44 protein-coding genes and 1 pseudogene (1 of these 45 running past the window's edge) are annotated in these 57,671 nt (G+C 59.1%); 16 read left to right on the forward strand and 29 right to left on the reverse strand.

Features of this window, described 5'->3' with window-relative positions; all coding sequences use genetic code 11:
- Positions 1–110 precede the first annotated feature (110 nt).
- The 7 genes from Q0J85_RS06670 to Q0J85_RS06700 all read left to right on the forward strand — a co-directional run bounded on the left by Q0J85_RS06670 (position 111) and on the right by Q0J85_RS06700 (position 9,459).
- The gene (locus Q0J85_RS06670; RefSeq protein ID WP_294479456.1) at positions 111–728 is read left to right on the forward strand and encodes a hypothetical protein; all 618 of its coding nucleotides are present in this window, start codon (positions 111–113) and stop codon (positions 726–728) included.
- A gap of 64 nt (positions 729–792) precedes the next feature.
- Positions 793–1,359, forward strand: a complete 567-nt coding sequence (locus Q0J85_RS06675; protein ID WP_294479458.1) for a hypothetical protein — start codon at positions 793–795, stop codon at positions 1,357–1,359.
- A gap of 85 nt (positions 1,360–1,444) precedes the next feature.
- Positions 1,445–2,026 (forward strand): transposase, encoded by a 582-nt coding sequence (locus Q0J85_RS06680; RefSeq protein WP_294479460.1) that lies wholly within the window; start codon positions 1,445–1,447, stop codon positions 2,024–2,026.
- 273 nt (positions 2,027–2,299) lie between these two features.
- On the forward strand, positions 2,300–3,373 hold the full coding sequence (locus Q0J85_RS06685) for a LacI family DNA-binding transcriptional regulator (RefSeq protein WP_294479462.1): 1,074 nt from the start codon (positions 2,300–2,302) through the stop codon (positions 3,371–3,373).
- Between the two features lie 30 nt (positions 3,374–3,403).
- The gene (locus Q0J85_RS06690; RefSeq protein ID WP_294479464.1) at positions 3,404–5,560 is read left to right on the forward strand and encodes a hypothetical protein; all 2,157 of its coding nucleotides are present in this window, start codon (positions 3,404–3,406) and stop codon (positions 5,558–5,560) included.
- A gap of 20 nt (positions 5,561–5,580) precedes the next feature.
- Positions 5,581–6,336, forward strand: a complete 756-nt coding sequence (locus Q0J85_RS06695) for a type II secretion system protein (protein WP_294479465.1) — start codon at positions 5,581–5,583, stop codon at positions 6,334–6,336.
- A gap of 45 nt (positions 6,337–6,381) precedes the next feature.
- Positions 6,382–9,459 (forward strand): beta-galactosidase, encoded by a 3,078-nt coding sequence (locus tag Q0J85_RS06700; RefSeq protein WP_294479469.1) that lies wholly within the window; start codon positions 6,382–6,384, stop codon positions 9,457–9,459.
- Between the two features lie 106 nt (positions 9,460–9,565).
- On the opposite strand, the gene Q0J85_RS06705 is transcribed toward Q0J85_RS06700, so the two are convergent.
- From Q0J85_RS06705 to Q0J85_RS06740, 8 genes are all read right to left on the reverse strand, one after another.
- The gene (locus Q0J85_RS06705; protein WP_294479472.1) at positions 9,566–10,675 is read right to left on the reverse strand and encodes a DUF362 domain-containing protein; all 1,110 of its coding nucleotides are present in this window, start codon (positions 10,673–10,675) and stop codon (positions 9,566–9,568) included.
- 337 nt (positions 10,676–11,012) lie between these two features.
- Positions 11,013–11,348 carry a helix-turn-helix transcriptional regulator gene (locus tag Q0J85_RS06710; protein WP_294479475.1) on the reverse strand — a complete coding sequence of 112 codons (336 nt, stop codon included), beginning with the start codon at positions 11,346–11,348 and terminating at the stop codon, positions 11,013–11,015.
- 19 nt (positions 11,349–11,367) lie between these two features.
- Positions 11,368–13,776, reverse strand: coding sequence for an FAD-dependent oxidoreductase (locus tag Q0J85_RS06715; protein WP_294479477.1), 2,409 nt, complete (start codon positions 13,774–13,776; stop codon positions 11,368–11,370).
- A gap of 125 nt (positions 13,777–13,901) precedes the next feature.
- Positions 13,902–15,437: a Mur ligase domain-containing protein gene (locus tag Q0J85_RS06720; protein ID WP_294479479.1), complete on the reverse strand. Its 1,536-nt coding sequence runs from the start codon at positions 15,435–15,437 to the stop codon at positions 13,902–13,904.
- Complete coding sequence (locus Q0J85_RS06725) at positions 15,434–17,260, reverse strand: penicillin-binding protein 2 (RefSeq protein ID WP_294479482.1); 1,827 nt, start codon at positions 17,258–17,260, stop codon at positions 15,434–15,436. The genes Q0J85_RS06720 and Q0J85_RS06725 overlap by 4 nt, the downstream gene beginning before the upstream one ends.
- 29 nt (positions 17,261–17,289) lie before the next feature.
- Complete coding sequence (locus Q0J85_RS06730; RefSeq protein WP_294479485.1) at positions 17,290–17,715, reverse strand: hypothetical protein; 426 nt, start codon at positions 17,713–17,715, stop codon at positions 17,290–17,292.
- A 54-nt stretch (positions 17,716–17,769) separates the two neighbouring features.
- Positions 17,770–18,717, reverse strand: coding sequence for a 16S rRNA (cytosine(1402)-N(4))-methyltransferase RsmH (gene rsmH, locus Q0J85_RS06735; RefSeq protein WP_294479489.1), 948 nt, complete (start codon positions 18,715–18,717; stop codon positions 17,770–17,772).
- 6 nt (positions 18,718–18,723) lie between these two features.
- Positions 18,724–19,236: a hypothetical protein gene (locus Q0J85_RS06740; RefSeq protein WP_294479491.1), complete on the reverse strand. Its 513-nt coding sequence runs from the start codon at positions 19,234–19,236 to the stop codon at positions 18,724–18,726.
- A gap of 181 nt (positions 19,237–19,417) precedes the next feature.
- On the opposite strand from Q0J85_RS06740, the gene Q0J85_RS06745 reads away from it, so the two are divergent.
- Positions 19,418–21,460 carry a glycosyltransferase family 39 protein gene (locus Q0J85_RS06745; protein ID WP_294479494.1) on the forward strand — a complete coding sequence of 681 codons (2,043 nt, stop codon included), beginning with the start codon at positions 19,418–19,420 and terminating at the stop codon, positions 21,458–21,460.
- A 34-nt stretch (positions 21,461–21,494) separates the two neighbouring features.
- Here the strand turns inward: Q0J85_RS06745 and Q0J85_RS06750 are convergent, their stop codons facing one another.
- Complete coding sequence (locus Q0J85_RS06750; protein ID WP_294479501.1) at positions 21,495–22,853, reverse strand: FAD-dependent oxidoreductase; 1,359 nt, start codon at positions 22,851–22,853, stop codon at positions 21,495–21,497.
- A 149-nt stretch (positions 22,854–23,002) separates the two neighbouring features.
- Between Q0J85_RS06750 and Q0J85_RS06755 the strand changes: the two genes are divergently transcribed.
- Positions 23,003–23,989, forward strand: a complete 987-nt coding sequence (locus tag Q0J85_RS06755) for a LacI family DNA-binding transcriptional regulator (RefSeq protein WP_294479504.1) — start codon at positions 23,003–23,005, stop codon at positions 23,987–23,989.
- Here the strand turns inward: Q0J85_RS06755 and Q0J85_RS06760 are convergent.
- The 5 genes from Q0J85_RS06760 to Q0J85_RS06780 all read right to left on the reverse strand — a co-directional run bounded on the left by Q0J85_RS06760 (position 23,968) and on the right by Q0J85_RS06780 (position 31,313).
- A complete protein-coding gene (locus tag Q0J85_RS06760; protein WP_294479507.1) occupies positions 23,968–26,961 on the reverse strand; it encodes a hypothetical protein in 2,994 nt (997 codons plus the stop codon). The two genes, Q0J85_RS06755 and Q0J85_RS06760, sit on opposite strands and share 22 nt — an antisense overlap.
- 10 nt (positions 26,962–26,971) lie before the next feature.
- Positions 26,972–27,709 carry a prepilin-type N-terminal cleavage/methylation domain-containing protein gene (locus Q0J85_RS06765; RefSeq protein ID WP_294479509.1) on the reverse strand — a complete coding sequence of 246 codons (738 nt, stop codon included), beginning with the start codon at positions 27,707–27,709 and terminating at the stop codon, positions 26,972–26,974.
- 97 nt (positions 27,710–27,806) lie between these two features.
- On the reverse strand, positions 27,807–28,856 hold the full coding sequence (locus Q0J85_RS06770; protein WP_294479514.1) for a substrate-binding domain-containing protein: 1,050 nt from the start codon (positions 28,854–28,856) through the stop codon (positions 27,807–27,809).
- 170 nt (positions 28,857–29,026) lie between these two features.
- Complete coding sequence (locus Q0J85_RS06775; protein ID WP_294479517.1) at positions 29,027–30,166, reverse strand: DUF2264 domain-containing protein; 1,140 nt, start codon at positions 30,164–30,166, stop codon at positions 29,027–29,029.
- A gap of 19 nt (positions 30,167–30,185) precedes the next feature.
- Entirely contained in the window at positions 30,186–31,313 is a 1,128-nt protein-coding gene (locus Q0J85_RS06780) for a radical SAM protein (protein ID WP_294479518.1), read from the reverse strand.
- Positions 31,314–31,457: 144 nt separating this feature from the next.
- Here Q0J85_RS06780 and Q0J85_RS06785 point away from each other — a divergent pair, with 144 nt between their 5' ends.
- Positions 31,458–32,303 (forward strand): MBL fold metallo-hydrolase, encoded by an 846-nt coding sequence (locus Q0J85_RS06785; protein ID WP_294479520.1) that lies wholly within the window; start codon positions 31,458–31,460, stop codon positions 32,301–32,303.
- A gap of 138 nt (positions 32,304–32,441) precedes the next feature.
- Here the strand turns inward: Q0J85_RS06785 and Q0J85_RS06790 are convergent, their stop codons facing one another.
- The 4 genes from Q0J85_RS06790 to Q0J85_RS06805 all read right to left on the reverse strand — a co-directional run bounded on the left by Q0J85_RS06790 (position 32,442) and on the right by Q0J85_RS06805 (position 36,434).
- The gene (locus tag Q0J85_RS06790) at positions 32,442–33,647 is read right to left on the reverse strand and encodes an MFS transporter (protein WP_294479523.1); all 1,206 of its coding nucleotides are present in this window, start codon (positions 33,645–33,647) and stop codon (positions 32,442–32,444) included.
- Positions 33,644–34,627, reverse strand: coding sequence for a helix-turn-helix domain-containing protein (locus Q0J85_RS06795; RefSeq protein ID WP_294479526.1), 984 nt, complete (start codon positions 34,625–34,627; stop codon positions 33,644–33,646). The genes Q0J85_RS06790 and Q0J85_RS06795 overlap by 4 nt, the downstream gene beginning before the upstream one ends.
- 5 nt (positions 34,628–34,632) lie before the next feature.
- The gene (locus tag Q0J85_RS06800; RefSeq protein ID WP_294479529.1) at positions 34,633–35,736 is read right to left on the reverse strand and encodes a cellulase family glycosylhydrolase; all 1,104 of its coding nucleotides are present in this window, start codon (positions 35,734–35,736) and stop codon (positions 34,633–34,635) included.
- A gap of 188 nt (positions 35,737–35,924) precedes the next feature.
- Complete coding sequence (locus Q0J85_RS06805; RefSeq protein ID WP_294479533.1) at positions 35,925–36,434, reverse strand: O-acetyl-ADP-ribose deacetylase; 510 nt, start codon at positions 36,432–36,434, stop codon at positions 35,925–35,927.
- Between the two features lie 137 nt (positions 36,435–36,571).
- Between Q0J85_RS06805 and Q0J85_RS06810 the strand changes: the two genes are divergently transcribed.
- A complete protein-coding gene (locus tag Q0J85_RS06810) occupies positions 36,572–37,810 on the forward strand; it encodes a sugar MFS transporter (RefSeq protein ID WP_294479537.1) in 1,239 nt (412 codons plus the stop codon).
- A 147-nt stretch (positions 37,811–37,957) separates the two neighbouring features.
- Here Q0J85_RS06810 and Q0J85_RS06815 read toward each other — a convergent pair whose 3' ends face one another.
- The 4 genes from Q0J85_RS06815 to Q0J85_RS06830 all read right to left on the reverse strand — a co-directional run bounded on the left by Q0J85_RS06815 (position 37,958) and on the right by Q0J85_RS06830 (position 44,536).
- Positions 37,958–41,005, reverse strand: coding sequence for a right-handed parallel beta-helix repeat-containing protein (locus tag Q0J85_RS06815; RefSeq protein WP_294479539.1), 3,048 nt, complete (start codon positions 41,003–41,005; stop codon positions 37,958–37,960).
- A gap of 15 nt (positions 41,006–41,020) precedes the next feature.
- Complete coding sequence (locus Q0J85_RS06820) at positions 41,021–41,785, reverse strand: DUF1559 domain-containing protein (RefSeq protein WP_294479542.1); 765 nt, start codon at positions 41,783–41,785, stop codon at positions 41,021–41,023.
- The gene (locus Q0J85_RS06825) at positions 41,782–42,942 is read right to left on the reverse strand and encodes a substrate-binding domain-containing protein (RefSeq protein WP_294479544.1); all 1,161 of its coding nucleotides are present in this window, start codon (positions 42,940–42,942) and stop codon (positions 41,782–41,784) included. Before Q0J85_RS06825 ends, Q0J85_RS06820 begins: the two co-directional genes overlap by 4 nt.
- A gap of 160 nt (positions 42,943–43,102) precedes the next feature.
- Positions 43,103–44,536 carry a glycosyltransferase gene (locus tag Q0J85_RS06830; RefSeq protein WP_294479547.1) on the reverse strand — a complete coding sequence of 478 codons (1,434 nt, stop codon included), beginning with the start codon at positions 44,534–44,536 and terminating at the stop codon, positions 43,103–43,105.
- A 175-nt stretch (positions 44,537–44,711) separates the two neighbouring features.
- Here Q0J85_RS06830 and Q0J85_RS06835 point away from each other — a divergent pair, with 175 nt between their 5' ends.
- The gene (locus Q0J85_RS06835; protein WP_367274618.1) at positions 44,712–46,733 is read left to right on the forward strand and encodes a phosphoethanolamine transferase; all 2,022 of its coding nucleotides are present in this window, start codon (positions 44,712–44,714) and stop codon (positions 46,731–46,733) included.
- Positions 46,734–47,260: 527 nt separating this feature from the next.
- On the opposite strand, the pseudogene Q0J85_RS15455 reads toward Q0J85_RS06835, so the two are convergent.
- The 3 genes and pseudogenes from Q0J85_RS15455 to Q0J85_RS06850 all read right to left on the reverse strand — a co-directional run.
- Positions 47,261–48,307: pseudogene (locus tag Q0J85_RS15455) on the reverse strand (glycoside hydrolase family 36 protein); the annotation flags it as partial.
- 8 nt (positions 48,308–48,315) lie between these two features.
- On the reverse strand, positions 48,316–48,822 hold the full coding sequence (locus Q0J85_RS06845) for a hypothetical protein (RefSeq protein WP_294479552.1): 507 nt from the start codon (positions 48,820–48,822) through the stop codon (positions 48,316–48,318).
- 3 nt (positions 48,823–48,825) lie between these two features.
- Positions 48,826–49,419, reverse strand: a complete 594-nt coding sequence (locus tag Q0J85_RS06850; RefSeq protein WP_294479555.1) for a GNAT family N-acetyltransferase — start codon at positions 49,417–49,419, stop codon at positions 48,826–48,828.
- Between the two features lie 128 nt (positions 49,420–49,547).
- Here Q0J85_RS06850 and Q0J85_RS06855 point away from each other — a divergent pair, with 128 nt between their 5' ends.
- A complete protein-coding gene (locus Q0J85_RS06855; protein WP_294479558.1) occupies positions 49,548–51,374 on the forward strand; it encodes an RNB domain-containing ribonuclease in 1,827 nt (608 codons plus the stop codon).
- 102 nt (positions 51,375–51,476) lie between these two features.
- Positions 51,477–52,430 (forward strand): hypothetical protein, encoded by a 954-nt coding sequence (locus Q0J85_RS06860; protein WP_294479560.1) that lies wholly within the window; start codon positions 51,477–51,479, stop codon positions 52,428–52,430.
- A 79-nt stretch (positions 52,431–52,509) separates the two neighbouring features.
- On the opposite strand, the gene Q0J85_RS06865 is transcribed toward Q0J85_RS06860, so the two are convergent.
- On the reverse strand, positions 52,510–53,022 hold the full coding sequence (locus Q0J85_RS06865; RefSeq protein ID WP_294479564.1) for a hypothetical protein: 513 nt from the start codon (positions 53,020–53,022) through the stop codon (positions 52,510–52,512).
- A 185-nt stretch (positions 53,023–53,207) separates the two neighbouring features.
- Here Q0J85_RS06865 and dapA point away from each other — a divergent pair, with 185 nt between their 5' ends.
- A complete protein-coding gene (dapA, locus tag Q0J85_RS06870) occupies positions 53,208–54,080 on the forward strand; it encodes a 4-hydroxy-tetrahydrodipicolinate synthase (RefSeq protein ID WP_294479566.1) in 873 nt (290 codons plus the stop codon).
- A 63-nt stretch (positions 54,081–54,143) separates the two neighbouring features.
- Here the strand turns inward: dapA and Q0J85_RS06875 are convergent, their stop codons facing one another.
- The 3 genes from Q0J85_RS06875 to thiL are packed head-to-tail and all read right to left on the reverse strand — an operon-like array spanning position 54,144 to position 56,216.
- Entirely contained in the window at positions 54,144–54,902 is a 759-nt protein-coding gene (locus Q0J85_RS06875) for a CPBP family intramembrane glutamic endopeptidase (RefSeq protein WP_294479568.1), read from the reverse strand.
- Complete coding sequence (gene tsaE, locus Q0J85_RS06880) at positions 54,899–55,339, reverse strand: tRNA (adenosine(37)-N6)-threonylcarbamoyltransferase complex ATPase subunit type 1 TsaE (RefSeq protein ID WP_294479569.1); 441 nt, start codon at positions 55,337–55,339, stop codon at positions 54,899–54,901. The genes Q0J85_RS06875 and tsaE overlap by 4 nt, the downstream gene beginning before the upstream one ends.
- Positions 55,329–56,216, reverse strand: coding sequence for a thiamine-phosphate kinase (thiL, locus tag Q0J85_RS06885; RefSeq protein ID WP_294479575.1), 888 nt, complete (start codon positions 56,214–56,216; stop codon positions 55,329–55,331). Before thiL ends, tsaE begins: the two co-directional genes overlap by 11 nt.
- A gap of 121 nt (positions 56,217–56,337) precedes the next feature.
- On the opposite strand from thiL, the gene asnB reads away from it, so the two are divergent.
- Positions 56,338–57,671, forward strand: the 5' portion of a protein-coding gene (asnB, locus tag Q0J85_RS06890) for an asparagine synthase (glutamine-hydrolyzing) (protein ID WP_294479577.1). Its footprint extends 562 nt past the window's final position; only the first 1,334 of its 1,896 coding nucleotides appear in the window; the start codon lies at positions 56,338–56,340; its stop codon lies off the right edge, out of view.

Raw genomic sequence — 57,671 nt, forward strand, 5'->3', positions numbered from 1 at the left:
GCGCCGAAACGGTTTTGACGCACGAAAAAACAAGTGATTAACACGAGAGAGCCAATACTTTTGAAATTGGCTCTTTTCTTTTAAAATTAGCAGGGTCTTCAGATGATGCAATGGCCTCGAAAGCGCTTGTTGTTGGAACGGTGAGAAATGCCTCCAATATTGGGAAAATTCTCGATGCGGCGGCAAAAATTCCAAAAGGAAAACGCGCAGAAGTCGCGCGGCAAATTCGCGAAGCAATGGAACAGAGGGAGATTGCCCAGGAATTGACCCGACGGTTGCTTTCGCGCCCTTATGTCCGCTATTCGGCCCCTCAAGCGGATGATTTCCTGCGTAATATTATCGTTTGCCTCATTATCCGGAAAGCTCGCGAAAACAACAAGCTGCCGGAACAATTACCAGCATTGCCCTATGATTTTCTTGAGCAATCCATGCTGAGGTACGGATACTTTCCAGAAGAAAAAGCTTTTTCGTCCATCTTCGCCATTATGTATGAAAACCTGGATAATATTGCGTGTCAAAACGCTTGCATGGTTGCCTTGTCTGCCTACAGTCGGATTTTTTTCCGGGAGGCAATTGATAAAGTGACTGTAAAAGATACACCAAAAACAATCAGGGGAACGCTGCTTTTTTATTTGAGAATAAATCGTAACCGGATGGATTCCGACCAACAAGAAGAATTGGATAGAATTATTAAGTGTGCAAAGCTGCGGGAAAATGGTTTGAAGTAATAATTACAGGAGACACTTCTATCTCTGATGGTAGTTTTCCTTTGTCACAATAGGTGGCTTATTTGTGCAAAATAAATTAATAGCTTATGCGAAAAAAGATATAGGCATTCTCAGGGGGCTTATCCTTTTGGGAGCAATCATTGCCATTTTTTTTACTATACTACTCTTCCTATCAAATAAGCATAAGGAAGGATATGTAAATAATTTTGACCAATTATTTGCAATATTGAACATAAAACCAGTGTTTACTAATTTTGAAAACCGTGGAAAATTATACTATAAATTAACAGGATCAAGTAATGCATGGGAGGTAAATATACTAGGAGAATTTTCTCCAGATATTGTTTACGCCATCGATCAATTCCCTGAAAGGCTGGGGCTTCCTCAACCACAAATTTCTTACGCTAATCATATTCCTATATCAGGTCTTGAATTTAATATTCCCATGCCTCCTGAAACACTTTCGCAAAAATTGATGTTAACAAAATCTGTACATTCCAAAGGTAAGATAATATCTCTAATCTCTGATAATATAGTATATTTTCATGGAAAGAAAGATGGATATATGTATGAACTATATATATTAGGGAAAAGCCATTATTTTATATTACGCATAATTCGACTGCGATAAAAAATGTGCTAAGCTGCGGGAAAATGGTTTGAAGAGTTTGTAAAAACGGGTAACACTTTTCTCTGAACAAGGAGGAAGGTGTGAAATGAAAGCTGCACCGGAAACAGGGCCGAATCGGAGTGGAACCCGTTATTCGGCGGCCGACAAGCTCAAGGCTGTGGAACTCTATTTTGAGGACGGTTATCAGGCCAAAGACATCGCACGGGAACTCGGAATCGGGAAAAGTTCCCTCGGCAAATGGATCCGTGAATACCGGGAAAAAGGTTCTGACGCTTTCACGTCTCCGCCGGAGAAAAGTGCTGCGGCAGCGGAAAAATCCGATCCCGCCCGGGAGTTTGTCCGAGCGCAAATTCTCGAACACAAAGCCGCACATCCGGATCATGGCATCAAACAGATCACTCAGATCTTCCGCCGCTTTCTCGGTCTGCCGGTCAAAACTCATGAAGTTCGATCCGTTCTGCAGGCGCACCCGTCATCGTCAACGGCGACAACGTCCCGTACCAGGCGTCCTCCCGCTCCGATGCGGTTCTTCGAACGGCGTTCTCCCAATGAACTCTGGCACACCGACGTGATGTATTTCATCATGCCGAACCACGAAAAAGTCTTTGTCATCAGCTATCTGGATGAGATAAACATGAGTTGGCGCAGCCTCCTGCCTCCTGCTTGATATCACTTTCATAAAGTTGCATTGGTGGAACACGCTAGCCTTGATTCAACCACGATCATCGGTCGCGAATTTGACCTCTGAAAAAACGCTTCATCAAATTCCAGATGGAATTGCCATCTATCGATAAAAAATCATTTTCTCCTGCCACTTGAATATTTTTTTTGAATTTTTCAGTTCCGACCTTGACTTTTTCATCGTTGTCGACCATAATTAATAGTGAAAAATTACGTAATCTTACATGTAATATTGTGTAATCTTACAGATAAACAGATCATGAGCGCAAAACAATCAGTCACATTGAACGATGTCGCCCGAGAGGCGGGTGTTTCAGTTGCAACCGTATCACGGGTCCTTAACCAGAAAGCGCGGGCGGATGCGCAGACACGTGAAAAAATCTTCAAGGCAGTGGAAACCCTCGGTTATGATGACTCCGCCATCATCCGCAAAGTTTCAGAGAAGATTTCAACACCACGGGTGGAACTTAAGGCCGAACTGCTCCTCTGCCCGATGCCGGAACAGAAAAATCTGCTGCAACTCGATTTCATGGCTGAAATCCTGCGCGGAATTCAAAGTTATTTCAATCGCCACCGCAACGTGACTTTGAACATATCTACCTGGGAACCGGAAGCTGACCGGGAGGAAAAACGATTGCTGCTCCGACGGTTGAATTCTGTCAGCGGCGTGATCATCATGGGATCCCCGGATGAAACTCTCATGAACTTTCTGCAACGTAACGCAGTTCGCTATGTGCTGCTGCCAAACGATCTGCCGGACAAATCCGTCAATTCGATCAGCTCAGATGACTTTTCCGGCGGATTCCGGGCGGCTGAATATCTGATTCAAAAAGGATTCCGGAAAATCGGCTTCCTGTGCGGTTCTTCACTGGCACCATCCCACACAATGCGCAAATACGGAGTGATGGCAGCAACGGTGGAACGGCTCGGCATCGAGGCGTTTGAATCCAGGAACGCCCGCACTTCAGACGATACGGACATTGAACAGTGCTTTATCGACTGGTTTGATTCCGGAAAGTGCCCGCCGGCACTGGTCACTTCGCACGCAAAAGCCGCAGAGGTGATTTGCCGAATACTCGAAGCTCGCGGGAAATCGTGTCCTCAGGATCTGAGTCTCATCACATTCGACTCGGAGGTACGACTCAATTCCGGCGTGAGAATCTCCTATTTCCGCACATTTCCTCGCGAACTCGGCCGCCGGGGAGCACAGCAACTTTATCAGCTCATGACAGTCTCACATCCGGGCGACAAGGTTTGCAAAACCCTCGTCCCATTGGACTTCCAGGAGGGGAACAGTGTACGGGATTCGGAAGAAACCATGAATTGCAGATGATACCCCCCCTGGACGGGAGAAAGAACGGCAATGAAACAAATTGGAATGATCGTCGCAATCCTCGCTCTGACCGCAGCGGCATGGGCGGAATCGCCCCTCTTCAGCTTCTGCGTCGGAGAGAACTCTTTGTGGATTACCGACGCCGCCACCGGGAAGAAAGTCTTCCGATTCGGGAATCTGAGTTTCCAATGGGAACCGCAAAATGCTTCGGCGGGGCGGGTTACGAATCTGGACGGAAATGGACGCAGAGTGGAACTGGTCTTCTCGAACGATGCGACCGGAGCATGCAGCGGGAGCTTTGATGTGCATCCGGACGGCAACCGGATCGTGATCGATTATACGCTGAATATTCCGGAAAAAGTGACGACCAATGGCGTGGTTTATGAACGTTTTGTTCCCGGCGGACAGCTGAATCCACTCTTCAAGTCCGGAATCTGGACGCGCCACGCCAGAGGCGGAGTCCCGTATGAGACGAAAGGAGCGGTATTACGTCCATTCCCGACGGATCGGTTCACGATCTGGGAGAAAGTGGGCGGCAATCCGGTCTGGGGCTTCTACTTTCAGCAGCACATCGTGTTCCGCAAGGACGAGAAAGATCCGACGATCCGGCGTGCCCGGGTGGAACTCATGATTTTCCCGAACAACTTGGATGCCTCGACGGTGGCTGCCGTATTCAACCGACAGGATCTGGCGTTGAACGTGACAACAGAAAGATCATTCAATCTGTTCAACGTCGGCGAGATACCGAACTTCAAGTTGACCGTCTCCAATCCCGCCGCCAGGCCGGTCAAGGCGGAACTGCAAGTGACCGCGACCGCGTTTGACGGGTCTGTGGCGATTCAGAAAAAGCGCCGCTGCGCACTTGATTCACAAGGCAAGGCCGAATTGAATTTCACGCTTCCGAAAGCCAAACAACCGAATATCTGGTTTATCGAAGTTGTCGGAACGGTCGATGGAAGAGAGACATTTCTGCGCTCAACGGTGGCGGCAATGGATCGCTATGAGTTTCAGGACGATCCCGAAAGCGTGTTCGGTATCTCCGTTTTTTTTCCGATTCCCGACCGAAAGAGCGCGCTTGACCTCTTGCATCGCATCGGCGTCCGCCATCTGCGCAGTGAAAACGGTAACGAAGTGCGTGCCTGCGGTATGGATGCCGGTTATCACTGTGCCTACAACCCGAAAGAGTGGGCCGGAAAATCTCCGGAAGAACGGAAGAAGCGAATCCGGGAACACATTGCGAAAATCAAGGCGAACGGGGTGACTCACTGGGAGTTCGGCAATGAAAACGTCTTCAAAAAACCGGAAGAAGCCGCCGCCTACGTTGAGGTGCTGAAACAGATCCGTCCCCTGCTCAATGCGGAAGCGCCCGGCGTAAAGCTCCTGAGCATCGGATTCGCAAATGGATTCGGAGGAGTAAAATCGCTCGAAATGGTCGCCCGGGCGGGAGGATGGCCGCTGCTCGACGGCATCGCCTATCACCTCGGTCGCGGCAACACCGTGCCGGATCTTGGAAATGTCGGTGACGGCTGGTTCTACTTGAGCAGCCTGCAGGAACTAGAGAAACTGATCGCGAAATACGGAGCGAAACCGATCTATCTGACGGAGATCTATACCCCGACCTTTCCAAACACTTTCTGGGATGACAGTTTGCGCAATGCGACCGAAAATGTGCCGCTTTCCTACGCGATCGCTCTGGCGCACGGCGTGAAAATCGCCTACTATTATCAGCTGAATGATTCGGTCTGGTTCGACATTGGCGGCGTGAATTCCAGAGACCGGGAATACTCGTTCGGTCTGCTCTACCGCAACGGCAACGTCAAGCCGACGCTGCTCGCATACCAGACCGCGGCGAAGATGCTCGACAAGGCGAAATTCGAGAAGCAGTGGAAATCCGGGAACACTTCCCGCGGATATGTCTTCTCGAAACCGGACGGCAGCCGCGTCGCCCTGCTCTGGGACCGGACGGATGGATACACCCTGAATCGGAATACGCCGGATTTCGTCGCACAGGAACCCTGGATTCCGTTCTGGAAATCCCGGGTCCCGGTGCGGGTGAAGTGCGCCGGAACGGAAATCGAACTCGTCAATCCAATCGGCCAGGTCCGGCGGATTCCCGTGAAAAACGGGGTTGCGGAACTCACTCTTTCGGGAGAACCGGTCTGGATTGTCGGCAATTTGAAACTTTAACAAATGGAGATGATGTGACAATGAAAAAACAGCCATTTACATTGATCGAGCTTCTCGTGGTTATTGCAATCATTGCGATTCTGGCTTCCATGTTGCTGCCGGCATTGCAGAAAGCACGGGTTTCGGCGCAGAAAACGACTTGCCTGAACAACACCAAGCAACTGACAGCAGGAGTCATTCTGTATACTGGAGATTATGACGACCAGTGTCCTACGAAAGTTCCAGCTTCAAAAACTCCTTCATGGAACGATAACTGCTGGATGTGGCATCTCTACCATAGCTATGGCGTCGGACAAAAAACTTTTGTCTGCTCCAATCCGCGTAGAACGGATAGAGATGGCATTGATAATTATGTAATTGGCATCGGCCAAGAAAACGGTAATTTAGTCGGTTGGAGTGAGGACAATGGGAGAGTCAATTATGGATTTAATTATTTTCTCTTGCTTACCAAACATGGATGGGCATCGAAGACCCCAATGCCGGCGGGAAAAATCAGTGCGGTCAAGCAGCCAAGCAGGATGATTATGATTGCCGAATACCCCGTACCGATGATTGTTGACGGAACCCGAATTTTCTGCCGTAAAATATTAAGCCGTTTTGCCGTAAATGATTTTGATGTACGTGATCATGGAGGCAACGGCGTGAGTTTCGGGCTTGTGGATGGACGTGCGGTCAACTACAATTTTCCCAACAATCCCGGCAACATCGCATTCATGCCCGATGCAGCGGATTCTTATCCTAATGACGGATTCTGGACTAAGCTGTGGACATACTGAATTGATTTCGGCCAAGTGAATCACAAATAACAGAAAGTTGATCCGATGAAAAAAAGATTTCTGCTCCCGGCATTGCTGTTCCTGCTTCCCACCGGAGCTGCCGATGTGCACAATCCCTCCACTTATTCGCTGGAACTCACCGAAGAGCTCAAACCGACGGAAAAGATCTTTCCGCTCGGGATGCTCGGCGGCAATCGGTTTACGCTGCTGCCGCAGCTCGGTTTCAATTTCACCGAGACCGGTCACTGCTGTTACAGCTTCAAGGATAAAGGAAAATGCAGCTGCAAATTCCCGCCGGGCATGCCGAACGGACTCTATTTTGTCTCGATCTGGGCGGCACATTCGATGTGGTTCGACGGAAATACCGCGACCCACGGACCGGTGATTCGCCCGGTTGATGAGAACGGCAATGCACAGAAAGGGCCCTGGATCGACTTTTTCGCCCCCACCATGCGCGACTATATCCGCGCTTGCGTGAAAGCCTCCGTCGCAAGATCGGTCAATGAGAAACCGGAACGGAACATTCTCCTCTGGAATATCGACAACGAATGGGAACCGGTTCTGAACTATTCGCCGCTGGCGGTGGCCGGCTTCCAGCGTGAACTCGAGCGCGTCTACGGTGGCAACATCGGCAAACTCAACGAGGTGTGGAAGACGAAATACCGCAGTTTCAGCGAAATCCAGCCGCCCAGAGGAGAGGAGTATCTGGAAAAGCCCGCGGCGTGGCTCGCATGGCACGATTTTTCTGAAAACGCATTCGTCGACTTCATCGACTCCTATCTCGGATGGGTGCGCGAATTTGATCCGGAACACCGTCCGGCCGTGCTGAAATCGACCCAGTGTTCCGCGATTGAGATGAATTACATCGTGCGCAGCCATATGGCCAACCTCGCGAAATTGGCCGATCGCGTCCGCCGAACGTCCGATGGCTGGATCGGCATCGACATGTATGGCAACACCGACCGCAACGCCTATGAAACCAGCTATATCTACAACTGCATCCGCCCGACCGCGGCTCAGCGTGCCGCAGGAGAACCGGAGGGGCGGATCTTCTTCGCCGAAACGAACAATCATGCCGGCCCCGGATTCCAGTTCGCCGCGACGTTCTGGCGGATGCTCGCGCACGGCATGCGCGGCGTGGATTTCTTCGTGCTCGGCCGGTACAAATGCAGCGGAGACGATCTGACGTTCAGCTTCATCGACGGTTACGACGGACAGCCGCGCGACCGGATGTTTTACGCTTCGCGCTGGGCGAATATGATTCACCGTTCCGAGGCGTTCTGGCACGACGCCGTTCCGGCGGAGAAGATTCCGAAAATCGCGATTCTGATGCCGCAGCGCGATGTATTGCTCTCGATGGAGACGAACCGTTCCCGCTGGGATTACAGCGTCAACAACCGCCTGAACGTCTTTACCCGGCTGCGCGACGCGGGATACTGGGTCGATGTGCTGCCGTACACCAAGCTGACTGACGACTATCTCGCGCGTTACCAGGCGCTCTTTCTGGTTTCAGCCGAACATCTGAGCGCGGAGGAGTGTGCCGCGATCAAGAGATTTACGAAAAACGGCGGAATCGTGATGGCCGATATGATGCCCGGATATTACGATGAGAAACATCGCGTAACCCAGGGGCTCGATGAATTGCTCGGCGTCAAGCTCGAAGGCGTCTATACCGGAATTCATTTTTCACCGGACGACGTCTGGTATGGGACCGAACATGGATTCCTCATCCGCGGCGACGGCCGGATCAACGTGAAACTCGCCGGAGCCGAACTGCTGAACGCCCGCGATGTCGCCAGCAATGCCAAAGCAGCGTGGGTCACCAGCAACCGCTACGGCAAGGGACGTGTTTACTGGTTCAACACCAGGTTAGGCGTGCTCCGGGCGGAAACCGCGCCGGAGAGCGACGTGACCGCGTTTCTGACCGGATTTCTGAAGATGGCGGGAGTCGAACCCGCCTATCGCGCTCCGGAGATGGAAAATCTGCGCATCGAGCACCCGGTGACCGACGGCCGGGGCAACTGGCTGCTGGCTGCGGGAACCATGAACCGCCTGCCGTGGCCGGGAGGCAAAGTCGCGTTGAAAATGCCGCCGGACTTCAAGCTGCCCGCACAGGTCTGGTTCGGCGCGGCGGAGGAGAATGTTCTGCGCCCGGTTTCGGCGGAACTGAATGCCGACGGCGTACTGGAGCTGACGCTCCCCGAGATCCGCTCGGGCGGGATGATCTATCTCTTCAACAACCATGCGCCGATGCTGAATCTCGCCATAGACGGAACGACACGGCATGCGGAGAACGATCCGAACACCCCGATGTTTGAACCGGGAAAAAGTTTTGATGTGGTGGTCTCCGCGGTCGATTTCGCCCCCGGAGCTGAAAACCGCGAAATCACGATCGACGTAGAACCCGGCTGGAACGTTACCCCGGCAAGCCAACCGGTCGGAACCGAACCGGTCCGTTTCACGGTGACGCCTCCGGCTGAGTTGCCGGAACAGGCGCGGCCCAACATGATCTATCCGGTCGTCGCGACCATGCACGACGACAGCGGACGAGTCGCGGTCGCACACCTTGCGGCAATGCTCTATTTCGATCCGGCCCGGCACACGATTCTCTTGACCGACAATGCCGACAACAAATCGGAGGTCGCGACGATCGCATTCCGAACCGGAGCGGAGTACCGTTTCCTCACGCCGGAACCGCTTAAGAAAAATCAGAAGATTCGCGACCCGCGCGACACCGGTGCGACCGGCGGAAAACCGGCGCTCTTTCACGGAGTGATCGGCTCCTGGAATCAGCCTGCCGATGTACTGTTCGTCAATCTGCCGGAAGCTACGGTCGAAGTCGATCTCAAATCGGTCTATCGACTCGAACATATGGCACTCGGAGCGGGCTCAAAACCGAATCTCAAAAGCGTCGAGATCAGTTTCAGTCGCGACGGGAAAACTTTCAGCCGGCCGGAACAACTCGATGTCTCCAGGCTGAAATTGGAACTTACCGGATTTGATCTGCCGCAACACCCGGAAGCGCGTTTCATCCGTTTCCGGCTGCAGTTCAGCAAACCGGAGGCGACGTTCGGGGAAATCGAACTCAGGGGACGCCAGATCGACCGGGACAACAACTCGTAAAATTCCCGCCAATACCGGGAAGTCATCATAAAAAGATCAGCGGAACGACCCCGCTCCCCGGAGCTGGCCGTTCCGCTCGATCCCATCATGCCGGCAAACCTGCCATTCAGAATTCAATCAGTTCGTACGCCCGGGTTCCGAGTCCGATCTTCTGGGCATGTTCCAGCTGAATCTCCCAATTCGTGATCGGAGAGACATCCTTGAAGTGGTCGTGGTAATGGTCGCCATGATCGCCCAGGAGACTCGAGGCAATCGGGGTCTGACGGTTCACCGCATCCGCGCACGCCTGATCGAGGGCGACGGGATCGAATGACGCAAACATACCGACATCCGGGACGATCGGAGCGTCGTTTTCCGGATGACAGTCGCAGAACGGCGAGACATCCATGACGATGCTGATGTGGAAATGCGGACGATTGTGGACAACCGCCATTGCATACTCCACCATTTTCTTGTCGACGAGCCCCTCTTTCTGCCCCCAGGAGGGTTGCACGGCGTCTTTCGGACAAACTCCGATGCAACGGCCGCAGCCGACGCACTTGTCATGATTGATCGTCGCCTTGCCGTTTGTGAACTCCGGCGCGTCATGAGCGCAGATCCGGGCACAGGCATGGCAACCGATGCAGAGATCGCGGTTGACCGTCGGCTTGCCGTCACAATGCTGTTCCATTTTTCCGGCTCTCGATCCACAGCCCATTCCCAGATTTTTCAGTGCGCCGCCGAAGCCGGTCATTTCGTGCCCCTTGAAGTGATTCAGGGAAATAATGATGTCGGCATCCATGATCGCACGCCCGATCTTCGCTTCGTGAACGTATTCGCCGTTCGGAACGGGAACGGAGATGTCATCGGTTCCTTTCAGGCCGTCCCCGATGATGACATGGCATCCGACGGTATACGGTGTAAATCCATTTCGATACGCGGTTTCGATGTGCTCGAGCGCGTTTTTGCGGGAACCGACATACAAGGTGTTGCAGTCGGTCAGAAACGGCTTGCCCCCAAGTCGCAGAATCTCATCGACCACCGTCCGAGCAAAATTCGGACGCAGAAACGAGAGATTGCCGGTCTCGCCGAAATGGATCTTGATCGCGGCAAAACGCCCCTTGAAATCAATTTGATCCATCCCCGCTTTCCGCATCAGCAGTTCGAGTTTGCCCTGCAGATTTCGCCCCTCCGGCTTTACACGCATATTGGTAAAATAAACTTTCGCCTTTTCCATGATTTCAGCTCCTCCGATAAAAAAAGTGAAGTCCTCCTCGCCGTAACGGAATATCACGGATGCCTGAAAACCAGGAAGACTCCATGATGAAAAATACATCAGCAAGCCTGTTTCGTCAAGTTCGCATCTGATTCCGAAGCGGGAAATTGCAGCGTTTTTTCAGCAACAGGCGGCAGCTTTTGCCGATCCCGCAAATTTGGAATCGCCGGACCGAAAATCGAACTGTCTGAAAAGCGGTCAACAAAAACGCGGCTTCCGAGACGGCAGGACGGCGGGACGAGACCCGTTGCGGATGCAAAGCAGTGACCACAACGGAATCTTTCTCCCGCCGCCTCCATCACGCGCGTCGCTCCGGGGAACCGGATTCCCGCAACGAACGGTATTTGCCGCGCAGACAGTTCAGGATCGTGACCGCGTTGACCGCCGCGATCCGGTAGAAGATCTGCCGCCCCTCCCGGCGGCAGGCGACGATCCCGGCCAGGCGCATCTTGTTCAGATGCTGCGAAACCGCGCTCTGCGGTCCGGTGATCCCGGAGATGATCTCACTGACCGTAGACTCACCATGCAGATCGAGATATTCGAGAATCCGCAGCCGCAACGGGTGACCGATCAGCCGGATCACCTCCGCCATCGACTCCAGAAACTCCTCCGGAAGCCGTTCCGTCTCCGCCATCACTCTCCCCTCCCCCGGTTCAGATGAAGAGCGTGCGGCCGCTCTCGCGCGCCATCTGCGCAAAACTCGCGACGCCGGCGACCTCATCGACTTCGATGAGCTCCTCGCGCGACAATCCCATCACGTCCATCGCCATCTCGCAGGCGACGAACCGCACGCCGAGCGCCCTCGCCTGCCGGATGAGTTCCGGCAGCGAAGTAACGTTCCGACTTTTCATCACGTGTTTCATCATCGCCGTCCCGATTCCGGCCATATTCATCTTCGAGAGCGCGAGCTTCCCGGCGCCGCGCGGCAGCATCCAGCCGAACAGCCAGGAAATCAGTCGCTTCGACACCCGCGGACCCGGATTTTTCCGCAGCACCGAGAGCCCCCAGAACGTGAAGAAAATCCCGACTTTCATCCCGGAAGCCGCCATGCCGCACGCGATGATGAACGCCGCCATCGCCTTGTCGAAGTCGTTGCTGAAAAGCACGATCGCCGCTCCATCCCCGGATACCGGTCCGGCGGGGAGCGCCGCAGACCGCGCACCGCCCCGGCGCAGAAGCGCCTCCAGATGCTCCTCTTTCCGTTCGAGCGAGAGCAGTTCGTGCCCTCCCGCCTTGAGCCACGCTTCGAGATCCGGCGCAAATGAGGTTGCGGCGAGCACATGCAGCGTTTCCCCGGGAGCGAGCTGCTCCATCTCGTTCTTGAGCCGCACAACCGGCCCGGGACACGCGAGCGTACGCACATCGAGCTCTCTTGCGGCCGGCTTGGAAGAGGCGGAAAGCGCGGCGGGAGCAGGTTTCTCCCGACGCGGCGCCGGGAGTCCCTGATGGGTGAATTTCCAGGTCAGATATCCGCCCGAAAGATTGCGCGCGCGGAACCCGTTCTGCTTGAGAATCCGTTCCGCAAGATAGCCGCGCAAGCCGACCTGACAGCTCACCACGAACTCCTGCGAACGGTCCAGCTCTCCGAGCCGCCCGCGCAGCTGTCCGAGCGGGATGTTGACCGCGCCCGGAATCGCACCGGCCTGATGCTCCGCGACTTCGCGCACATCGATGATCTGCGCTCCCTCGGGAATCGCGTCGGCATACGCGAGTTCCGACATGCCGTCAAGAACGTTCTGCGCGATCATGCCGAGGAAGTTGACCGGGTCTTTCGCCGAGTTGAACGGCGGCGCATACGCCAGCTCGAGCTCCGCAAGCTCCGGCGCGGTGCGGCCCGACTGCATGGCCGTCCCGATCACATCGATCCGTTTGTCCGCTCCTTTCGCCCCGACCGCCTGCGCGCCGAGAATCTTCCCGTCAAAGTCGAAGAGCAGTTTCATGTGCAACTGCGCCCCGCCCGGATAGTACGAGGCGTTCGAGGCCGGATGCGTGTAAATCTTGTGATACTTGACCCCGAGCGACTTGAGCCGCGATTCGGTCAACCCCACCGCCGCCGCGGTCAAACTCCCGACCTTGATGACCGACGCGCCCCAGCTGCCGCGGTAGACGCGCTCTTTCCCGGCGATGTTGTCGGCGGCGATCCGCCCCTGTTTGTTGGCCGGGCCCGCGAGCGGGATCGCGGTTTTCCGCCCCGAAACGCGGTCGACGACCTCGACCACGTCACCCGCGGCGAAAATCTCCGGATCCGAGGTGCGCAGATGCTCGTCGACCACAATGTGTCCGCGGGCACCGAGCTCAAGTCCCGCCGCCGCGGCGAGCTCCGAATTCGGCCTCACGCCGACGCTCATCACGACGAGGTCCGCCGCGAGTTCCGTCCCGTCCTGGAACTGCGCGACGAGCGACTCCCCGTCTTTCCGGAAACCGGTCAGTTCCGCGTTGAGCCGCACGTCGACACCGTCGGCCGCGAGCTCCGCGCCGAGCAGCCACGCCATTTCCCGGTCGATCGACGGCAGCACGTGACCGGAGTGCTGAACGATCGTCACCTCGAGTCCCCGCTTCCGCAGATTCTCCGCCGTCTCCAGCCCGATGAAGCCGCCGCCGACCACGAGCGCCCGGTGCGCCCCCTCTTTCACGAGCTCCCCGAGCGCATCCATATCCGGAATCGTCCAGAGTGAATGAATGCGCGGATCGTCCGATCCCGGCAGCTCCGGCGCAGCCGGACGCGAGCCGGTCGCCAGCAGCAGCTTGTCATAGCTCTCCTCATATTCCGAGCCGTCCGCCCGGCGAACGCGCACGACCTTGCGCGCACGGTCGATCGCGACCGCCTCGTTCCGTGCACGCACATCGACGTTGAACCACGCCCGAAACTTCTTCTCCGGCATCACAAAGAGCGAATCCCGCTCCGGAATCACGCCGCCCAGATGGTACGGCAATCCGCAGTTCGCATATGAGAGATACTCCCCCCTCTCCAGCAATACGATCTCCATGAACTCGTCCAGCCGCCGCAACCGCGCCGCCGCACTCGCTCCCGCCGCCACTCCACCGATGATAACCGTCTTCATGAATCGTCCTCCGGTTGATTTTTATATTGATATATTATAATATCATAATATTTCAATATATCAAGCCGCATTTCCGAAAATTCCGGAAATAATCACGTTGGCAGGCAGCGTTCCGGGGAAGCGGGTCAGGCAGTTGCCCCGGTCAGGGAATGCGCATAGTCCGAGAGCGAATTGTCGCGAGCTCCCATGATGACGATCACATCCCCGGCCTCGGGTTTCAGCGTCAGAAAGTCCGCCAGTGTTTCCCGGTCGGGAAAGACCATGAAGCGTTCGGGTGAACGGCTCCGGCTCTTCCAGTCGGCAGCGACCTCCTGCGCGGAGGGGGAAAAACTCGACGTTCCACCCGCATAAAACGGTTCCAGAAGAATGAACCGGTCGCGCCTCGTCAGAAATTCGTCAAGACGTTCAAACAGCTCGTTCCGCATGAAGCCGAACGGCTTGTAGCCATGCGGCTGAAACACCGCGTAAATCCGCCCCGGGGCGATCTCGCGCATCGCATGCAGGCAGGAGAGAATCTTTTCCGGGTTGTGCGCGTAATCGTCGTAAACGGGGGTCCCTTTCGGCGTGACGCCCGCAAAGTCGTTCCGCCGCCAGACGCCGTCGAACCGTTCGAGCGACTCCATGCGCTCCTCGTCCGTACCGACGCCGAGCAGATCGAGCATCGCGTAGACCGCCAGTGCATTCAACGCCGTGTGGAATCCCGGCTGCGGCAACACAAGACGCTTTTCCCCGTTGAACTCCGCGAGAAACTCCGTGCTTGCAATGCGGAAATCCTCCGATCGCAGCCCGTAGATCGAAAGCGCGTTGTTCGCTCCATACAGATCATCGACCGCACGATCGCCCGTGGGGGCGATTTCGGAACGGCGCCCGTGCGTGTAAATCGCTTCCGGACGCTCGACCTTGCGGTAGTCGGTGACCGCATAGCGGGAGTCCCGGCGCGGTTTCGCGTCGAACACCCGCACATCCAGACGCGGCGGAATTTTTTCCCGAACCGCCTCGTAGACGCCGCGTTCGAGCACCGCCCCGCGCCGCACACGCCCGAGGAATTCCGCAAACACCCGGGCGAGCTCTTCCCGGTCGTAGTGATCGGTTCCGATGTTCAGCACGAGCGCGTAATCGGGCGAATAGTGCAGCAGGCTCTTGTCGCTCTCGTCGGCCTCAAAGACAAAATACTCCCGGCTGCCGGAACGGTAGTTGCCGGCGAAACGCCCGGAGTGGAAACGGTTCGAGAGCGCCCCGTTCAAACAGCACGGATCGAGCCCGAGATTCGTCAGCGCCTCGGCCAGATAGGCCGTGACCGTGCTCTTGCCGCAGCTGCCCGTGACCGCGATCGTCGTGCCGAATCCGCTGGTCTCAAGCATATTTTCCAGCAGTTCGGAACGATGCAGCCGCGGAATCCCCTCCCCGGCTTTCAAGTCGGGGTTGTCCTCCTCGATCGCGGTGGAGTAGACCAGAGCATCGGGACGGCCCGCCGCGATGAAAGATCCGTCCTGCGGGAAAATCTCGATTTTCTGATTGCGCAATGCGTCGATGATACGCGCGTTCTCGGGGCGGTCCGCGCCGCGGTCGCTGCCGGTCACGCGCATGCCGTGATCACGACACATGGCCGCGAGGCCGCTCATGCCGATACCGCCGATGCCGATAAAATGCAGATGATTCATGGATTGGTCCGGGTTCGATTGTTCTCCGGCAGCAGAGCCGGATCAGGCGGAATATTCATGTGGCGCAGCACCCGCTCCGCCACCCGTTTGAAAGTCGGCGCCGCCACCGTGGAGGCGTAATAGGCTCCGTGCGGCTCGTCGACCGTCACAAGCATCACAAAGGCCGGATTCCGCGCCGGCACAAAACCGACGAAGCTCGAAAAATATTTCCCCGACGCATAACCGCGCCCGGGAATGTATTTCCGGCTCGTCCCGGTCTTTCCGGCGACCTCATAGCCCGGCAGCGCCGCCCGTGCGGCGGTTCCGCCTTTCTTCGTCACGAGAGTCATCATGTCGATCAACTGCCGATGGCATTCCGGGTGTTCAAACAGCTGCACGGGAGGCTTGACCGGAATCTGCTCCACGACCCCGGTCGCCGGATCCTCGAGCCGGTCAACGAGACGCAGCTGCGGCAGCTTTCCGTTGTTCGCAAGCGCGCAATAGGCCCGCAGCATCTGCAGCGGGGAGACCCTCACGCCGTACCCGATCGGGAAGCGCGTGATCGAAAGTCCGTCCCACTTCGGAACGCGCGGCAGATAACCCGCCGTCTCTGTCCGGAACGGCAGATTGGTCTTCTGCCCGAAACCGAACATCCGCAGCGCCTCATACACTTTCTCCTCCCCGAGCAGCATCGCGATCTTGGCCGTGCCGATGTTGCTGGACTTCTGGATGACTCCGGCGACGGTCAGCTTGTCGTAGGGGTGCGAATCGCGCAGCGGTTTGCCGAGATAGATCCAGGTTCCCCTGTCGCAGTCGATCTCGGTTTCGGGCGTGACGTACCCCCAGTCGAGCGCCTTGCCGATCGTGAACGGCTTGATGATCGAACCCGGTTCAATGCCGTCCTCGGCGATGCGCGGGCGCCCGGCCTCATTCGTGTAGGTCGAACGGTCGTTCGGGTCGAACGTCGGACGCTGCGCCATGGCGAGAACGTTTCCGGTCTTCGGATCGACAAGTGCGGCGTAAAGCGTTTTGGGTTTCCACTCCCGGAACGTGACGTCGAGTTCCTCCTCGAGGATCGACTGAATCGGTTCGCTGATCGTGAGATAGATGTTGCGTCCGTCGCGCGCCTCCTGAGAGATGTGCGGGCCGTAGAGCAGCGGGCGGCCGCTGCGGTCGCGCTCGTAGGTTTCCCGGCCGAACTGAGCGGTCATCTGCTCGTCGAAAAACTTCTCGAGTCCGGTCTGCGCCACATCGTTGTCATCGACGATGTTCGTGAATCCGAGCACATTTGAAAGCAGCGATCCTTTCGGATAGATCCGCTTGTACGAATCCTTGAAGAAGAGGCAGCGAAATTTGTTGACCCTGGCAAGCGCTTTCAACCGTGCGGCCTTTTCGAGAGAGACGTCGCGCGCGATCATCGCATACGTGTTCGGAACCGTCCGGAATCCGGAACCGTCCGGATTCGGGTCGTTTGCAGAAATCCGTTTCCGGCGGGTCGGCGCAAGTTTGCGGAAAAAATCCTCGTAGGAGGTCTCCGGAAACTCCCGCGCAAGCAGATAGGCGAGCCGGCGACGCGATCCGGAATTCTTGATATGGGAGGGATCGGCCGTGATGTTGACACTCGGAATATTGCTGACCAGCAGATTCCCGTGCACATCGAAGATCTCGCCGCGCTTACCCGAAGTCACGCGCGTGGTCGTATAGGTGTCGCGCGCCTTGTCGAGGTAGTATTCATGAGCCACAATCTGGACAAAATAGAGCCGGACCGCCAGCGCCACCGCCACCGGGATCAGCAAAATCGCAACGAGTCGGATCCGGAACCGGATTCTGTCATTTGTGCTCACCACACTCACCGCTCAGAACCCTCTCCGGATCAGTTGCGGCGACCCGCGTTCGACGGCCGCCGCGCCGAAGCGACCGATTCGAGCGGAACCATCTGCGCCTGCCGCGGCGAAAGCAGTGCCATGCGCCCGACCTGTCCGGGGGCAGGTTCGCGCAGTCCGAGCTTGAAATAAGCAATTCTGGCTCCGATGTACTCCCAGCTCGAAAGCTGTTCGCGCCGGATGCGGAGCTGCGCGATCTCGCGTTCGGTGCGTTTGATCTCCTGTTCCGTCTTGCGGATCGCGCGATCGGTCTCGGTGATCTTCTGATTCAGATAGATGGAAATGTTGCAGAATACGGCGATCATGGCGAAAACCACAATGATTTTCAGCACAGCCGCAAGCCGGACACCGAGTGATGTTTTCGCTGTTTGCGCACTTCGTCGCTGCTGTTTGAGTTTTCCTGGTTGAATGTTCATGGATCTTCCCCCGGCTTAGATCTTTCCTGCTATATGAATCCCTGTTTTTCTTCGTTATTCCGTAATCTTTTCCGCGACCCGCAGCTTCGCACAGGCGCTGCGCCGATTCCGCTCAAGTTCATCGGGCCCGGCGGTCAGAGCCTTGCGCGTGATGATCTTCAGCGTCGAAACCTTGCCGCAGACGCAGACCGGCAACCCCGGCGGGCAGACGCAGCTCGCCGCCTCGTCCCGGAAAAAGTTCTTCACGATCCGGTCCTCGAGCGAGTGAAAACTGATCACCGCGATCCTCCCGCCACGATTCAGAAGTTTCACTGCCGCGGGCAGAGCGCGCTCGAGTTCTCCGAGCTCGTCGTTCACCGCGATCCGCAACGCCTGGAACGGCAGCGTCGGCGCCGGGAGCTGACCCGGACGGCTCTTCCCCAACACCTCGTCACACAGCGACACGAAATCCGACGTCATCGCAAACGGGCGGATCACGCGCTGCGTAACAATCGCAGCAGCCAGCTTGCGCGACTTCGCAACCTCCCCGTATTCGCGCAGAATCCGCTCAAGCTCCGCTTCCGAAGCCGTGTTGAGCAACCGGCTCGCAGTCAGAATCGAACGACGGTCCATGCGCATGTCGAGCGGTCCGTCGGCACGCCACGAAAATCCCCGTTCCGGCTGATCGAGCTGCGGGGAGGATACACCGATATCGAGCAGAATCCCGTCAACTTTCTCCCAGCCCGCCTCGGCCGCACGGGCCGCAAGTTCCGAGTAATTGCCACGCACAAGCCGAACCCGTCCGCCCGCGAACGCGAGACGCTCCCGCGCTTTCGCGAGCGCCGCGTCGTCGCGATCGATTCCGAGCAGTTCCAGATTCGGATATTTCTCCAGCAGCAGCGCACTGTGGCCGCCGCCGCCGACGGTTCCGTCGATCAGACGCAGAGAACTCCGCTCCGGAAAAACCAGGTGCTCGAGCACCTCCCCGGCCAGAACCGGAATATGTTCAAACTCTTCGGCCATATCGTCCTATGCTTCGTCTTTCTTCCGGATCGCCTCCGCCAGCAGCGAAGCGATGCCGTCACCCTCGTCGCTGACTTTCTGAATCTCATCCAGATACATGTTCAACGTCCCCTCGTCATCCGGAATCCGCCAGTGCTCCGGTGCCGAAAGCCGGATATGAGTCACGGCCCCGATGAGCTTCAACTGGTTCTTCACGTCGATTTCGTCAAGCATCTTCCGGTCCAGCGCGATTCGCCCCTGCTTGTCGCAGCGGCACTGACGCGAGCGCGAACCGAGGTAGGCCAGCGCCATCTGCATCTTCGGATTCGCAATCGCCAGCTTCGTCGCCTTCTTCACAAAATCGAGGAACGTCTGGATCGGCAGAAGCACCAGCGCTTTCCCGCGAGCCGGAATCATCACGAGTTCCGTCACTCCGTCCGGATTCCGCCAGTCGCTCGGGAACGTGACGCGGCACTGGGCGTCCAACGCATGATCGTATTCGCCCAGATACAGACCCGTAAATGAACCACCGCCTGCCATCGTTACCCTAAATGCCCCTAATCAACCCTATCTGCTCCTATTTTACTACAAATTTTGTTTTTTTCAACCTGTCGGGCAATTATTTTTCGATTTTTTTGGCGTAAAAGATTCTGGAGACAAGGCTATTGCGATGGAAATCGGAACGGCTCGATGCTATTTTTGAAAAACACAGGACGGAATCATGGAAGAGAGACCCGGCGGGGAACAGAAAAACACGACAAAAAACGTTGCAGCCGAAATGCGGAAACGGGTGCCGGCACTCCTGCTGCTCGGCATTCTTCTGGCGGGCTTCACCTGGCTGCAGCTCACCTATTTCGTCCCGGTGACGGGGGGAGTCGATCAGAACGGTTACCACGCTTCGGGGCGGATTCTGAATCTCGACGGCGTCCCGTTCCGCAAAACCGGAGACGCGCTGGAGTATGTCGGAAGCATGTGGGTTGTCAACGAACGCGGCGAATTCTATCCGAAATATCCGCCGTTCTATCCGCTGCTCTCCGCGGGGATGAACCTGCTTCTCGGTCCGGGGGGAGGATTTTACGCGACACTCTGGGGCGCGGTGCTCGCGGTGGCGGGGATGTATGCGCTCGCACGCTTCTGGATGGGGAGATACCACGCGCTCGCGGCCGCGGCGCTGCTCGCGCTTTCCCCGGTGATTTTCGCGCTGGGGCTCACGAAGAACTCCCACACTCCGAGTCTCGCATTCTTCCTCTGGGGGATGGCGTCATTCATGCTGGGGGCAACCCGCCGCAACTGCCCGGCCGCGCTGCTGTGGGCGGCGCTGGGCGGATTTCTCATCGGCTGCACGGTCGGAATCCGCTACACGGATTTTCTGCTGATCTTCATTCCTGCGGCGGCCTGCATGCTGACCCCGCGAAATCGGAGGTGGAAACTTCTGGCCGCCCTCGCGGCGGGAGCGGCGCTCCCTTATGCGGCGCTCGCACTCTTCCATCTGCAGGCCTACGGCGCACCGTGGCGGAGCGGATACTCGCTGACTTCGGAGTCGGGGGCATTCTCCCCCCGTTTTCTGCTGCAGAATTTCCAGATCTATCTGCCGGAATTTTTCACGCTCGTGATCGGTCCGATGGGGGTGCTGGCGCTGCTGGTGTGGCGATTCCGCTGGAAACGGCTGCTGTTCTGGGCGGTCTGGCTGCTTCCGACCGGCGGGCTCTATTTGATGTACTACTGGGCGCCGGATGGAGAGTCGACGGGAGCGATGCGGTTTCTGGTGCCGCTCGTCCCGGCGGTGATCCTGCTCTCGCTGCTCTCTCTGCGGCGGCTTCTGCAGCGGATCGGCAACCGTCCGGCAGTGATCCTGACGCTCGTGCTGCTGTTCGCGGTGCAGGGAGTCTGGGCGTGGACCCGCATCACCAGATTCGGGGAACAGCGGTATGCGTCGGACATCCAGAGAGCGTTCATCGTCGAAACCGTGAAGCACAGAGTCCCGGCAAATGCGGTCATCATCGCCAACACCGGGATGCTCGACGAACTGGACTATGAACGGCGCTGGACGCTCTATCCCTCCTATTTGCTCGCACCGCGGGAGATCGAACGGGTCATCGAAAACGCCCTCGGTGCCCGGGCGGCCGGACTCCAGAAAACCCGCGCCGAGCGGTTGAAGCGGGAGGTCGGGGGACTCAACCACGGCAAACTCTACGAGTATCTGCGCAACTTCTTTGAACAGAAACAAAAAGAGGGGAAAGAGATTTACTTTCTCGGGAGGACGCAGGAGGTCAACCGGTTCCGGCGCTCTTTCTACCGGCACTTTGAAGTGGAGGATCTCGGGATGCTGACCGGCACGCGCCCCGCGTGGCTGCTGCGCGACGTCAAGCCGAATGCGAGCCGCTATCGGCCGCGCGCAGAAACCGTGCCGCTCACGCCGTACGAACTGGTCAAACTCGGATCCCGTCGCTCCAGAGTCCTGCCCGCCGACGCCAGCACTCCGCTGCTGACGACGGAACGGAGCGAGATCCTCAGCCGGATCAACCCGGAAAACGATCAGGAACTCGCCCGGGAACTTGTCCGGCTCGAATCGATCCGGGACGATCTGCTCAATCTCCGGCGCTCGGTCACGGATGCCGCGGCCAGAAAACGCGAACGCGAACTCCGCAGCCGGATCACCCGGCTCGAGAAAGAGATCGAACGGCGGAAGCAGCGGGAAAAAGCCCCCGCCCCCGGGAAAACCGGAAAGCAAACCACTCAGACCGGAATCCGCCCCTCCCTGTAACGGAGAATGCCCCCCTCTGCCGCGAAACGGGAGCTCAGGGGAGGACGACATTCTCCGCGCGGAGACGGCGGCGCAGTTCCTCGACGTCGATCCGGGCACACGGGGTCGCCGTTTCGAGCGCAAGCGCGGCGGCGTTTCCAGCGGCCTGCCCCATGCCGAAGCAGGGCGGCATCACCCGGATCGCCGAAAGCACCGCCCGGTCGCATGAAACGCACCGACCCGCAACCACCAGATTCTCCAGGCCCGGTGCAACCAGCGCCCGGTAGGGAATCGTGTAACTTCTCGTCGATGGGATATATTTCCCGATGAGCCCGAAGTGGTTGTCGCGAGAATTCGACAGCATCAGAATCGCATCCGGGAACAGTTCTCCATCGATCAGCGACTGTTCCCGGAGGATGAAATCCCCTTTGATTCTCCGCGTCTCGCGCACGCCCGGCACAGCCGCGCTTGTGAGCAGCCGGACCTCCTCACACCCTTTCACATATTTGCGCAGGAATTTCAAAATCGCGCCGATCTGCCGCCGCCCCTCCATGGCGATGCGGGTCAGATCGACCGAACGGGTGCCGTCCACTCCGGGAATCCGGGTGATATTCGCGCGCCAGGTGTCGTCGTCAGCCTTGTAGAGTCCGAGGCGGCGGCGAGGAATCGGGTATTCCCCGTTGGCGGCCGCCTCGGCGATCTCCCGCTCGAACCGCATCGACTCCCAGCCGAGCGCCTCTTTCCGCGCCTGCAGCCGGGCTTCATCGATGCCTGCCAGAGAGAAGAAGAGCCCGGCGGCCTGCATTTCCCCGGTCGTCTCGTCGCCTTTCTGCATCGGGCAGCCCGCAAAAGCCGCGATGTCTCCGTCGCCCGTGCAATCGATGACCATGTGCGGGTCGACCGCCGCCATTCCCTCTTTCAGTGCGAGAACCACCCGGCGGATCCGTTCGCCGTCGGGGGAGCGGATCACCGCGACCGCCTGAGCGCCGTAAAGCAGTTCGACGCCGTTCTCGAGACACATCTCTTCGGCGACGAGCTTGAACACCTCCGGATTGAACGGCGTAAGATTGCGGTGGCCGAACTCATGCCACGACGAATGGGCGTCGCAGTTTTCGAGACTCATCGGCTCGAGCGCTCCCCCCGCGGCGATGAGCCGATCGACCAGCTCGCGGAAGAATCCGCGGATCAACTGCGTCTTCCCCTCCGGATCCGATGAGGTCATGAAAGGGCCGACAAGACCGCCAGTTCCAGTGCCGCCGAGACAGAATTCACGTTCCACGAGCAGAACCCGGCGTCCCCGCCGGGCCGCACAGCAGGCCGCCGCGATTCCGGCAGGACCGCCGCCCGCCACAAGAATTTCTGGTTCCCCGATCAACGGGATTTCGCACGGGCAATCGAATTTGACGTTTTTCATCTGGGAAATCCTTTCTGTGATGTGCGGTGCAATATATCCCGGTTGCAGCCCGTTTCAAGGAAGCTGCCCCGGCTCATTGTCGATAAAAATCAATAAGAAATACAGCCGGGCTTGACAAACGACCGTTCCGGAGTTATTGTTCCACCACGATGAAAAAAATCACTTCCACGATGGTCGCCCGTGAAGCGGGCGTGGCGCAGAGCACGGTTTCCCTGGTGGTAAACAACCGGCCGCGCGTGTCGGAGGAGACCCGGAAACGGGTGCTCGACGCGGCGCGGCGACTCAGGTACGTGTGTGAACCGCGTTCCGGCGGAATGCTGATCGGCGTCATCATCACGGGCTGTCGCGCGATGAACAGTTACCTTGCAATGACGATCACCGCGGTCAAGGAGGAGGTGCATCGGCGCGGCTGCCGGCTGGAGATCATCAACAGCGACGACATCGAACTGCTGAACGAACGGGTCGTCGCCGGAGCGATCAGCCTCTCGAACGATCCGGAGCTCAATGCGCGGTGGAAAGAGCTCAAAAACATCCCGCTGGTCCGGTTCGTGAGCCGCGGGTCGCATGCGGACAACATCTACACGGTCTATCCCGACTCCCGGGCCGATCTGCGGTTGATTTTCGATTATCTGAACCGGATGGGACACCGGAAAATCGGACTGTTTCTCGAACGCACCGTCGCACAGGAGCGGCAGTTCCTCGACCGGACCGGAGAACTGTTCCGGGAACGACTTGAAGCCGGCGGCATCGCCGGGGCGGAACGTCTGGTCTCCTATGCAGGGACCGGGACGCTGCCGGAACGGCTCGAGCGCCTGCTCTCGGAGGAAATCACGGCGCTCGTGGTGATGCCAGGGGACGCGGCGCTGCGGATTCAGGGAGAACTTGCGCGGAGAAATCTGCGCGTGCCGGAGGATCTCTCGCTCCTCTCGCGCGAGTACAGCAACGTCTCGGAATTCATGACCCCGCCGACGACCACGCTTCTGCCGGATTACCCGGCGATGGCGGCACACGCGCTCGATCTCATCGAGATGTTTCTGCAACGAAAACAGCCCCCCGGCGACATCGCCTGTCCCGGGAGGCTGTTGATTCGCGATTCCGTCCGCGACCTGCGGAATCAGAATTTCACGACCGGATAACGGCTCGGATCCTTGCTTTCGCCGATGCCGGGGCCGATCGCGATGAAACTCTCCCGTCCGAATCCGTCGTTGTCGTTCACGAGCAGATTGAACCGGAAACCGTCGCGTCCCGCCTGATCGGTCAGACCGATGGCTTTGAACGGGATGCGCGCCTCATAGCCGGTTGTATGAGAGTTCTCGTCCCGGGAGGTCTCAAGCGTGATCTCCGCAGCCGTCCGAACCGGATCGAAACGGCGGGGAGTCTGCCAGACATGGACCTCGCCGTTCCCGGATTTGAGCCGGGTCAGGCCGATTTCCCACCGCTCGTTCTGTCCGGGCAGGAGAAAGGCGAACTGGATGTTGTCGCCTTTCCAGACCTCCTCGCCGGAATAAGGCTGCTCATGACGGTCGTCCAGAACCTCCACTTTCAGCAGCAGCGCTTCTCCGTCGCGCCCCATCCAGACTTTCGCCGAAAGATCCTGCGTTCCTTTCCAGAACAAATGGGCCGTTTCCGGAGAGTTCGGAACCTGCGCATAGACCTGCCCGGCCGCGTCGAGGACAAAATCCGGCTCCTGGTGATATCCCTGTTTCGGAATCCTGGCGACCGAATCGATCCGGTAACGGAAACTCTCGTCATCCAGAAAGAGCGTCAGCTCCTTCTGCCGCCCCGGCGCCGAACGGAATCCGGCGTCGGTCTGAACCGGGAGGCGGACGATTTCGGTCTTTCCGGCTGCAAGCTCGAACGTTTTCCGATTCCATTCCGCGGAAATTCCATCCGGAAGCGCGAACCCCAGCTGAAACTTGCGGGGGGTACTCCCCGGATTGAACACCGCAAACTCCAGTGCGGCACTCTCCCCCGGGACGACCTCCAGGCCGCCGACAGGATGAATCAGCGCGCCGGCGACTTTGAACGCCTCGCTCTGGCCGGAGACGCGCAACGTCGCCGGTTCCGAACCGACTTCAAATGTGACCACTTTATCCGTCGCCGCAAGCGGTTTGCGATTGCCGTACAGGTCGATTTTTTCCGCGTGTCCGGTGACTCCGGAGATGGCCAGCGGCAGAATCCGGTCGTCGCCGGTGTCGCTCCATGCCGCCAGCAGCATGTTGCCCTCCCGGTCCCGGAACAGATATCCGTGCAGATCTTTGCCGATCCGGCATTCGCGGAGAAACGTCCCGCCCTGGAAGAGATTCGCCAGCGCGTTGTATGCCGCATAGACCGGTTTCGGGTAGAAATCATGCGTCAGCATGCCGAAATTGTGTTCATTGTTGGCCGGATCGAACCCGTCGTTGCGCAGATCGTACCAGTTGTAGCCGAGCGCCCCTTTCGCCCACGAATAGATGAGCTTGCGGAACAGCGTCTGCGCCTGTATTTCCTCCCCGCAGACCATCGATGAAACAGCCGTTTCATTCGCGTACCACGGTTTGCGGTTGCCGTAAGAGGGAAGCCGCTCGATCTGATCGCGATAACCTCCGAAAAGTCCGTGACCGTGAAACGCGAAGATGTCGTACTTCCCGGAACGGATCACCGCTGGCATCACCCGGGGATTCCCGGCCCGGCCGGACTGCCCGGGCAGACAGGCGAATCCGCCGCAGAAAACCTGCAGCTCCGGAGCGACCCGTTTGATCTCATCGTAAGCCGTTTCCAGCATCCGGACATACTCATCCTCGGGGAAGTTCGCAAACATGTACAGATCCGGTTCGTTCCAGATCTCGGCAAAGCGGATTTTGCCCCGGTAGCGGGCGGCAAAGGTTCCGACAAAGGTCCGCCAGTGATCATAGTCGGGACGGGCGCGATGGAAGAAATCCGGGTTCAGCGGTTTCCACCCTTTCGCCACCGCCCAGCCGGCGCAGTAGGAGTAGATCGGCATGAGTTCAATTCCGTACGCGCCGAAAATATCAGTCAGTTGGTCGAAAAAGCCGAATTCCCAGCGTCCCTCGGCAGGCTGCACCCGATCCCAGCCGACATCCGAGCGAAGCGCCTTGACGCCGCACCATCCGGCCGCCATCGCCTCTTTTCGCTGGATTTCCGCGCTGTACCGCTGTGGATTTGAACAGACTCCGAACACGAACCCCTCCGCCCGGCCCTGAGTCGGTCCGGCGGGAATCAGATACGCGAACCGCATCTCCCTGCGGAACGGACGCACTGCGGGATCCTTGTCACAAAGTTCGACATTCAACTTGTAAACCCCGAATGCCGAGGGGCGCGGCAGGGCGAAACTCTTCTCCTCTGCCGGAGCGAGGTCGACCGTTTCGGTCGATTCTCCCAGCAATTCACCGCGCACCCCGACGAGGTTCCACTTCAGAGTACCGGCCATCCGGCGCGGGCGCGGATTGCGGAGGAACAGAGAAAGTTTCTCTTCCTCTCCCGCTTTCAGCACGTGAATCGGAGTGCCGGAGCCGGTCCGCAGCTCCGGAGAGACGGGAGCGTTGCTGTCAAGAACGTCGCAGCGGATTCCACCGATTCCGAACGTTCCCGTCTTCCCGGCGAAATCCCCGGTCACCCCGCGGAAACGGACCGGCATGGTCAGTTTGCCGTCCGCCTTTGCTCCGCCGCCCCAGTGGCCGGCTTCCGGCCGGGAGGCGTCGACGGCAAACGCGATCTCATGCCATTTGCCATCTCCCTGCGGAGGGGTCGCACTGAATTGGAACACCTCGTCGTCGGCATCAATCAGCCGCAGGTTGAACGACCGGACGGGATGACCGGGCGGCAGAAACACCCTGCTCCGGAAAGTCGCCCTCGTGAACTCCGGGACATTCCGCGCCGGATTCGCCTGACAATCGAAATAGGCCGCCTCGGGAGCATCGGCCCGATCAACCGTGATCGGATTCCCGGAGACCGGGAAATTGCGGATCTGCGAATTGTCACGGCGGTGAAACAGCAGCAGCGCATTCTCCTTCCCCGGAGTGAAGACGTCGACACTCTGAATCGGGGCCGCACCGAGATTCCCCAGAATCCCCGCGGCCAATACGATCATACCGGCAAACTTTCTCATCCGGATATCCTCACTGCAGCAGCGAAAGATTCGACTTGACGAAGTAGGTCATCTTCATCGGGGAACTTTTCGCCTCCTCCCCCGAATAGGAAGCGACATGGCCATCCGCGTGACCGACGTTGGCGCGATTGTTGTGCTGCGCGTACATCCCGCCGTTCTCCATCGCCTCGCGGGTCCGAAACACCGGACAGGCATATCCCATATTCGAGCCAGTCTGCACGATGGAATCCGTAAACACGAAGAAGCGGCTCGGATTCTTCATCTTCCCGGGGAGCAGATAACTGTTGGAGTGCTCCGCATCGAGCCGGAAGAAGCAATACCCCATCTCATCGGCCAGCTCTCTGGGCTCGCTCCATCCGCAATTATCGTTGAACATCGCGTAAGTGCTGAACCAGTCGCCGTTCTTCTGCGAGGAGGGGCACATCAGCACTTTCGGAGAGATGTAACCGCCGCCCTCTTTGATCGTATTGCGACCGTCTTCATCCTTTCCCCAGGAAAGCCGGGCCCAGAAATAACCGTACCGGGTATCCAGCGGATCATAGCTGTAACAGATCATCATTCCCTTGTTGTCATCGGCATACATCTGCTGACCGGTCATGCTCTGCTTCAAATTGTTGACGCATTGTGACGATTTCGCCTTTTCCCGCGCCTGATTCAGCGCCGGAAGCAGCATGCCGGCCAGAATTGCGATGATCGCAATCACAACAAGAAGTTCAATCAATGTAAAACATTGCGATTTTCTTTTCATTTTCGTCCTCTCCTGTAATGTTATTGTCTCCTGCTCGAACCGGAACACCCTGATCCGGTTCAGAACAGTACGTTTTCACACCCGTCGTGCGGGCAATTCAGAGGGTGATTCGGCGAGTCGACTCGCGAACCGTCAGCTCCGCTTTCAACTGAACATGCTCAAATTTTTCAGGGTCTGGATTTTTCAAAAGGCGAACCGCCTCCTCGATCAGCCGGACATGATCGATCCCGACCGAAGTCAGTGCCGGCGCCCGATACGCCAGATTCCACGCTTCGCCCGCAACCACGACGCTGAGCTGGTCCGGAATCGCGATCCCGCACTCGTAACACGCCTGATAGACGCTGAACGCAGTGGAATCACTCAATACGAACAGTGCGGTGAAATCGGGTTTCCTTTCAGCCCAGAGCTGTTTCAAATAGAGATAGTTTTTTTTCACCGCATCCTCTCCGGCTGAGATACCGCAATTGATCTCCTCGACCGAACAGCCGCGCAACTCCGCAAACTGACGGAAGCCCTTCGTCCGCGCCAGCAGTCCCTCGCTTACCGGCTCGGAAAACAGCACGGCCAGTTTGCGATGCCCGAGCTCGCAGAAGTGATGCGCGGCAACCGCTCCGGTGTACTCCTCGTCATTCGATACCGAGTTCAGAGCCATCCCCGGCAAGTGCCCCCCGAAAATCACATAGGGAATCCCAAGTGAGTTCAACGCATTCGTATCTTCGGAAACCATAAGCCTCGGTGCCGGAATCACAATGAGCCCATCCACTTTCGGCTGCTCGAGTTTATGCGGCACATGCTGCCGCCAGTCGAAATAGAGAACCTCATATTCGTAACCGAGCTGTTCCGCCGATTCCAAGAAACACATTTCAACCATATTGTAATATTCCGACGGCCAGCGCGGCACCGCCAGACAGTAAACGGGCTTCGCCCCTTTGCGATACCGGAGCACTGTCGGCGAAACCTCCATGCACCGGCGCCCGTGCTTGCACAAAAGCCCCTCCCGGGTCAACCGCCGGGTCGCATTCGCCACCGTCGCCTGACTCACTCCGAAATCATCCATGATCGACCGCACCGTCCGAAAGGAACTGCCCGGCGTACTGGCAATCAGCTGTTCTTTGAGGCTCTGATAAAGTTGTTCGGATTTGTTCATAAAAGCAGCTCCCACGATCTGCACTGGCGCATGACATCACGCTATTAATTATAGCAGATCGATATTAAAATGTCAATAGCGATACAAGAAAAAAAGAATAAATATTGAAAAGCAATCATCCGGTCAATCCCCAAAGGAGGCTGCGCGACGGATGAATGCGGAAAATGCGTTCACGCCTCAAGCCGATGATCGGCGGGGAGGTTTTCGCCGCTCCAGATCCGTTTCTGCGTCCACGGCTCTTCCGGAGCGGTCCAGAACGGGGCCTCTTTCCCGAGACCGAGCGGCAGAAACGCGGTCGAGGCCAGATAGAGACTCCCGGTCGAGATGTAGCACTCCCCCTGCCCCGGCTGACTGCCGCAGAGGCCGATCCGCAGAAACCCGTCCGGTCGGAACGCATTCTCTCCGAGTGTCTTTCCGATCACCGCTCCGAGCGCGGCGCGCACCTGCCCCGGCGGCAGACGATCCGGCAGCTGCTCCCGCAGTGCGAGGCACGCGAGCAGATGAAATGCGCCGCAGCGGTAGGCGATCGAACGACCCACCGCGAAAAAACTCCCGTCGGGAGCGACCGCACGTTCGAGGATTGCTCCATAGCGACGCGCCCGCGCGAGCGTCCGGGCCGCCGCTTCCGGCGCGATCAGCTCCGGGAACATTCCGCACAGCTCGAGCAGCATCGGCTGAATGACGAAGCTGTTGTAGTAATCCAGCGAAAACGAGCGCCCGTCGTTGTAGAGCCCGTCCCCGACGTACCAGGCCTCGAACTGACGGTAGGCGTAGTCGATGCGCAGATTGTCGTAGGAACCGGTCAGCAGTTTCAGCGCCGCCTCGATCGTCGCGGAGAAGAGCAGCCAGTTGTTCTCCGGCGGCCGGATCTCGCGCGTGAGACGCAACACCCGCACGAGATGATCGCGGGTACGGGCATCGAGTTTCTCGCCGAGTTCGCGCGGGGCACGCAGCACCCCGAGCGCCAGAAACGCGGCGTCGACCAGATTCTGACAGTGAGGCCGCAGCAGCTTCTCAAAATTTCCGTAATCCGGCGATGCGGGGTCGAGTTGAGCGCTCATCAATCCGCGCGCGAGTTCACGCGCCCGATGCTGTTCCTCCGCCTCGACCGGATCGACCGCCTCGTGTTCCAGCCACGGGGCGATGCCGCAGAGCAACCGGCCGGCAGCCTCGAAGCAGGTGTAGGGACGCATGTTCGCTTCCGGATGCCCCTCGACCGTCATGGTCTCCCGGAGCGCGCCCTGCGCCCCGGCCTCAAGCACCGGACGCGACAGCCGGAGAAGCGTGGAGAGAAATTCACTGCGGTTCATGTTTCCAATCTCCTTGTATTCAACAAAAATCGATATATTCCATCGCGCATCTGGCCGGTTTCCCGATCAGGCCGATCCGAAGCAGATTCGAGAGTTTGAGCTTGCGCCGCTCGGCGATGATCCGATCTGCGTAAACCGGCCCGATGCCGGGAATCCGCAGCAGCGCCTCGCGGTCGGCGCGGTTGATCTTCACGGGGAAGAATTCGGGGTGGAGTTCGGCCCAGCGCCGTTTCGGGTCGCACTCGAGATCGAGATTTCCATCCGGACCGAACGTGATCTCCTCCGGTTCGAACCGGTATTTGCGCAACAGAAAATCAACCTGATAGAGCCGATGTTCGCGGGTTAAACGCTCATGGTTCGAGAGCACAAGTTTCAGAGTCTCAGGGCGCGGCGCCAGCGGAATGTCCCTGCCGGGCTGGAACGCGGAAAAGTAGACCCGGTTGAAGTTCAACCGCCTGTAAATCGCCCCCGTATAACGCACGATCTCGCGGTCGCTCTCGTCGGCCGCGCCGACGATGAACTGCGTCGTGCACTTCACGCGCGCATGCGGACCGTCTTTTTGCGTCTGTTCGGAGAGATAACGCAGCACCCGGACGATGTCGTTCTCAAAATTCTTGTAGCGCGAGAGCTGCCGGAAATAACGCTCCCCCGGAGTCTCAATGTTCAATGAAACCGCACTGGCCAGCTCCAGCGCCCGCGTGACCGCCGCCTCGGAAGCGCCGGGGATGATCTTCAAATGGATGTAGCCGCGATAACGGTACTTGCGGCGCAGTATCTCCGCCGCCGCGGTCAGCCGCTCCATCGTCCGGTCTGCCGTGCCGATGATGCCGGAGGAGAGAAAAAGCCCGAAAAGTCGCCGGCGGCTCATTTGCTCCATAAAGAGTTTCGCGATCTCATCCGGCAGCAGGGTGCAGCGCCTTGCGTTTCCGTCGTGACGCAGCGGGCAGTAGCGGCAGTCGCTCGAGCAGGCGTTCGAGAGCAGCGTCTTCATCATGACGCCGGTACCGCCCGCCGCGAGCGTGACCGGATAGAGCCAGCTCCCGTCCAACCGGCGTTTCCGGTGTTCGTCTTTGCCGGTCGCGCAGGCGCAGGCGAGATCGAAGCGGGAGTCATCCGCAAGGTGTGCGAGTTTCTCAAGAGCATCCATAATGCGGGTAATATACGTTTGCGAAGTCGGAAATCAAGTCCGGAACTCCGGAAAAACTCGATTTGATTTCCGCGGTTCACCGTGCTATATTTATTCCGGATGTCAATATATTACGGAAACCCCAATCGCGTCGGGAGGTGAATCATGTTCAAGTGGCTGTTGGCGGGAATCGTCGTCTTGTCCCAGGGGGTTGCGGCGGATACGGGCATCGCCCCGTTCAGGTTCGGTGAGCTTGAGGTGATTGCGATTCAGGATGCCGCTTCGACGATGCGGCGCGACCTCTTTCCGGGAATCCCGGAGGAGGAGTTTCTCAAACTGGCCGGCGGCCCGCAGGCGCCCGCGTCCGTCAACGTCTATCTGCTGCGGAGCGGGGGAAAACTTATTCTGCTCGACACCGGATACGGCGGCGAACGCGGTTCTCTGCTCAAAAAGCTCGAAGCACTCAAGATTTCCCCGGATCAGATCGACGCCGTGCTGCTCACGCACATGCATGGCGACCACATCGGCGGACTGCTGACCGAACAGGGCAACGCGGTTTTTCCCAAGGCGACCATACACGTCTCCGAACCGGAGCACGACTACTGGCAGAGCGGCGCGGCCGGAGCACGCGGAGAACTTGCGCGCAAGGTACTCAAAGTTTATATGGGACGAATCCAGACGTTCCGGTTCGACGACGAGGTGTTTCCCGGAATCCGGGCGCTGGACGCCTCCGGCCACACGCCGGGACACACGGTGTTTGAGACGCCGTCGCTGCTGATCGTCGGCGATCTGCTGCATGCGGCGGCGATTCAGTTTCCTCATCCGAATTTCAGTGCGACCTACGACATCGATCCGGTAAAGGCGTGCCGCGCCCGGAAGAAGTTCTTTGAACTGGCTGCCGCCGCTTCAAAGCCGATCGCCGGCATGCACCTGCCGACTCCAGGAATCGGCAGAATCGTTTCATCTGGAGACGGTTACCGCTTCGAGCCGCAGAAACCGGCCGAACGTTGAGTACCGCCGGAGACATCCCTTGAGGGGAATCGTATCCCGGATGTTTTCATCTCTTTGCGATGCGACGGCACGCAACGGTTCGCCGCCGCTCCTGCACACGGCAGCGTCACAGCGGTTGTGATCGATTCCGAAACGGAGTCACTCTTCCTGCCTGCGGAGCAATATCACGACCAGCAGCGCCGCAGCGCCGGCGAGAAAGAAGCGGGGAACGTTTGCGCCGGCAAAGAACGCCGTTCCAAGCAGAAAAGCGCCGAGTATCCGCGACAATCCGCACCCGCCGTAGAACAAAGTTCCACTGAACGCCATTGCCATGGTTTTGTTTCCGGGACGGGCCAGATTCATCATTTCCGCCGAGGCGATCACCGAAATCGCCGCGGTGGCGAAGCTGTGTACCGCAAGGATCAGCCCGCACAGAAAAAGCGGGAATGCCTCCCCCGTGCGGATTGTTGAGAGAAGCAACGCCGCGGCGATGTAGGCGGCATGAAGCATCACCAGCAGCCGCTGCGAAGCGATTCGCCTGAGCAGATGCGGCATTGCCCGATAGCCGGCCAGCATTCCCGCAAGACTCGCCGCCGAGAAGAGAATCAGAATGTTGTCCGGCACCCCCAGGACGTTTTTCAGATAGAGCAACGCCGCCGGAACCGTCGCGTAACCGAAGAGATTCAGCCCGAAAAGATAGAGCGAAAAATTCCGCAGCGGGCGGTTGACCAGGGCGAGTCTTAATCCGGAGACAATCCCGGGGATCTCCTTTTCCGGAATCGAACAGGGCGGAATCCGGCGAATCCAGAAGAGCCGTCCGCAAAACAGGACTCCCGAAACAAAAAGGATGATCTGCAATCGCCAGATCGCAGGATTTTTTCCGGCTGCAATCGCCGCAAGGCAGAGAAAAACCACGCCGCTGAGCTGATGACAGAATCTCATCCGGCTTAGAAAAGCGGCGCGGCGACACGGCGGAAGAAAACTCTCAAGCAATGGAAACCAGGTGGCGATGAATCCGGTCAAACAGAAAGCCGTGAGGGAGATCGCACCGATCAGCACCGGCATCGCGGCCGGCCCGAACCACGGCGCCGCCACAGCGATAAAGTAGAAGCACGAAGCTGCCGCACAGGCGATGTTGAGCAGCCGTCTGCCGCCGCACCGCACAGCCAGAGCCGCCATGGGAATCAACAGCAACCCGTTGAACAGCGGCAAAAGCGAGGTTGTGAGCATGGCCAGTTCGTCGCCGGCCCCGAGACCGGCGGCAAAAAGCAGAATCACCGCGCTGTCGGTGAGCGCGACTTCACCGGTGAACCCACAGCAGGAGGAGAGGATTGCTTTCCACTCCGATTTCCGTTGTTCGTTCATGATTTCATCCGGATGGAGCCGTTTTCCACGAGCCGAACTTCGATCAAGGTGTGAATCGGAGTGCGTTTTTTCATCATCGGCCGGTTGGTGATATAGTACTCCGCCCACTCCAGAAGATCCTGGGAACGGAAGCCGATGCAGTCAAAGTTGTACTCCAGATGGGCGAATCGCTGATCGAGCGGATGATCGAAAGTCAGCACGCCGATTCCGGAATAGCGTTCCGGCTCCGGCTCGAGCAGTTCGCGGCGATAGCAGTCCGCAAACTCCCCGGCGAGGAAGAGAATGCTGTCGGGAAACCGGTCGACGGAATCGAAGTAGCTCCGCAGAAGCGGTGCGGTCTGTTCCGTTCTGCGCTCATGAATGAAGTCGATCCGGCAATCGGGGTCGAGGAATCGCATTTCACCGCAGAACGCCTTGCATCGCTCCATGCGGGTCGGATGCCGCTCCGCGAGATGAATTGCAATGTGGCGATGGCGATGGCGGGCCAGATGACGGGCGGCGAGTTCTCCGCCCCGGGTGTTGTCCGGCGAGAGCGTGACGTCGGCATTGCTCCGGGTCGAGAGCGTCACCGTATACAGATCCGGATTAACGCGGCGCGCCTCATCGATGATCGTGCTGTCCGGAACCGAAATGAATACCGCGACGTCGCTGACGGCAGCCATGTCGAGAAATCCCGTCCGCGCGGTGCGGTAACAGGTCCGGCTGCAATGAAAACCAAGCTCCCGGATGTTGTTCAGCAGCTTTTCTCCGTAATGAGACAAGTAGGGGTGATCGATGAAATCGAAAAGCACCTTGAACCGCTTTCCGCGCCGGTGGGTGAAAAAGCCGCAGCGATTGAGCGCGTCAGTGACCCGCTCCCGGGTCTCCCGGCTGACACACGGATCGAGATTGACCACCCGGTAGATCGTCATGGGGCTCAAGCCCAGTTCACGGGCGATCTCCCGGAAATTGACATTGAGACTCCCGATTCTGCGTTCCATTGTCATCACCTGCGGCATCCGTTCCGGAAGATTTCCGCCAGGTGCGAAGAGAGGATCTCCCGATTGTCATCATCGACCAGGCTGAAACGGTTGCCGTCGTTCGGTGTGCTCAGGTAGTTCCATGCGCACCAGGGAAGATCGTGTTCCTCCAGCAGTCCGATCAGATCACTCATCCAGTTTTCCCGGTACTCCAGACGGCAGTGACGGATGGTACCGAACTCGCCGCACCAGAGAGGCGTTTCGGGGCGTTCCCGTTGAAAATCGAACACGGGGCGCAGCTCTCCGGCAAGGTAGGCGCGGTCGATCCGGTCGTATCCGTCATACCGGGCAGGGTCGTCGCCGACGAGTTCCCGATATTCCCGATAAGGGCCGACGTCGCCCGGATAACGCATTTTGCGGTTGTAGTAGAGCGGTCCCGCTTGAAGCACCCCCTGCTGATGCGTGAATTCAAACGGTTCGTAGAAATGAAATGCGCAGGCGATCGCCGGATCATCGAATCGCGGCAACGCGGAAAGTGTCCGGGGGGCATTCCAGCAGGTGCTTCCCACGATGATCCATCGCCCGGAATTCACTTTCCGGATCGCTTCAATCGTGCGGAGCGCGAGATTGTTCCACAGTTCCGGCGGAACGTCGCGCACCTCATTGAGCAGTTCAAACGCAACGGAATCCCTCTGATGCCACCGTCGTTCCAGCTCCAGCCACAGAGCGATGAAACGCTTCTGGAGCGCCTCATCCTCCAGCAGCGAAACCGGTTCGGAGATGTCGCAGTAGTTGCCGATTACCTTGTGGAGATTCAACACGACATGCAGATGATATTTTCCGCACCAGTCGAGAAACTCCTCGATCTTCCGGAAAACCGGTTCCCGCCAGATTCCCGGAGAGGATTCCAGTACGATCTGATCGAATCCGAGCCGGATGTGATCCATTCCCCAGGAGGCGATCCGCCGGATGTCATCCTCGGTGATGTAGCTCTCAAAGTGTTCCAGATCTCCAACCGTGATCGTATGACGCCACGCTTCCGGAAGCACATGAAATCGCTTGTAATTGGTCAGCCAGCCGCCGATTCCCATTCCGCGGCGGAATCCGGCAAAGGGGTTGTTCTTTTTCATCCGTGCACCTTTCCGTTTTTATCTTAACATAAAAGAGAAAAAGGCGATTTGCAAAGGGAAAAACAGGAATAAAATGTGAAACATGTAACAATCCGGAACCATGCAGACACACCACGCCATCCGGTCTCCAGCCGGGCTGAACAGCGGAAAGTTCAATCAGGCCGACGGGTAACGATCCCGATTCCGCGTCAAAACGCCTCTGCGTTCCTTTCTGTCTCCCGGTAAATTTCGAGATCTTCGGGCGAAAAGCAGCAGAAGATCACTGTTTCCGGCAGTGCGCCGCACCAGTTGCGGACCGTGGTCAGTGCGATTTTGGCGGCTTCGCGTTTCGGAAAACGATAGACGCCCGTCGAAATCGCCGGGAACGCGACGGAACGGCAGGAGTTCTCCTCCGCGAGGCGCAAACTGTTCCGGTAACAGGATGCGAGCAGCTCCGCTTCGCGGTGATTTCCGCCGTTCCAGACCGGCCCCGGCGTGTGAATCACAAACCGGCACGGCAGCCGGAATCCCGGCGTGATGACCGCCTCCCCCGTCCGGCAGCCGCCGAACGGACGGCACGCCTCGACGAGTTCCGGACCGGCGGCTCGGTGAATCGCACCGTCCACGCCGCCACCTCCGAGCAGCGAACAGTTCGCCGCATTCACAATCGCATCGACCTCGAGTTTCGTGATGTCTCCCTGAATGAATTCCAGTCGCATATCTCCTCCCAGGTGTGTTTCCGTTACAATATCATCGAAATCGCCGAAACGCAAGAAGCCCCCCCTTGCATTCGGTCCGGAAGACGGTATATTATCCCCCCGAAACGTCACAGCGTCCCAAAGTCGAAAGTCTGATCATGCACAACTCATTTTTCACCGCGATCTCCCCGCAGAAACGGCGGATCGTCCTGCTCGCAATCATCTATGCCGGATTCATCAGTCTCGGTCTGCCGGATACGATCCTCGGCGTCGCCTGGGACGCGATGCGCGCCGAACTCGGCCAGCCGGTCGACCACGCGGGGCTCATCGCTACACTGCTGACCATCTGCTCGGCGATTTCGGCGTTCGGCAGCGGAGCGATCCTGCGACTGACCGGAACGGGGAAACTGCTCGCGATCTGTGCGTTCGTCACGGGACTTTCTCTGCTGGGTTACGCGCTTACGCCCGCATTCTGGCTGCTGCTGGTCTTTGCCGTTCCGCTCGGATTCGGCCAGGGGGCGGTCGACACCGGAATGAACTTCTATGTGGCGAAACACTACACGAGCCGCGACATGAACTGGCTCCACTGCTGCTGGGGCATCGGTGCGACGGCAGGTCCGATGTTCGCCACGGCGGTCATCGCCGCCGGCTGGAGCTGGCGCGGCGCCTATGCGGGAGTCTCGGCCGTGCAGCTCATCACGCTCGGCGCGCTCTTTGCTCTTTCGCTGCCGCTCTGGCGGGAAAACGGAGGCTCTTCCGGGGAAAATGAAAGCGTGGAGACGATTCACGGCAAAGCCGAGTGGAGATCGTTCCGCTTTCTCTGCTGCCCGGCCATGATGTTTTTCTACTGTGCGGCGGAGGTTTCGATGGGACTCTGGAGTTATCAGTTTCTCATCACCTGCCGCGGCGTCTCCGGAGAAACCGCAGGTTATGCCGTAGTCGGTTACTGGGGGATGCTCTCGGCGGGGAGATTTCTCATCGGATTTGTGGCAAACCGTCTCGGCAACAGCCGTCAGATCCGATACAGCATGATGCTGGCCGCGGCCGGGGCGGTGCTCATGCTGATTCCGGGGTGCATTCCGCTCACGATTGCGGCGGTCGGCCTGGTCGGATTCGCATTCGCGTCGTTCTATCCGGCGATGATGCACGCCGCGCCGCACCGGTTCGATGACGCCACGGCCGCGGCGGTGATCGGCTGTCAGGGCGGCGGCGCGATGCTCGGGACCGCGCTCTGCCCGGCGGCGTTCGGCTTTCTCGCGGCGCGGACCACTTTTGGCTTGCTCCCGTGGATGGTGATCGCCATCGCCGCGCTGATTCTCCTGCTTGAATTCAAGGTGGATGGAGTTCGGGGTGGACGCCTCGCGGACGATACCGGTCCGGCGTCCCGACCGGAATGACGGGAGAAGCGGGGCGAAACGCAAACTTGCGCAATCAAGCTTGTTCCCGGAGGGATCGCATGACCAGCCCTCCCCCGTTTGATCGTCAGACCGCTCCGGTTGGAACTTCGCTCTGACGGTTCACCCGCGGAGCTCGATCTTCAGCGATTACGGCAGCAGTTCCACGTCGAAAAGCGGATTTCTGCCGATCGTGGTCCGCCAGTTCCCGGCCGCTTTCGGCGCGGGCAGAGAATCGGACTGCGCCGGTTTGAGTTCGACTCCGTTGAGCGTGGCGGTCACTTTCCCATCGGAGAAACGCATCTCCAGAGTCTGCCACAGATCGCGCGACACCGTTCCGAGCGGGAATTCGACGCTCTCTTCTCCATTGGCGACCTTGACAGACCCCGCCCCTTTCCGCGTCACAGCCTGAATCGAAAACGCTCCGTTCCGCAAAAGCGTACTGCTCGACTCCGCTTCCGCCAACCGGAAGAGGATTCGCGCGCCGCGCGGCGCAGCCTGCGGCCGCCCGAGATCGACGGTCACGAGATCCGCGTCGGACCAGACGCCCCAGCGCCCCGGCACCGGACCGGCGGTTCGGATCAGCGTCGGATGGTAGAAGACTTTGCGGGCAAAAGGCGACAATTTCTCCAGATCGACCGCGGTTCCCGGACCGGCCGTGATCTCGAATTTCCATCCGGCCGGCACCGCCCCGAGATCGGCCGAGGCATCCGGCTCGTCAAAATAGAGAATCCCCCTGTCCCGCGCCATGCTCTTCTCTTCGAGCTGAAACGTGTCGCTCACACCGGCCTGCTCCAGCGACTCGGCACGCACGCCGCCATCTCCGGCGATGATGCCGGTGTGCGGATTCTCCGGGTCGTTCCCGATTTCGAGATTGGCGTAGAATTCGATGAGACTGCCGCGCCATTCGGGCAGTTTGTGCATCCGGTCGACGGCGAAGATGTTGTTGAAGAACCGGAAGTTGACAAAGTCGCGAACGGCCCGGCCGACCACCGGCTGCGGCGTCGTGAAGAGATTTCCGAACGGCCAGATCAGCGTGTTGTTGAACGCGAGAAATCCCGGATCCGGCGCCATCACAAACCGCTTGGAGACGCGCGCCGCGATCTGTTCGACCTCGATGCCGCCCATTTCCGGACGCTTCCAGTTGCTCCCGGAAACCCCGATCTTGAAGACTCCCGGCCGGAACGACTTCGGATTCAACCCGTCCGCAAGCTGTTTGAATCCGGGCGTGCAGGTCACGATATTGCGATAAATGTAAACCGGTCCGGGCCACGGCCGACCGCCGAGCGGCTGCCAGGAGAGCGGTTCAAACACATCCTCGAAACGGTTGTTGAAAATCCGGACGTCGCTCGCATGGTTTTCCGTCTCGATCGCATTGTCGACGATTCGCCGGAAAGAATTTCCATAGATCTGCAGATGTTTCGCCCAGTCGACGCACCAGCAGGAGAGCCCCTCGAACGAATTTTCGATCACGTTGTTCCGCACATGCCAGTTTGCGGCGACGCCGCCGACGATGCCGGTTTCGTAATTCTTCATCTTGTCCGTATCGACGTTGGCTCCCCCTTTCCGGGCCCAGAAATAGAAAAAATGTTTTTTCTGGATATCGGTTTTTCCCCATTTGGCGATCGTGTCGAGCACATCGTCATAGGCTGCGGCCTGATCGTAGTGGCAATTCTCCACAAAAACCGCAGCCGCATCGTTGAATCCCCACACCCCGGCGCGGCAGCCCTTGAAAAAGCTATCACGCACCACCACGTTGCTGCCGCCTGTGACCACTCCGGCCGATCCGGGAGTCTCAAAGGTGAAACCCGACAGAACCACATGAACCGGCCTCCGCGGCGAGATGAAGAAATTCGCATCTTTCTTCTGATAAATATGATGCCCGTTGTAACCCGGTGCGAACGGCGGCGAAACCGCGATCAGGTGATCATTCGGATCGGTCGACCGGAACCGCCCGGCCGGAAGCCGCACGTAAAGTTTTTTCGCCGCCTCATCAAAATAGAATCCGTTTTCGGGAGCGGGATAACCTTTTTTGACCAGAAAGCTCTTCAATCCCTCCATCGTCGTATAGGGATAGAGATCGATCTCGGAACAGAGCACCCGGGAGGGAGCGCGATCACAGAGAGCGCTGTAAATGCCGAGCTCCCCGTCCACGAGTTCAAAGCGGACCTTTTTCTCCCGGATCGCCCGGTCGGCGGCGGTCAGAATCACACTGCCCGATCCGCCTGCGGCCGTGAACGTGATCGGCTGCGCAGCCGTTCCGCAGCGCGCAAGTTCAACCGTCTCAAAATAGACTCCCGGCGCAATCCGCACCGTATCGCCGGGATTGACCTGATCGGCCGCCCGCTGAATCGTGCGCAGCGGCTTCTCCGGCGACAGCCCGTCATTCCGGTCGTCCCCGGCCGAACCGTCCACGTACCGGGTCACCGGAGCCGGATTGGCGGCCGCGCCGCTGCCGCCTCCGGCAATTCCAAGTTCTTCATCCGACAGCGCGTCTTTCCAGACCGTGACGCCTCCGATCCGGGTGCCGGCCGGAGCGAGCATGGAACAGTTTTTGCTGTTGTTGCGGCGGCCGCCGATCCCGAGCAGTCCGTCACCCGCCTCAGGAATGATCGCCTCGACTCCGGGGCACTCCGCCTGTCCGAGATAGAGCACCCCGCCGGTCTGATGATCGAGCACTGCGAGCGTCAGCATCTCCGCCGGAGAGAAACGCAGAATGCACACGTACCACCGCCCGGCTTTCAGTTCCGGCGCATTTTTTCCGAACACCGTCCGGATCGAGTCCCGGTGTCCGGCGGAAACCTGTCCCGTCGGTTTGTTGCCGTCGAGCTCATACGGATTTTTCGAGCCGAACCCCATCTCGAAACCGCGCCGTCCGTCCTCCGTGCGGTGTCGCGAAATGACCGCCCCCGTCGGCGAAACCGGATACTGAATCAGCACCCGGACCGTCTGGGCGCCCGCCTGAGGAAACCGGATCGCCAGCATCGTCTTTCCGTCGAGCACGATCACCGGTTTCCGGAGCGTTTCATCCTGCACAACCGGCAGCGGACGCTTTGCAATCGAACCGTCCGATTGAAACTGCCGGAACTGAGCATCGGAAGCCGAGCCCGGCTTCTGCCAGTCGAACGCGGGCGGGGTCACCGCGCCCGCCGAAAAAAGTACAACGGCAAACAACAGAAGAGAAATGGCTGCTTTCATGGGATTTCAACCTCCTTACCAGCGATCCGCGTCATGCCAGAACGGGAACGGCAGATTTTTTGCCGCGGTACTCCCCGTCTGAATTGCAAGCAGTTCCGCATGATTCATCCGGGCGACGTGCCCGTCTACGAAAGCGATGTTTGCGCCGTTGTTGTGTCGCCGGGGAATGTAGCTGCCGTCATAGATGTTGACCGGACGCGAAATTCTGCGATCGAACGCTCCCGTGATACTCGTACTGGAACACTCCGCAATCAGCATACGCTGCGACGGGGATTTGACCCGGGCGAGTTTCCCGTAGCGGGCATTCGGAGCGCCGCCCGTGGCGGAGAGCTGATAGTTCAGATAGCAGTTCATCGAATAACTCGCATTCGGGAAATTCTCGTCGTTCGGCGAAGTCACACCATCCCCGTCCCGCCGCCCGGACGGACAAACCGCAATCTTGAGAACGTCGGACGTGGTGAGCAGATCAATATCGACCGTTGCCCCCCCGTTGATGTACGGCAGAATCGTATGACGATCGCGCGGCGAATAGATCGGACCGAAAAAGTATCTCGTATAATACTCGTCCTCCGTCGAACCGATGATCCGTCCCCAGCCGTCGAACGTATCCGAATAGAAAGCCATCCCCAGATTCAACTGTTTCAGGTTTGACGTGCAGCTGGTCGATTTCGCCCGCTCCCGCGCCTGATTCAGCGCAGGCAGCAGCATCGCGGCCAGAATTGCGATAATCGCAATTACAACGAGGAGCTCGATGAGGGTGAAATTCATCCTTTTCTTCATAATGCCCATTCCTTGTTTGACGTTGAACTGAGGTCAGAGGGAAATGATTCCTGTTTGCAACGCGAGAAATTCCGCGCCGATTTCCGGTGGTAATCGGCCGCGGTAGACTCCCCGATCCAGAGGATCTCTTCCGGAGCGAGATCTTCCAGCTCAAACCGGTAGTGAAGCCGTCCGGGATCGGAATGGATCCCCAGATAGTGCTCGAAGATTCGACTGGCCAGCGGCATAAGGTCGGGAGTGTTCACCACCGTGATCGACGGCGTGTTGGTGCGGGCCTGCTCGGGACTCCCGAACGAAACCACCGCAATATCCTCCGGCACCCGGATTCCATGATCGGCGAGAGCGCGGATCAAACCGCGGGCCGGTTCAACCGAAGTGCAGAAAATCGCGTCCGCCCCTGCCAACTCCCCTTCCCGAATCAACCGATCGGCGTAATCGATCGCGTGAGCGAGAGATGTCTCCGGCGGCGTAACCCGGTCGTCCCAGACCCGGCCGGTACAGCCGTATCTGGCCAGAGCACGTTCCCACGGCAACTGGCGCGGCGATGGATGCGTGAGACGGGGCTCCACCGTGAAAAAATCGATCCGCCGGCAGCCGCGCCGATGGAGAAACTCCACCAGATTGCCGATCGCCTCGATGTTGATGCCGTCGAAACAGCGGATGCCGTAACCGGTCAGATCGGTAAAAAGCGAAACAACCCGGTCACTCCGGCGGCGGAGCTTTTCCAGCAGCAGCGGGTGCAACGGGGTAACGTGAAAGAATATCACATCGAAATTCTGGTCGAGAGTCTCGAACACCACCGCATCGTCACTGTAGTTGTAAGGAATGTCCTGATAACTGCATCCGTATCGGTGCGCGGCCCCCGAAATGGCTTTGCGCCATTTGTCGTTCAGCGAGATCCCGCTGTGGTGCAGATAGGCAACGCGCAGTTTCGGAGTGTCCCCGAACGCCCCGGGAACCTCCAGCCTCCCGTTCGACCCCTGGACAACGACCCCGTCATCAACCAGTTTCCGCATCGCCTGCCGGGTCGTCATGTAACTGGTCTCGAACTCCTGCATCAGCTTCGGAGCTCCCGGCAATGCCCCGGAAAGGTAGTCTCCATGCACGATCCGGCGTCGGAGCACCTCCGCGATCTGAACATATTTGGGAGTTCCCACGTTTCCCGCCATCTCTGTTTACAGTTTTATATCTAGATAGTTTTCTGTATATATTATACCAAAATTATCGCCGCAAGTCAAGAGGGCAACCGGGAAAAAGAGAAAAAAAGAGGAGTGGAAGCATCGGACACGCTCCACTCCCCGCGGTATTCTGATCGACTCAAGCAGCCGGCCGGTTGGCCGAGGGAAATTTCCGGCGCTCGGCCGGAGTGCGGCCGGTCACATGCCCCCGCGTCATCCAGCCGGAATTGCGCACGGAAATCAGGCAGTACGGCGCCAGCCAGAAGAGAAAGAACAGCTTGTAAAACGCAAACGTATAGGCGAAAACCGCCTCGCTGTTTCCGCGCCGCGTGCAGTAGACAAACGCGGGGATGGAAGACCATCCGACCAGTCCGAGCACAATCGCCTGCAGAAACTCCACCGGTGCGGCAAACGCCGCCCCGATCGTCAGCGGCAGCAGCAGAAACGGCACGAAAATCCAGATGGTGTGCACCAGCAGATTCAACTGGATTCCAAGCTGGAACCAGTTCAGTTTGCGGAATGCGAAGCGGTACATCGAACAGGTTTCGCGCACATCCCCGCGCCCCCAGCGCAGCAGCATGCCGCAGGTCGTGCGGTAATCGGCCGGCAGCGTCGTATAGGCGATCGCATTCCGCTGAAAGACGATCCGCTGCTCCTCCTCCAGCAGAAACGTCGCCAGCGCCCGGTCCTCGGCGATGCCCGCCGGCGCCCCGAGAAACGTCTGATCCACCCAGCGGTCGAGAACCGGCAGCAGCGCCGCGCGACGGTAGGCGCTCAGTGCTCCGGGCGTACAGAAAACCGACCCGAGTACGCTCTGCGCCGAGCGCATGATCTCAAAGCCGAACACGAAATTCACATCCATCATCCGCGGCAGGATGCCGTCGTCGAGATTCAGCGTCCGGATATTTCCCGCCACTCCGGCAATCCTCGGGTCTCGGAACGGGGAGTTGAGAATGCGCAATGCGTCCGGCGCCACAACCGAATCGCTGTCGACCGTCACGATCACTTCCGTATCCGACCGCCGGATTCCCTCGTAGAGCGCCCGCCGCTTGCCGCCGTTCTTCTCGAGCCGGACCGCCTGGATTCTCCCTCCGGAACGGGCACTGGCGAACTGAATCCACGACCAGGTGTCATCCTCGCTGCCGTCATCGATGGCGAGAACATGGAGTTTCTCGGCCGGATAATCCGCAACCAGTATGCTGTCGAGCGCACGCAGCACGGCTTTCCCCTCGTTGTAGGCGGGCACGATCACCGTGCAGCTCGGCAGCTCCGCGTTCGAGCAGGTCCGCCGCGGCCGGTAGCAGACATAGGCCAGAATCAGTAGAAACGCATAATATCCGACGTTCACCCCGAGCAGTGCCGCCCCGAACGTCGTGAAATAACGGAGCGAAAGCACCGTGCTCAAATCTTCCAGAGAAAAATGGAACAGCGTCGTCACAAACACCGCCGCGACAAACACCACCGTCCCGTATTTGATCAGCGTCGTCGTCCGCCGTTTTCCACCTGATGAAAATAACCGTTCCTCCACGGCCGCCATACCCCAGTCCCAGCCCTGATACCTGACACAATCCATTAGTATATTTTCTCAATATACCACATGAACATTGCCGATAGATTGCCGGAACATTGCAAAAAGTTAATGTTTGCGATTTTTCACTCTCACGCGATTTACGGGGAACCCTCTTTCGATTGAAAAAATTCCGGCGATCGGTTATATTGATGAGTTTCAAGAATACAGAGAGAACTTGATGAGGCAATTTGTCGCAAAACTTTTTCCGTTCCGTAAGAGTCTGATCCCGGTGGTCGCGGCAGCTCTGACAGCAGCGGGAGGGCTGTCCTGGATTTTCAGCTGCCCCGGAGATTACGTCGAGCCCGGCATCTGGTGGAAGCTCGGTGCGGCGGGGCTGCTGTATTCGTCGGCGCTTTCGGCGCAACTGCTGCTCGGCCGGCGGCCGGGCAGATTTGTCTATTTTGCGTTTCCGCCTCTGCTGGCTGTGGCCGAAGCGCTGAATTTCGCACCGCCGGATCGCTTCTATGCGTCGCAGCAGCTCGGGTTCTCGCTGTTGCTGGCGGGGTGGTGCTGGTGTCTGGACACGGCGGTCGGGGAGTTCGCCGCCCGGCGATTCCGACGTCTGGCGGCGCTGCCGACGGTTGGAATCGCCGGGGCGCTCTATCTGCTGCCGCTGACCGTTCTCGTGTGGCGTCTCGTCTCGGGGCGGAAGTTCACGGCCGACTCGATTCAGGCGGTTTATCAGACGAATCTCGCGGAGGGAGTCCACTACTTCTTCACCGATCCGGCCTGTCCGCTGCTGCTCCTGCTCGCGGCGGCGGCGGCAACGGGGATCGTTCTGCTCAACCGGCTCGGCGCCCCCGCTCCGGCGCCGGTCCCGGTGTCCGTGGTCTGCGCGGTGGTGCTGCTCGCGTTCTTCCCCGGAGTCTGGACGGAGCTTGCCGGCCTCGAATCGCTGAACCGGACCAAGGTGCTGTTCACCGACAGTCTGGAATACTTCAACGTGATCGAACGTTATGCCGCTGGCGAGGACGCCAGAAAAGCCGAGACCGCACTTCACGTGACTCCCGGCAGCGGCGACGACGGCATCTACGTGCTGATCCTCGGGGAATCACACAGCCGTCTCCGGTCGAGCGCCTACGGATACGAGCGGGACACCACACCGTTTCTGCGTCGCGCCGCGGAGGCGGCGGACTGCATCCTCCTGCGCAATGCGTATGCCTGTCACACCCAGACCATGCAGGTACTTGCAATGCTGCTGACGGCCCGCAATCAGTACGGGGAGAGTGAAGAGGATTCGGCGCACCCGAGTCTCTTCGACGCGGCGAATTACTGCTCCTATGAAACGATCTTCCTGAGCAACCAATATCCGGGCGGCCGGTTCGACTCCCCGGTCGCGGCACTCGCCTCCGGCGCGAAACGGCGGATCTGGCTCAATACGATGGAGGATTTTCTGCTCTGGCGCGCCCGGCCGGACGGGGCTCTGCTCAAACACCTGCCGCCGCTGCTCGAGGGGAAACGCACGCTCGTCGTGCTGCACTTCATGGGCAGTCACGGGCCTTATCACCAGCGTTACCCGGAGGGATTTGCCGCGGAGCTCGACTGGCACGCCTACGACAAAAGCGTTCTCTACACGGACACCCTGCTCGAAAAGCTGATCGATTCGTTCCGGAAAAATCCGCGAGTCCGGGCGGCGGTCTACGTCTCGGATCACTCCGAAATTCCAGGCGTCGGCCACGCCGCCGACCTCTTCGAGCCGGAGATGGCGGCGATTCCGATGCTGCTCTATCTCTCGGAGGAGCTGCGCCGGGAGCGGCCGGAACTCGAAGCGGTGCTGCGAAATCACGCGCAGCGGATCTTCACGAATGATCTGACCTTCGACCTGATGCTCGATTTGATGGGCATCCGCAACCGCTTTTCGCCGCCGGAACTGCGGATTGCCCGCCCGGAATACGCCTTGACTCCGGAGCGGGCGATGACGCTGCAGGGGAGAGTTCCGCTGGCCTCTCCCCCCGTCGTCGCCTCCGGGACGGCCGTTCAGAAGCGCAGCGAGAGCACGCCTGAAAGCGGCACCCGGACTCGGGCGAGACCCGACTCCGGAACTCCGGCTTCCCCGGCACGTCCGGTCGTGTCGAACACCTCGGCCGAGACGGGACGCGAGGCGAGATCGAGCACCAGCTCCTCCGCACCGGAAGCGTTGACCACCAGACACCGCCGCCCCGGGATACAGTCGACCGGAACGGTCATGCCGGGATTGTAAACCGCCACGATCTGTTCGTCGGCGCCGTCGGCGATGACGATCGGATAGTTCAGCATCGGATGCAGCGGCCGCAGCGTGCCGTGCATGAGCGTCTCGCGGTGGCGACTCCAGAAGTCGAGCCAGAACCGCAGCATCTCCCGATGGCGTTCCGGCAGGGACTCGAGCCGCACAGAGATCTGCGGCACCGAGAAGAGGATGTTCAGGAACTGCAGAGCAGCCGACTCTGCGGAGTCGGCACTGTTCCATTCGAGCATGTCGGAGTGGACCGCCGTCGCCCCGGAACTCAGCCGCAGATCGATCGTGCGAACCCGGTTGGAAAGCACGTCCGCGGGGCAGTCGCCAGCGCGGAACATGCTGCCGTACTTGCGGATCGCCGGACCGATGTACGCCTGGCGGAACTCGATGAGAATTCCCGGCTTGATCCGGTTCAGGTGCGCCATCGTCTCCGAGAGCAGCCGGTCGACCGCCTCGGGCAGCGACTTGATGTCGCGTCCGGCGTAGTTCTCACTGACGGCCGGATCCTCGCCGTCGAAGCGGAACATGTCGATGAAGTCGAGCTTGAATCCGTCGATGTCCCACTCGCGAAGCGCGTTTTCGTAGATGGAGATCAGAAATGCGCGGACTTCCGGGAAACGCGGATCGAGCACATAGGTGTCGAGCCGGTCAACCCGGGCGAGAAATTTGCCGCGGAAACGCTCCAGATTCCGGCTCTTCTTCCCGATAAACGGCACCGAATACCAGACCAGATACTTCATGCCGAGCTCGTGAACTTTCGCAACATGAGCGCGCATGTCGGGGAAGCGGTTCTTCGAGATCTCCCAGTCGCCGCAATAGGCGTAACCGCGGTTGCAGTCATCGGTCTGCCAGCCGTCGTCGACGATGATTCCTTTCATCCCGCAGGCGGCGGCGAGACGGCACTCGGCCTCGAGTTCCCGGTCGAACAGATTCTGGTGGAAGCTGTACCAGCTCGAATAAACCGGATCGAACGCGGCAGCGGGAACCGCGGCGGGGGTGCATTCGGGAAAGGTTTCATACCAGCGGAACGTCTGGCGCAGAACCTCGGCGTAGAAAAGATGCCGGGTGTCGAGGCGCAGCACGGTCTCATAGGACGAAAGCGGCGCCTCGGGAACGGAAAAGAGTTCGATCGAGCAGGCGATCTCATTGGCCTCCTCGCAGACTCCAGCCTTGATTTTGACGGTCCGCAACGCCTCCGAGAGCGCGAAAGTCAGGCGGTTCTCCCCATCGAGAGCGCCGAGCTGGACCGCGGGAACCTGATACGCCAGAGACGATTCCAGCGGCGCGCCCCAGTCCGGCGGAATGTTGCGTTGAAACGTCGCGGCCGTATGCCAGCGGAACTGCATATCGAGCTGAGGCACCCGCCATTCGAGCCGCACGTTCGGCGGATCGGACAACTCCGGCGCGCGGAACGCGAAGTGAACCAGTTCCACCCCCGGTTCCGGGGACTCTTTCGTGCACGCCAGATTCCAGTTGCGCAGCTCTCCCGCGATCCGGATCTCGCCGATCATGGTTGCAAATTTCATAAAAACTCCATTTTTAAGGGATTGCAGAAACATTTTCCAAGTCAGAGCTCATCCGGGGCAGAGCGTTGATCCCGTCCCCGGAGCCGGGCGATGTCACTCTCGAGCCGGCCCAGCCGAATGAAAATCGAACGGATCACATCGGAATTTTCCCCGGGAGCGGAGGCGGGGAGCGTTTTCTTTTCCGCTGCGATTTTCCTGAGTTGGCCGCGCAGCTCGGCAGCGCTTTTTTCCAGCGCGGCGACCCGGTCGGAGAGAGCGGTGAAATCGGCGGGATCGACCGTCGGAACCACCTCGACCGCGTTGATCTCCTCCGCCGGCATCGACTCCAGCAGACAGATCCACGCCAGCAAATTCACGACAACCATGAGCAGCACCAGCGCCGTGAGAATGCGAACCGTGCGGTTCCCTCCGACCCGGCCGACCACTGTCGCCTCGGCACCGTTGAACGACCGTCCGCAGGAGAGACACTCGAAAATGCCTCCGCGTTCCCGTTCGTCGACGGTGTAATGCCGGTGGCAGTGCGGACACTCCAGTTTCAAAAGAGCCATATCTTATTTTCCTTTCCTGTGCGCCGTTCCCGGCAATTCCAGCACGTAGAGTGCGTGCGGCATATCCATATCGTAATAGTGTTTCACAAAGATCCGCTCGACTTTCATGCCGAGAGACTCCGCAACGCGGCGGGAGGGCGCGTTGTTGACCCGGACACACGCGACAAGACGGGGCGTGCCAAGCACGTTGAACGCATAATCCCGACAGCCCGCCGCCGCCTCGCGCGCATACCCGCGATGCCAGAATCTCCGCTTGAAGAGGTAACCGACCTCGAGCTCCCGCGTATTTTCGACATTCTGGATCGTGAGTCCGCACATGCCGAGCCATGCTCCGCTCTCCCGGCAGATCACCGCCCAGAGGCCGTGACCGTCCTGCTCGTAGCGCCGCAACTGCCGGTCGAGCCACGCATCGACCTCCCCGCTGGAAAAGGCGTGTTCATAGGCGTACATCGCCTCGGGATCCTGCAGGATTTCAGCCATGTCGGTCCGATCATCACGCACGATCTCGCGCAACATAAGGCGCGGCGTGTTCAGAATCACATTCATATTCCGCTCCGGAAAGTTGTGTATCTTGCGGTCTGCATTGATTGAACTCATCTGTTTTCCGTCATTTTATTTGTAACATAGCGCCGCTTTCCGGACAATGCAAGAAAATCGGGTGCAGGCTTGTAAAAACTTTGTCCGGGGTGTATACTATATCTGTAAAAATCACCGAGGAGACCCCCATGCCTGCATACAATCCCGGCGCGCTCGTGCTCTACCATGCGAAGAGCGCGACCGTCACCGCCGTCAACAAAGAGAAGATCGAGATCCGCATCGAGGGCGGTGACACGAAGTCCGTCCGCCCGAAAGACATTGAGTTTCTCCATCCGGGACCGGTGCGTTCGCTGCCGCCGGCCGCGCTCCCCGCTCCAGACGCACAGGAGCTCTCCGCGCTCATGGAGGGCGAGACGCTCCCGTTCGGAGATTTTGCGGAGCTCGCATACGGGACCCGCAGTCCCGAGGCGTACTACTCGGCATGGATGCTGCTGCAGGAGGGGATCTATTTCACCGGCTCGATCGAAACCGGTGTGACGGCCCGGAGTCAGGAGGAGATCGCCGAGTCGCTCGCGGCACTCCGGGAGAAAGAGGCCAGACAGCTCCGGCGGGCGGAACTCCTCGAACGGATCCGCGGCGGCGCGCTGCTGCCGGAAGATCTCCCGGCCATGCGCGAGATCGAGCAGGTCGCTCTCGGAGAGACCGCCTCGAGCCGTCTGCTCCGAGAACTCGGCATCGAAGCCGTTCCGCCGAAAGCGCACGAGCTGCTGCTCAAACTCGGCGTCTGGGATCTCTTTGTCGATCCGTGGCCCGCGCGCATGGGAGTGAATCTCGAAACTCCGGAGATCGAGCTCGGCGCCCTCCCCCCGGAGCCGCGCACCGACCTCACGCATCTCGCGGCGCTCGCGATCGACGACGAAGGCAGCAACGACCCCGATGATGCAATCAGTTACGAAGATGGAGTGCTCTGGGTGCACGTGGCCGATCCCGCCGCTCTCGTCACTCCGGGATCACCCGCCGACGACGAGGCGATGAACCGCGGCGAAAATCTCTATCTGCCGGAGAAAATCGTTCCGATGCTCCCGGCCGGGGCGACGACGCTCTTCGGCCTCGGACTCCAGCCGGTGAGTCCGGCGATCTCGTTTGCGATCCGCATCGCGGAAGACGGCAGCGCAACGCTCGAAAAGATGGTGCTCTCCACCGTCCGCGTCGAGCGGCTGACCTACGGCGGCGCGGCCGCGCACTGGGAGGAGTCCCCGCTGCGCGAACTGCGTCCGATGCTCGAACGCTTCAAGGCACGGCGCAAAGCGGACGGAGCGCTGTTCATCGACCTGCCGGAAGTCAAGATCCGGGTGGAAAACCGGGAAGTGAAGATCACCCCGCTCGGAATCACCCCCGAACGCGAACTCGTCGCCAATGCGATGCTCGCGGCCGGATCGGCCGCAGCGAAATACGCCGTCGAACATGACTTGCCTCTCCCGTTTGCGACTCAGGTTCCGCCCGAACCGGAGGAGTCCGCCGCGACGGGAACGGGAATCGCCGCGATGTTCGCGCTGCGCCGCAGCTGTCCGCCGAGCGTGGTGAGCACAAGCGCCGCGCCGCACGCGGGACTCGGCCTCGACTGTTATGCGAGGGTGACCAGTCCGTTGCGCCGCTACGGGGATCTGCTCGCGCACCAGCAGCTGCGCCGCGTCATCAAAGGTGAAGAGCCGCTGACGGCGGAGTATCTCGAAGCGCGTCTCGCGGTCTCCGAGCGCGAGGCGCTGACCCGCCGCCGGCTCGAACGGCAGGCGAACGAATTCTGGACGCAGGTGTTCCTCGCGCAGCAGCCGGAGTACCGGACCGATGCGATTCCGGTCCTGCGGCAGGATGAACGGCTGACCTATCTCATCCCGGAACTCGCCTTTGAGTTCAAGAACCGGTTCGGCGGAAAAATCACGCTCGGAGAACCCGTTCCGGTTCAGCTGACCCGCTCCGACCCGGCCGCAGGGAGCACGAATTTCCGCATTCTCTGAAACGCGGTTCGGAAATCGGCAAAATCCTGTGAATGCAATACATTTCCGGTGGAAAAATCCATACACCCGTGTTATCTTATACCGGAACAACAGGGAACGCATATGAACGAAACAGACAGTGATTTCGATCTTTTCAGCTACGCCGAATCCGTGAGGGAACAGCAGCTCGCGGAAACGGAAAAAGAACGGCAGCAGCCTGCCGAAACCGCACCGGAGTTTGAACCGGAACCGGAGTTGAAACCGAAGCCGGAGCCGGAAAACGCCGCGACTGCGGAAGAGCCGGAAGCCGCCGCGCCGGAACCGGCGAAAGTGCCCCCGCCGAAAGCGCTGACCCGAAATGATTTTCATCAGCTTTGCGTCGGATTTCTCGCGTCGCTCTCGCCGGACGCGATTGCGACTTCAGTGCCGGTGCGCCAGATCAAATACCAGGTGACGGCCGCCGGATTCTGGCTCGGCGGGAACACCCGGAACCGGGAGGTGGTCCGCACGGCAGCGGTCGTGTTCTTCGATCAGACCGACAACTGTTTCTGCGACTGCGTCGACCAGAAAGCGCTGCTCGAAGCGATCCACGATCTGCGCGGTGAAAAGGAGAAACTCGAAGCGGAAATCCGCGCAACGGAACCGGAACTCGCTTCGACGAACGATCTCTTCAGCGAATTCCGTTCCTGGGATTACGCCTCGAGCCGGAACAGCGCCTACCAGAAACTGCGCCGGAAACTCGAGAAACTTCAGCACACGCTGCATCAGGGCAGCCGCCTCGAACACATTCGCAGCGCCGGCGCCGCCGATCTCTGCTATCTGGCGGTTCCGGCCGGGCTGATCGCTCCGGACGAAATCGCCGCCGGCTGGGGACTGGTCTACCTGAACGCCGACCGCAGTTTCACGCTCGTGCGGGAAGCGGAACTCCAGGGCGAAGTCGATCCGCATAACCGGCAGCTGCTCGCCCGCAACATCGCCGTCGCGGCGACTTCGGCGGTGCTCTTTGCCGCGGGAGTCGATCATCATGGGGAGAACGTCAGCTTCCGCAAACAGCCGCGTCGCCGCCGTCCTCAGTGAGCGTCTGTCCGCTCAACGAAAAAGCGCCCTTTTGACGGGGCGCTTTTTTCATTCCGGGATCGGAGAAAGGGTTTGAATCTCATTCCGCCGCAGGCTCTACGACTTCGAGAGGCGGGTTTTCGCCATTGTACTTCAGGAACTCGGCCCGCAGGACACGGACGTAGCGGGCATTGACGGAAACCTCCTCGAGGCTGCCGCGCATGCTGCCGTAATTCATATCGACATCGTCCTGAATCTGCCGCCAGTTGCTCGCATTGCCGTCGTAACTGCCGGCGGTGTTGAAACGCGGCTCCATGCTGCGCGATTCCGATTTCGGCACGACCTCCTGCCCGGTAATCAGAACCGCATCCGCACCGCGTGCGCCGGCTTCGCGCTTGAGTTTGTCGAGCAGCCGGTCGCGACTCACATCCCGATAGTCCCCGGAGGCGGTCGCCTCGCCGAGCACGCGGTAGGCGCGGCGGATCCTCGCGGCATCGGTGAACACCGTGACCTCTTCCGTCTCCGGAGCCGCACTTTCCCCCTTGTACTCGAAGTTCACGCACCCGGCCAGAAGCAGCGTCAGGGCGAATAACAAAAGATCCCGTTTCATCATGATGGCACCATCTCCCCGTTTTTGTTTCATAAGTTAGCCGGTGAACGCGGATTTTTCAAATCAAATCGCGAAATAAGATTGATTTTACCGGAGCGACGCATTATTTTAAATAAGACAAACTTTGCGGAGTCTTTCCGCCTGATATGGGACATGTGGACATACAACAATTTTCCGGAGCTATGAAAATGATGAATTTCGCAGGAGTTTATACCGCGCTCGTGACACCGTTCCGCAATGGAGAGGTCGACTATGAGGCGCTGAAGAAGCTGGTAGAACTCCAGATCGCAGGCAACGTAAGCGGTATCGTCCCGGTCGGCACCACCGGTGAATCCCCGACCCTGAGCCCGGAAGAGCATCTGAAAGTCATCGAGACCGTCGTTGAGGTTTCCGCCGGCCGCTGCCAGGTGATCGCCGGGACCGGCGCGAACTCCACGCAGGAGGCGGTCTATCTCACGGCCGAGGCGAAAGCGATCGGCGCGGACGCCTCGCTGCAGGTGACGCCCTACTACAACAAGCCGACGCAGGAGGGGCTCTACCGCCACTTCTCGACGGTCGCGGACAAGGTCGGGCTGCCGATCGTGCTCTACAACGTGCCGGGGCGCAGCGGAGTCCCGATCGCGGAAACGACCGTCGCACGCCTCGCGAAGAATCCGGTGATCCGGGCGGTCAAAGAGGCGGCCGGGAGCGTCGACCGCGTTTCGACGATTCTCGATCTCTGCGACATCACAGTGCTCTCGGGCGACGATTCTCTGACGCTGCCGATGATCGCGGTCGGCGCGAAAGGGATCATCAGCGTCACCTCGAACATCGTTCCCGGCGAGATGAGCGCGATGGTCAAGGCCGCGCTCGCGGGGGATTTCGCGAAAGCGCTCGAATACCACCGCAAATATTACCCGTTCTTCCGCGATCAGTTCATTGAAACCAATCCGATTCCGATCAAGGCCGCGATGGCGATGGTCGGTCTCATGGCCGAGGAGTACCGGTTGCCGTTGTGCGAACTCTCCCCGGAACATCGCGAAAAGCTCGCCGCTACCATGAAGCGCTGCGGCATGCTCTGATCGAACAACCACTGCCATGCGTCCGCACTCTTTCCGCGTGAAAGAGTGCGGATTTTTTGATGTTCAAAAGAGAAATGCCGCTTCCGGAAACCACAGCGTTGAGACGCATACGGTCAGATTCATAACACCGTGCATCAACATCGCGCTCAGAAGATTGCCCCGAACCAGATAAATCACCTGAAACGTCAGCCCCATCACAAACAGTGCGGGAATCCCGAGCAGAAAGAAGTGGATGAGAGAAAAAATCAGCGAACACAGCAGAACCGACGAAACCGCCCCCAGCGGTCGCAACAGTCCATAGAGAACGCGGCGAAAGAAGATCTCCTCGGAAATCGGCGCGCAGATGACCGTGCCGAATACCAGCCCGGCCTGCGCCACGGGTCCCGCCCCGGCCATGATCCTGACGAGATCCTGCTTTTCCTCGTAGGAGATTCCGAGCCACTCGAGCAGCGCCTGCCAGCCGGCCGTGACGCTGTTTCCGACCAGCAGAATCGCCGCCATGCCAACCACCACAGCCAGGAAGTCGCCGCATCTGAGCGGACGGATGCCGAGTTTGGCGGAAAACTCCCCTTTCGGCGGGAACAAGCCCAGAACCACCAGCAGAAAAACCGAAGCAGCCACTCCCTGGCCGATCGACATCACCGCCATCGGCATGGCCGGATCCCCCAGCGGGATCAGACTTCCGAGCAGGGATCCGCCCATGGCGCCCAGCAACGCCGCTCCGAACCCTCCGAAAAGGGCAAAAAGCAGAATCGGCCAGTCGAGTTCACACCGCCACGGGATTTGACCAAGCCGGTGGAAAATGTGGCCAGACCGGATCACGCACCGGCCTCCAGGATGATTTCGCGTTCCGTATCGGAGAGGTGCCGGATCCGCACGACCCTCATTCCAGGCGGCAGGATGTCGGCAATGCGCTCCGGCCACTCGACGAGAGCGACCGACTCCGGATCGTTGAGAAATTCGTCCACCCCGAACGCGAGCGCCGAGGCGGAATTCCCGATCCGGTAGAGGTCAAGGTGATAAAGCATTCCCCTCCCCACCGGCAGCGGATACTCCTGTACGATCGTGTAGGTCGGACTCGACACCGGTTCCGTGATTCCGAGTCCGCGCGCGAAACCGCGCGAAAACACGGTTTTCCCTGCCCCGAGGTCTCCCTCGAGCGCGATGACCGTTCCGCGCGGGAGTTCCCGCGCGAGAGCAACGGCAAACGCTTCGGTCTCATCTTCGGAATGGCTGATGATTTTCTTTTCAATGTTCATAACCGTACTTCCCGTTTACGGACAACGGGTTACCATCAGGATCGGTCACGTCCGGCGAGCCGGACTCCACAACGCCGATCCGGGTCAGTTGCCCGAAATTCCAGTTCTGTTCAAGTTCTCCGGCCCGCTCCGGCGAAACCGTGAAGAGCAATTCATAATCCTCGCCGTCGGTGAGCGCGCCATTGCAGTCGGCACCCTGCCGCAGCGGCAGTTTCGCCGGATCGACGAGCAGCCGGACGCCGGACGATTCGGCCAGGCGGCGCGCATCGAGCAGAAGCCCGTCCGACACGTCGAGCATCGCCGAAGCGTAATGCCTTTCGGCCAGGAATCTTCCCTCGGCGAGACGGGGCGAAAAGTCAAGATGATGACCGCTCGCAAGCGAATTGCCGAGTTCACCCGTGACATAAAGCCAGTCCCCCGGGGACGCTCCGCTTCGACGCACGACTTCGCCGCGCCGCACCATTCCGAGAATGGTCAACGTGGCGACCTCCCCCTCGACCGGCAGCGAGGCGATGTCCCCGCCGACCACCGAAACCCCGTATTCGCGCCCACAGTCGGAAACGCCGCGACAGAACTCGAGAACCCAGTCGGACGCCCGCCCCGAAGAGGCGACCGTCAACAAAGCCCAGAACGGATAACCGCCCATCGCGGCGATGTCGCTCAGATTCCGGCAGAGCAGCTTCCGCCCGGCCTGCCGCGGCGGAGTCGATTCCCGGAAATAATGAACCCCGCCGATAAGCTGATCGACGGCCGCCAGCAGCAGCCCGTCCGAACTCCATTCGAGCGCGGCACAATCATCACCCGGGCCGACGACGACCGATCCGGCCTGCGGCAGGGTCGGGAGCAGTTGTCTCAAGATTTCCAGTTCATCCGGCATGATGTTCAATATACCTCCTCCCGGGGCGGAAGTCAACTTGAAATGGCGATGAATCCCGGGTATATTAATAAGAGAGTGTTTTTTTGCCGGTTATTGATCTATTTTATTCATCGGAGTTGTCATGTGCGGGATTGCCGGAATCGTCAACCACCGCGGCGATCCCGCCGCTGGTGAAATCATCGCGGCGATGAACGCCGCACTCGTTCACCGCGGTCCCGACGCCTCGGGGATTTACCTTGACGAGCAGGTCGCGTTCGGCCATCGGCGGCTGTCGATCCTCGACCTGGAAAACGGCACTCAACCGTTCAAGAACGAGGACGGCAGCGTCATAGCGGTTTTCAATGGCGAGATCTACAACTTCCGCAGATTGCGGGATGAACTCACGGCTCGCGGTCACACATTCCGTTCCGCCACCGACACCGAAGTGATCGTCCATCTCTACGAAGAGCTCGGCGGAGAGTGCGTGCGGCTGCTTGAGGGGATGTTTGCATTCGCCGTCTACAATGCGAAGACCCGGCGGCTGCTGCTCGCCCGCGACCGGCTCGGTCAGAAACCGCTGCTCTACTTCATGACGAACGGGACACTGGTTTTCGCCAGCGAATTCTCCGCGCTCAAATGTCATCCGAAAATGCCGACGGAACTCGACGTGAACGCCGTGAGCGACTACCTGAGTTTCCAGTACATTCCGGGGCCGGGGACCATCTACCGCAACGTCCATAAACTTGCGCCGGGACATCAGCTTGAATTCCGATTGAACGAGGGGACGACTTCCATCCGCAGCTACTGGCATCTCGATCACTCGCTGAAGCTGACCGAGCCGTTCGACGAAGCCGCCCGGACTCTGCGCGGATTGGTTGAAAAATCGGTCGAACGCCGCCTCATGGCGGATGTGCCGGTCGGAACTTTCCTCTCCGGCGGCATCGATTCGACGATCATCACGGCGATCGCGGCATCGAAACGACTTCCGGAGAAAACAAACGCCTATACCATCGGATTCAACGAAACGAAATACGATGAACGCACATTCGCCGCCCGGGCCGCTTCGGCGATCAACCAGCGGACCGGCGGAGGAATCGTCCATATGGAGCGGGTCGTAAATCCGGGAGATTTCACGCTGCTGGAGAAACTCTGCGCCCATTGCGGCGAACCTTATGCGGACGCCTCGATCCTGCCGACGGCGCGTCTGTCGGAATTTGCCGCGTCCGGAGTCAAGGTTGCGCTCTCCGGCGACGGTGCGGATGAAATCTTCTGCGGTTACGAACGGTATCTTGCGCTTCGCTGGGCGTCCCGCTTCTCGCTGCTGCCGGGTTTCCTGCAGCGGCCGCTGCTCAAAGCGGCAAGCGGCCTGATTCCAGACGGGGGGGAGCGTACTCTTTCCGGGCGGCTGCGCCGCTTTCTCCGGGTTATGGCCGCGACGAAAGAGCAGCGTTATTTCACGCTGCTGGACCGGTGCGG

This window comes from uncultured Victivallis sp., assembly GCA_944389935.1.
Lineage (GTDB): Bacteria > Verrucomicrobiota > Lentisphaeria > Victivallales > Victivallaceae > Victivallis.

Excerpts from the sequence above, each read along its gene's own strand:
- Q0J85_RS06865 (WP_294479564.1), bottom strand. The coding sequence starts at position 53,022 with ATGATGAAACGGGATCTTTTGTTATTCGCCCTGACGCTGCTTCTGGCC.
- Q0J85_RS06750 (WP_294479501.1), bottom strand. The coding sequence starts at position 22,853 with ATGAAAAACGTCAAATTCGATTGCCCGTGCGAAATCCCGTTGATCGGG.
- Q0J85_RS06705 (WP_294479472.1), bottom strand. The coding sequence starts at position 10,675 with ATGGAAAAGGCGAAAGTTTATTTTACCAATATGCGTGTAAAGCCGGAG.
- Q0J85_RS06810 (WP_294479537.1), top strand. The coding sequence starts at position 36,572 with ATGCACAACTCATTTTTCACCGCGATCTCCCCGCAGAAACGGCGGATC.
- Q0J85_RS06855 (WP_294479558.1), top strand. The coding sequence starts at position 49,548 with ATGCCTGCATACAATCCCGGCGCGCTCGTGCTCTACCATGCGAAGAGC.
- rsmH (WP_294479489.1), bottom strand. The coding sequence starts at position 18,717 with ATGGCCGAAGAGTTTGAACATATTCCGGTTCTGGCCGGGGAGGTGCTC.
- Q0J85_RS06685 (WP_294479462.1), top strand. The coding sequence starts at position 2,300 with ATGAGCGCAAAACAATCAGTCACATTGAACGATGTCGCCCGAGAGGCG.
- Q0J85_RS06860 (WP_294479560.1), top strand. The coding sequence starts at position 51,477 with ATGAACGAAACAGACAGTGATTTCGATCTTTTCAGCTACGCCGAATCC.
- Q0J85_RS06775 (WP_294479517.1), bottom strand. The coding sequence starts at position 30,166 with ATGAACCGCAGTGAATTTCTCTCCACGCTTCTCCGGCTGTCGCGTCCG.
- Q0J85_RS06795 (WP_294479526.1), bottom strand. The coding sequence starts at position 34,627 with ATGGAACGCAGAATCGGGAGTCTCAATGTCAATTTCCGGGAGATCGCC.
- Q0J85_RS06780 (WP_294479518.1), bottom strand. The coding sequence starts at position 31,313 with ATGGATGCTCTTGAGAAACTCGCACACCTTGCGGATGACTCCCGCTTC.
- Q0J85_RS06830 (WP_294479547.1), bottom strand. The coding sequence starts at position 44,536 with ATGGATTGTGTCAGGTATCAGGGCTGGGACTGGGGTATGGCGGCCGTG.
- Q0J85_RS06700 (WP_294479469.1), top strand. The coding sequence starts at position 6,382 with ATGAAAAAAAGATTTCTGCTCCCGGCATTGCTGTTCCTGCTTCCCACC.
- Q0J85_RS06740 (WP_294479491.1), bottom strand. The coding sequence starts at position 19,236 with ATGGCAGGCGGTGGTTCATTTACGGGTCTGTATCTGGGCGAATACGAT.
- Q0J85_RS06845 (WP_294479552.1), bottom strand. The coding sequence starts at position 48,822 with ATGGCTCTTTTGAAACTGGAGTGTCCGCACTGCCACCGGCATTACACC.
- Q0J85_RS06710 (WP_294479475.1), bottom strand. The coding sequence starts at position 11,348 with ATGGCGGAGACGGAACGGCTTCCGGAGGAGTTTCTGGAGTCGATGGCG.
- thiL (WP_294479575.1), bottom strand. The coding sequence starts at position 56,216 with ATGCCGGATGAACTGGAAATCTTGAGACAACTGCTCCCGACCCTGCCG.
- Q0J85_RS06785 (WP_294479520.1), top strand. The coding sequence starts at position 31,458 with ATGTTCAAGTGGCTGTTGGCGGGAATCGTCGTCTTGTCCCAGGGGGTT.
- Q0J85_RS06800 (WP_294479529.1), bottom strand. The coding sequence starts at position 35,736 with ATGAAAAAGAACAACCCCTTTGCCGGATTCCGCCGCGGAATGGGAATC.
- Q0J85_RS06805 (WP_294479533.1), bottom strand. The coding sequence starts at position 36,434 with ATGCGACTGGAATTCATTCAGGGAGACATCACGAAACTCGAGGTCGAT.
- Q0J85_RS06755 (WP_294479504.1), top strand. The coding sequence starts at position 23,003 with ATGAAAAAAATCACTTCCACGATGGTCGCCCGTGAAGCGGGCGTGGCG.
- Q0J85_RS06760 (WP_294479507.1), bottom strand. The coding sequence starts at position 26,961 with ATGAGAAAGTTTGCCGGTATGATCGTATTGGCCGCGGGGATTCTGGGG.
- Q0J85_RS06680 (WP_294479460.1), top strand. The coding sequence starts at position 1,445 with ATGAAAGCTGCACCGGAAACAGGGCCGAATCGGAGTGGAACCCGTTAT.
- Q0J85_RS06690 (WP_294479464.1), top strand. The coding sequence starts at position 3,404 with ATGAAACAAATTGGAATGATCGTCGCAATCCTCGCTCTGACCGCAGCG.
- Q0J85_RS06745 (WP_294479494.1), top strand. The coding sequence starts at position 19,418 with ATGGAAGAGAGACCCGGCGGGGAACAGAAAAACACGACAAAAAACGTT.
- Q0J85_RS06815 (WP_294479539.1), bottom strand. The coding sequence starts at position 41,005 with ATGAAAGCAGCCATTTCTCTTCTGTTGTTTGCCGTTGTACTTTTTTCG.
- Q0J85_RS06770 (WP_294479514.1), bottom strand. The coding sequence starts at position 28,856 with ATGAACAAATCCGAACAACTTTATCAGAGCCTCAAAGAACAGCTGATT.
- Q0J85_RS06730 (WP_294479485.1), bottom strand. The coding sequence starts at position 17,715 with ATGAACATTCAACCAGGAAAACTCAAACAGCAGCGACGAAGTGCGCAA.
- dapA (WP_294479566.1), top strand. The coding sequence starts at position 53,208 with ATGATGAATTTCGCAGGAGTTTATACCGCGCTCGTGACACCGTTCCGC.
- Q0J85_RS06850 (WP_294479555.1), bottom strand. The coding sequence starts at position 49,419 with ATGAGTTCAATCAATGCAGACCGCAAGATACACAACTTTCCGGAGCGG.
- Q0J85_RS06695 (WP_294479465.1), top strand. The coding sequence starts at position 5,581 with ATGAAAAAACAGCCATTTACATTGATCGAGCTTCTCGTGGTTATTGCA.
- Q0J85_RS06670 (WP_294479456.1), top strand. The coding sequence starts at position 111 with ATGGCCTCGAAAGCGCTTGTTGTTGGAACGGTGAGAAATGCCTCCAAT.
- Q0J85_RS06765 (WP_294479509.1), bottom strand. The coding sequence starts at position 27,709 with ATGAAAAGAAAATCGCAATGTTTTACATTGATTGAACTTCTTGTTGTG.
- Q0J85_RS06720 (WP_294479479.1), bottom strand. The coding sequence starts at position 15,437 with ATGAATCATCTGCATTTTATCGGCATCGGCGGTATCGGCATGAGCGGC.
- Q0J85_RS06835 (WP_367274618.1), top strand. The coding sequence starts at position 44,712 with ATGAGGCAATTTGTCGCAAAACTTTTTCCGTTCCGTAAGAGTCTGATC.
- tsaE (WP_294479569.1), bottom strand. The coding sequence starts at position 55,339 with ATGAACATTGAAAAGAAAATCATCAGCCATTCCGAAGATGAGACCGAA.
- Q0J85_RS06715 (WP_294479477.1), bottom strand. The coding sequence starts at position 13,776 with ATGAAGACGGTTATCATCGGTGGAGTGGCGGCGGGAGCGAGTGCGGCG.
- Q0J85_RS06820 (WP_294479542.1), bottom strand. The coding sequence starts at position 41,785 with ATGAAGAAAAGGATGAATTTCACCCTCATCGAGCTCCTCGTTGTAATT.
- Q0J85_RS06790 (WP_294479523.1), bottom strand. The coding sequence starts at position 33,647 with ATGAACGAACAACGGAAATCGGAGTGGAAAGCAATCCTCTCCTCCTGC.